Source organism: Brevundimonas fluminis (assembly GCF_003934285.1).
GTDB lineage: Bacteria > Pseudomonadota > Alphaproteobacteria > Caulobacterales > Caulobacteraceae > Brevundimonas > Brevundimonas fluminis.
This window is the reverse complement of the sequence record NZ_RQWJ01000001.1, coordinates 1-53,939: the sequence shown is the minus strand read 5'-3', so window position 1 is coordinate 53,939 and position 53,939 is coordinate 1. Positions and strand designations below refer to the sequence as shown.

Below are 53,939 nucleotides of genomic sequence, written 5' to 3'. Positions count from 1 at the left end.
CGTGCTGTATGTGCCGAAGGATTCCGCCGACGCCCTGATCGAGGGCCTGAAGGGCGCGCTGGCGGCCCAGGTCGTGGCCGACCCGACCGACCCGGCCACCGACATCGGCCCGGTGATCGACGCCGAAAGCCGCGAGGCGCTGGAGGCGCACGTCGAGCGGCTGCAGAAGGAAGCCAGGATCGTCGCCCGCGCCGAACTCCCGGCGGGCGCAGACAAGGGCGACCTGTTCGCGCCGACGATCGCGGAGATCCCGACGCCCGACTTCCTGGAGCGCGAGGTCTTCGGGCCGATCCTGCACGTCCACCGCTACGACCCGGCCGATCTGAAGACGGTCGCGGGCAAGCTGGCGGCGCGCGGCTATGGCCTGACGCTGGGCGTGCACAGCCGCATCGAGGCCTTCGCCGAGGAAGTCATCCGTCTGGTCCCGGCGGGCAACGTCTACATCAACCGCGGCGTCACCGGCGCGGTGGTCGGCGTCCAGCCGTTCGGCGGCGAGGGCCTGTCCGGCACCGGCCCCAAGGCCGGCGGGCCCAACAGCCTGATCCGCTACGCGTCGGAAAAGGCCATCAGCAACAACATCTCCGCCCAGGGCGGCGACCCGGCGCTGCTGAACCTCTGACGCCTCAGTGGAATATGCCCACCGCGGCCTCGATCCACACCAGCGCGACGGCCGCGACGACCAGCAGGGCGAAGCCGATGCGGATGGCGGGGTTCTTCACGCGCCACGCCACCAGTTCGATGATCGCGCCGCCGCCGATCAGCAGGACGCCGGCGAAGATGAAGTCGGCCGCGGTCCAGTTCACGCCGGGCGCGCCCAGCGCCATGGCCACGGCGGGCGCCGCCATCACCAGCGCCACCGCGCCCCAGCCCAGCAGCCGCAGCGTGCCCCACAGGCGGTTCAGATCGTCCGTCGTCACCATCGTCGTCTCCTCGTTCCAAGCGACGGGGACAGGATGGCGGCCGTGACGCCGCGTGGCATGAGGGAGATGTGAGCGGGCGCTGAAAACCGCCCGTCCGTCAGTGACGCTGGGGCAGGGGCGCGATGAAGACCCGGTCGGGCACGCCGTCGGCCGTGTCCAGGGGGATCACCTCGACGCCGTCCGCCGCGGCCCGGACCTGTTCCACCACGGCGCGGAACTCCGCCTCGTGGCCTTGGCGGCCGAACAGGAGCCAGCCGTCCTTGGCGTCGATCACGCCATACGCCGGACCGCCTTCGAGAATGTCGTGCAGGGGCTGGGTCATCGTGAGGGAAGCCCTGCGCGCCCGTTTGGTTTCACCCGTGGAGGGGGATCCGGATTTCAGCGCCGGGGCCAGCCGCCGGCGCGGCTGAGCGCGCTGGGGGCCGGTCGGCCGATCTTCTCGCCGATCCAGCGGGCGGTCTCGATCAGGCGGTCGAGATCGTAGCCGGTGTCGAGTCCGGCGCGCTCCAGCATGTAGACCAGATCCTCGGTCGCCACGTTTCCGGTGGCTCCGGGCGCGAAGGGGCAGCCGCCGATGCCCCCGATGGAGGCGTCCAGCACGTCGACGCCGGCCTCGATTCCGGCGAAGGCGTTGGCGACGCCGGTGTTGCGGGTGTCGTGGAAATGCAGGCGCAAGGTCGCGTCCGGCGCCGCCCTCCGCGCCGCCTCGATCTTCGTCCGCACGCTCCACGGGTCGCCGACCCCGATGGTGTCGGCCAGGGCGATCTCTCCGACCCCCAGCGCGCCCAGCCGGCCGACCAGATCGGCGACCTGGTCCACGCCCACCTCGCCGTCGAAGGGGCAGCCCCAGACGCAGGAGATGGTCACCGACAGCGACGGCGCCTCGCCGCCCGGCGCGGCGTTGCTGCGCCGGTTCACGATCTCCTCGACCATCGCCATCTGGCCGGCGCGATCGAGACCCTGGTTCTTCAGGCCGAAGCCGTCGGTGGCGGCGATCGAGACGTTGACCTCGTCCACCGCGGTGGTCAGGGCGCGGTCGTAGCCCCGGGCGTTCAGCACCAGACCGATGCGGCTTCGGCCGGGCTCGCGCGGCAGGGCGGACATGACCTCCTCGGCGCCCGCCATCTGCGGCACGTACTTCGGATGGACGAAGCTGACCGCCTCGATGCGGCGCGCGCCCGCCGTCTCCAGCCGCCGCGTCAGCTCGGCCCGGGTCGCGGGATCGAGGATCGCCGCCTCGTTCTGCAGGCCGTCGCGCGGCCCGACCTCGACGATCGTGATCGGGCGCCTCACGGGCGGGCGACCGGGGCGTAGACGGTCAACTCCACGTCGTCGCCGGTGGAGTAGTTGTGGCCCTCGATCACCGCCACGGCACGGCCGGGCATGCCCGCAGCGGCCGCCGCGAACGCGTCGGCGTCACGCGATTCCACGATGGCGGCCCGTCCCTCGGCCAGCGCGCGCGCGGCGCCGGCGGCGTCGGTCAGTTCCGTCTCCCTGCCCGTCAGGAAGACGAAACTGGGCTCATGGAAGGTCGTGATGGCCACCGGCCCCGGTGCGCCCTGACGCGGGTGCAGGGCCGCGGCCTCCAGCGCGCGGGTCAGCTGCGGCGCGATGGCGAGGGGGCGCAACTGGCGGATCTCGCCCACCAGCGCCGCATGGGAGAGCACGCCGAAGGCCCCGGCGACGAGCACGGCCGTCATCGAGGCGCGGTTCAGCAGCAGGAAACCGCCGACGGCGCCCGCCGCGAGCGCCGTCACCACGGTCACCGCCGCCCAGGTCTGGGCCGTGGAGGTGCCGAACTGGTTCAGGCCATAGATGGCGATGGCGGCGATCAGCAGGGCCGAAAGCGCTCCGAGCCCCGCGCCTGCCTGCCGCGACAGGGTCCCGATCGGCCGGGTCATCGCCGCCGCCGCCAGCAGGACCAGGGCGCCGTAGGTCGGCAGGGTGTAGTGGACCAGCTTGGTCGGCGTCAGCTCGAAGATGATCCACGCCGGGACCAGCCAGCAGACGAGGAAACGGATCGCCGGCTCGGTCCGCCGGCTCCATGCCGTCGACAGGGCGGCGGGCAGCACCAGCGCGGCGGGGAAGATCAGCAGCGGCAGCAGGAGCAGGTGCACGCCCGGAGGTGCGCCGTGGCTCTCATGGCCCCCGGCCACCTTGGGCGCCAGGTCGCCGACGATCGCCTCGCGCCAGAAGGCGCCGTCGGTGGCGATGGTCACGGCCAGCGCCCACGGGCCGACGATCAGGGCCACCATGGGCAGGCCCCAGCCCCAGCCCAGACGGCGCACCCAGCGCGCGTCGCGGTCCCACAGACACAGGGCCAGCACTGCGGGCGCCACGACCAGCAGACCGATCGGCCCCTTGATCAGGATCGACAGGCCGAGCGCCAGCCAGAAGACGAACTTGTGCCGCCTGTCGGGCGTCTCGCCCGCCCGCGAGGCCATGTAGATCCGCGCCAGCGCCGCCATCGCCACGGTGACGGAGGCGCAGAGGGCGGCGTCGGTCTTGGCGATGCCCGCCTCGGTCGAGAGCAGGAAGCTGGCCCCCAGCATGACCCCGGCCAGCACGCCCGCACGCTGTCCGAAGAGACGGGCGCCCACCCAGGCGCAGGCGAAGGCGGCGATCATGGCGGCCAACAGCGACGGCAGGCGATAGGGCTGGATCAGCTTCGCCTCCGGCCCGGTGGTCAGGCCGACGGCCGCGGCCTGGGCCCAGTAGATGCCGACCGGCTTCTTCCAGCGCGGCTCGTCCTGGAAGCGGATGTCGACGTAGTCGCCGCTCTCCAGCATCTGCGAAGTGGCCTGGGCGTAGCGGCTCTCGTCGCGGTCCAGCGGCGGCAGCATGAGCAGACCCGGCAGGCCGGCGATCAGCGCCAGCAGCGCGGCCAGAAGGGGTCCGCGCCAGCCGGCGATCAGTCGGTCGAGGTCCAGCCGTCCCATGACGGCCTGATTACACGCTTCGATCGCCGGCGTCAGCGGGCCGCTTTCGTCCGCGACCGGGCGCCGCTATGGACGGAAGATGACCCAGCCGCGCGCGCCCGAAGTCTCCGTGGTCGTCCCCGTGCACGACGAGGCCGGGGCCGTCGGCTCCCTGGCGGCCGAGATCGCGGCGGCCTTCGCCGGTCGCGAATACGAGATGATCTTCGTCGACGACCGCAGCCGTGACGCGACCCTGCTCGAGCTGAAGGCGCTGAAGGCGCTTCACCCCCAGCTGCGGGTTCTGACCCATCCGTCCAACGCGGGTCAGAGCCGGGCGGTAAGGTCGGGCGTGCTGGCGGCGCGGGCGCCGATCGTGGTGACGCTGGACGGCGACGGCCAGAACCCGCCGGCCGACGCGCCGCGTCTGGTGCAGGCTCTGATCGAGGCGCCTGCCGAGGTCGCCCTGGTCGGGGGCGTGCGGGCCAGCCGGCAGGACACCGAGGCCAAGCGCCGGGCCTCGGTCTGGGCGAACCGCATCCGGAGACGCCTGCTCGGCGACGACGCCGACGACACCGGCTGCGGCCTCAAGGCCTTCCGCCGCGAGGCCTTCCTGCGGCTTCCCTATTTCGATCACATGCACCGCTATCTGCCGGCGCTGATGATCCGCGAGGGTTTCCGCAACCGCTACCTGGACGTCGGCCACCGCCACCGGGAAAGCGGTCGGTCGAAGTACACCAACCTCGGCCGGCTGATGGCGTCGCTGTCGGATCTGCTGGGCGTGATGTGGCTGAAGACGCGGTCTCGCCAGCCGGGCGCCGTCGAGGAAGTCTGACGCTTCGGGACGCCCGCTCTCCCAGGCGGCGATTAGCTTTGCCGCAGGGCACGAACGCGGGTATCCAGCGTTAACCATCGCTGGATCGTCAGAAGGACCGGCCCATGTTGATCGCCCTGCCGCTGCTGGTGATCCCCGTCATCCTTTACAACATCGTCGCCTTCACGGGCGGCGCGGCCCTCGCCGACGAGCGGCTGCGGGAGCCGATGTTCTCCATCGGCATGGCTTCCGGCGCGCAGTGGAACGTGGGCGCGGGCGACCTGATCCTGTTCCTGGCGCTGATCCTGCTGTTCTTCGAACTGCTGAAGTCCACGTCGAGCCAGAAGGTCGCGATCGTGAATCACGCCCTGTCGATGATCCTGTTCGTCATCTGCCTGGTCGAATTCCTGCTGCTGCGCGGCTTCGCCACCTCGACCTTCTTCCTGATCGTCGCGATGGTCATGCTGGACGTGCTCGCAGGGTTCATCGTCACCATCATCGCGGCGCGCAAGGACCTCGACTTCGGGTCCGTATAGGGTGCTGCCGCGCGCGACGCGGCCGCCCGCTGCCTGAACGGGTTTCAGACGCCGCCGGCGGTCAGCCGAAGGCGACGAAGATCAGGGCGATCACGGTCACGTCGACGGCGCGGGCGAGCAAGGCGAGCATGGGGCGGTCCCGGGATGGAGGCGTTCGCCTCCCTCACAGCAAGGTCCGTGCCGCCTCTCAGACGTCCGATTTCGTGACCGCGCCCGGCTTCGGCCGCCGCTCGGCGGGCCCGGAATGCTGGGCTTTCAGATAACCGCTGCGGGCCGCGTCCAACACGGGCGGGCCGCCCTTCAGACCGCGACGCTGGCCGTCCTGACCCAGCAACTGGGCGGAAAACGCCGGGTCGCCGGGCAGCGGGGGGGCAGGATCGGGGGCCGGCTGCGGCTCCGTCGGCACGAGGGCGCGGCCGGAGGCGCGTCGGTCGCGCGCACGGCGGTCCGCATCGCGCCGGTCCTCGCTCATTTGCGCTTCGGGTCGCCCGCCAGCCGGTCCAGCTGGGCGCGCATCTCGTCCATCTGGCGTCGCATCTCGGCCAGGCCGTCGTCAGCGGCGGACGCGGGCTTGTCTTCCGCGGCCGGCGCGGCGGCCGGCATTCCGGCGGCGAAGCCGGGCCACATGCGCATGGCCTGCTCGAACATCTGCATGTTGCGGCGCACCGCCTCGTCCAGAAGACCCGCGCCCGGAGCCCCGCCGAACGCCTGCTTGAACTGGCCGCGCAGCTGCTCCTGCTGTTTGGCGAAGGCGTCCAGCGACATCTCCAGGTAGCTGGGCAGCACCGGCTGCATCTGCCCGCCGTAGAAGCCGATCAGGCGACGCAGGAACTGGACCGGTAGAAGAGCCTCGCCGCGATTCTCCTCCTCGAAGATGATCTGGGTCAGGATCTGCCGGGTCAGGTCCTCGCCCGACTTGGCGTCGTGAACGGTGAAGTCCTGTCCCGCGCGGACCATCTTCGCCAGATCCTCAAGCGTGACGTACGCGGACGTGGCGGTGTTGTAGAGCCGCCGGTTCGCATATTTCTTGATGACGATGGTCCGGGCTTCCCCGGTCTTTGCCTCGGCCACGCGGCGTTCCCCTCATGTCTTGGGCCGCACTATTCCGCAGTGCGGCGCCGGACGCCAGCCTGAACCCTTCCGTGGCGTCAGGCCATCGCCGGGGCCAGCACCACGCCGACCAGCACCGCGGCCCAGTGCACGGTGGCGCCGGTGACCACGAAGCCGTGCCAGATGGCGCGGCGGAACTTCACCTTGGGACTGATGAAGACGAAGACCCCGGCGGTGTAGATCAGGCCGCCGATCACGAGCAGGATCAGCGCGGCGGGATGCACCGTGTCGAGCATGGGCTTCAGCGCGAACACCGCCAGCCAGCCGAAGGCGACGTAGACCGCGCTCCAGATCGCGTCCGACAGGCGCGGCGCCCACAGCTTGGCCAGCGCGCCGCCGATGCCCAGCGCCCAGACCAGAAGCGTGAAGCCGACGGCCCAGCCGCCCTCGAACCTCTGGGTCGTGAACGGGGTGTAGCTGCCCGCGATCATCAGGAAGATCGCCGCCTCGTCGAGCCGCCGCAGCACCGGCCGCGCGGCGCAGGGGCGGGTCTGGTTGTACACGGTCGAGGCGACCAGCATGGCGATCAGGCACAGGGCGTAGACTGCGGTCGAGACCACCGCGCCGACGCCGGAGTAGATGGCGGCCAGCACGGCCAGCACCACGCCGCCGACGGCCGCCAGCGTCAGGCCGACCACGTGCACCACCAGATCCGCGGTCTTCTCCGCGTCGGTCCGGTAGTGTTCCTCCATGTCCAGGGCGTCGGGGACGCAGACCCGGCCGAACAGGGATTTCAGTCGCATGAGCATGGCCCTTTCCAAGCCGCGAGCTCCGCCGAAGGTTCCGACATATTGGGGGCAAGGGGGTGACGGACGGCTGAACGGGGCGGTGATTCCGGTCGAAAGCGGGCCGTCTGCGGCCGTCGCGCCACACTTTCCACTTCCCTAACGTAAGTTTTTCAAGGCCTTGTCGAAGAGTCGCACGCGTGGCCATGCCGACGGAACGGGCCTAGACTGACGTCATGGACCTGTTCGACATCCTCACCCTTCTCGCCATCGGGGCGGTGGCGGTCACGCTCGGCTTCGGCATCCGGTCGCTCTACCAGACCGACGAGGGCGCGCGGTCGCGATCCAACAAGCTGATGCGGCTGCGCGTGGCGCTGCAGGCCGTGGCCATCCTCCTGCTCGTGGCCGGCATGTGGTGGAAATCAACCCAGGGCGGCTGAACGTGGTCACGCTGAACCGCATCTACACCCGCACCGGCGACGACGGCACGACGCGGCTGGCGACCGGAGACCCGATCTCCAAGACCAGTCCGCGGGTGGCCGCCTACGGCACTGTGGACGAGCTGAACTCGGTGATCGGCGTGGCCCGCCTGCACTCCGGTCAGAACGACCGCATCGACGCGGCGCTGGGCCGGATCCAGAACGAGCTGTTCGACCTGGGGGCGGACCTGGCGACCCCGTCCGAGCCCGCGCCGAAGTGGGAGGCCCTGCGCATCGTCGACGCCCAGGTCGAGCGGCTGGAGTCCGAGATCGACGTCATGAACGAGAGCCTGAAGCCTCTCGACAGCTTCATCCTGCCCGGCGGCTCGGCCCTGGCGGCGCATCTGCATCTGGCGCGCACCGTGGCGCGGCGGGCCGAGCGGGAAGCCGTGGGCATGATCGAGGCCGGGCACGCCGCGACGCCGGCGGCCCTCCGCTATCTCAACCGCCTGTCCGACTGGCTGTTCGTCGCCGCACGCCGCGCCAACGCCAACGGCGCGGACGACGTGAAGTGGGTTCCCGGCGCGACGCGCTAGATCAGCGGCCTTCCTGGGCTTCCAGCGCGGCGCGCTGACGGTCGGCGTCGGCGGCGACGGCCTTCTCGTTGGCCGCCAGCTGACGCTCGATGGAGACGAGCTCGCGGTTCTTCTGCCGCGAGGCCTCCTCGCGGCTGACGCCGAGGGGCCGGCCGGTGATCTCTGCGATGGAGATGGGCTGGGCGCAGACGCGGCCCTCACGGTCCCACCACTTGCCCTGTTCCTCGCAGCGCTCGCCCGGCGCCCTCACGAAATGCTCGTAGGCGAGGATCAGGGCGAAGCAGGCGGCGAAGGCCGACAGGAAGATGACGCTCAGGCGCTTGAAGGTCAGCAGGCGGTGCATGGGCTCTCCGGCACGTTACCTCGGGTCACGTTGACAGGCCGGGGCGCGCGGTCCAATCCCTCGCGCCTGATTTCGGCATTTCCATGGATGACCCCATGAAGGTTCTCGTCCCCGTCAAGCGGGTGATCGACTCCAACGTCAAGGCCCGCGTGAAGGCGGACCAGACGGGCGTCGATCTGGCCAACGTCAAGATGAGCATGAACCCCTTCTGCGAGATCGCGGTCGAGGAGGCGGTGCGCATGCAGGAGGGCAAGGGCGGCCACGCTGCCGGCACGGCGACCGAGATCGTCGTGGTCTCCATCGGCCCGGCCCAGGCGCAGGAGACGATCCGCACGGCGCTGGCCATCGGCGCGGACCGCGGCATCCTGATCCAGTCCGACGCCGATCTGGAGCCGCTGGCCGTCGCCAAGGTGCTGAAGGCGGTGGTCGAAGAGGAGAAGCCGGACCTGGTCCTGATGGGCAAGCAGTCGATCGACGGCGACAACAACGCCGTGGGCCAGATGCTGGCCGCCCTGCTGGACTGGCCCCAGGCGACGTTCGCCGCCAAGCTCGAGATCGGCGACGGCAAGGCGACCGTGACCCGTGAGGTCGACGGCGGCGTCCAGACCGTGGCCAGCCGGCTGCCGGCGGTGGTCACCGTCGACCTGCGCCTGAACACGCCGCGCTATGCCTCCCTGCCCAACATCATGAAGGCCAAGAAGAAGGAGATCGTCACGAAGACGGTCGCCGACTACGGCGTCGACGCCGCGCCGCGCCTGAAGGTGCTGAAGGTCACCGAGCCGCCGAAGCGGTCGGCGGGCGAGAAGGTCGCCGACGCCGCCGAACTGGTGGCCAAGCTGAAGTCGAAGGGGGTGCTGTAATGGCCGTTCTCGTCATCGCCGATCACGACGGAACCGCCGTCCGCGACACCACCGCCAAGACCGTGACCGCCGCCTCGAAGCTCGGCGGCGAGGTCGACGTGCTGGTGGTCGGGCAGGGCGCGAAGGCGGCCGCCGACTCGGCCGCGAAGATCTCCGGCGTGCGCAAGGTGCTGCTGGCCGAGAGCGCCGAACTGGGCAAGACCCTGGCCGAGGCCGTCGAGGCGACCGTGCTGCCCCTGGCCGGCGGCTACGACGCCATCCTGACGCCCGCCAACATGGACGGGAAGAATTTCGCCCCGCGTCTGGCCGCCAAGCTGGACGTGGCGCCGATCTCCGACATCGTCGAGGTCGTCTCGCCCGACACCTTCGTGCGCCCGATCTATGCGGGCAACGCGCTGGAAACGATCCAGAGCTCTGACGCGAAGAAGGTCATCACCGTGCGCCCGACCGCGTTCGACGCCGCCGCCTCCGGCGGCTCGGCCGCGGTCGAGACCGTGGCGGGAGGCGAGGCGCCCGGGACCGACTTCGTCTCCGAGGAGATGATCAAGTCGGACCGCCCCGAACTGGGCGCCGCGAAGATCGTCGTCTCGGGAGGCCGCGCCCTGGGCTCGGCCGAGGAGTTCCACGCCGTCATGGATCCGCTGGCCGACAAGCTGGGCGCCGCCGTGGGCGCCAGCCGCGCCGCCGTGGACGCCGGCTATGCGCCGAACGACTATCAGGTCGGTCAGACCGGCAAGGTGGTGGCGCCGCAGCTTTACATCGCCATCGGCATCTCCGGCGCCATCCAGCATCTGGCCGGCATGAAGGACTCCAAGGTCATCGTCGCCATCAACAAGGACGCCGACGCTCCGATCTTCCAGGTCGCGGACTATGGCCTGGTGGCCGACTACAAGACCGCCGTGCCGGAGCTGATGAAGGCTCTTGGCTGACGACGTCGGCATCCTCGCGGTGATGCTGAAACCCGGCGCCGCGAGGGACGACGTCGACGGATGGCAACAGGACGGCGCGGGACGGGCGGTCTTGCGTGTCCGCGTGCGCGCCCGGCCCGTCGACGGCGAGGCCAACGACGCGCTCGTCCGGCTGATCTCGGACAGGCTGGGGGTTCCGGCTTCGGCCGTGACCCTGGCCGCCGGAGGGCGCGGCCGATCGAAGCGGCTCGAGGTCCGGGGGCTCGGCGCGGAGGCGATCCGGCGGCGCCTTACCGACTTGTAATGAAATCGGGCCTCGACGCGCGGGGCCGGACGCCCTTGTAATCCCCGCCTCGGCCGAGGGGGTCGACCGTTCGGGGGTTCCGCATGAAGTCCGTTTCCCTGCTGGGCGTCAGCCTGGCCGCGCTGGCGCTGTGCGCCTGCGCCACCACGGGGTCGTCCGATTCCGGCGAGGCGACCGAGGCGCCGCGCGAGCGCAAGGCCATGGCCGAGGGGCTGGACCCCGCCACCGTCGCCGATCCCTACCCCTCGACCTATCGCGGCCTGCCGCGCGAGAACATGGCCATCGTCGGCGGCACCGTGTTCGACGGCGCGGGCCGCAGGATCGAGAACGGCGTCGTCATCTTGACGGACGGCAAGATCGCCGCCGTCGGCGACGCCTCGACCCCGGTTCCGGGCGGGCATCGCGTGGTCGACGCCCGCGGCCGCTTCGTCACGCCGGGCATCATCGACGTGCACAGCCACCTCGGCGTCTATCCCTCGCCGGGCGTGACCGGCATGAGCGACGGCAACGAGGCGACCCAGCCCAACACGGCCGAAGTCTGGGCCGAGCACTCCGTCTGGCCGCAGGACCCCGGTTTCAACACGGCGCGCGCGGGGGGCGTGACGACGCTTCACATCCTGCCCGGCTCCGCCAACCTGTTCGGCGGCCGCGGAGTCACCCTGCGCAACGTCCCCTCGGTGACCATGCAGGGCATGAAGTTCCCGGGCGCGCCCTACACCGTGAAGATGGCCTGCGGGGAAAATCCCAGCCGCGTCTACGGCAACCGCAACTCCTCGCCCGCGACGGGCATGGGCAACATGGCCGGCTACCGCGCCGCCTTCATTTCCGCCCGCGATTACAAGGAGAAGTGGGACAAGTGGCGCGAGACGGGGGAGGGGACGCCGCCGACGCGGAACCTCGAGCTCGACACCCTGGTGGGGGTGCTGGACGGATCGATCCTGATCCAGAACCACTGCTATCGCGGCGACGAGATGGCGCTGATGATCGATATGTCGCGGGAGTTCGGCTACAGGATCACGACCTTCCACCACGCCACCGAAGCCTACAAGGTCGCGCCGTTGCTGGCGCGGGAGAACATCTGCGCGGCCATGTGGACGGGCTGGTGGGGCTTCAAGATGGAGAGCCTCGACGGCATCGAGGAGAACGTCGCCCTGGTCGACGCGCCGGAAGGCGGCTGCGCCGTGGTCCACTCCGACGACGCCGAGCTGACGCAGCGCCTGAACCAGGAGGCGGCCGCCGCGGTCGCCGCCGGACGCCGCGCCGGGATGACCATCACCGAGGAGCACGCCATCAGCTGGATCACGTCGAATGCGGCGCGCGCCATCGGCATCGACGACCAGACGGGCTCGCTGGAGGCCGGCAAGCGCGCCGACGTGGTGATCTGGAGCGCCAATCCGTTCAGCGTCTATGCCCGCGCCGACCAGGTCTACGTCGACGGCGGCCTGGCCTTCGACCGCGCCGACCCGAACTTCCAGCCGCTGTCCGACTTCGAACTGGGCCAGCCCGGCCACGGCCAGACGGCCGCCGGCGTCCGCCAGGGAGCCCGCTGATGATCCGCCGCACCCTTCTGATGGCCGCCGCCGTGATGGCCGTGGCCGGGCCCGCCCTCGCGCAGGAGGTCACCGCCATCGTCGGCGGCCGCGTCCACACCGGCACGTCCGTGATCGAGAACGGCACCGTCGTCATGCGCGACGGCCGCATCGTCTCGGTCGGGACGGGGGGCGCGCCGTCGGGCGCCCGCGTGGTGAACGCCGCCGGCAAGGTGGTGACGCCCGGCATCGTCGCGGTCGATTCCGGCCTGGGGGGCTCTGAAGTGTCTTCGGTCGGCGACGACCTGAGGAACGCCTCGAACACCCTCAGCGCGGCCTTCGACGTCTCCTACGGCCTCGACCCCTGGTCGATCACCCTGCCGACGGCGCGCCTCGGCGGCGTGACCCGCGCGGTCGTGGTGCCGAACCACCCCGGCTCGTCGGGCGGCCACTACCACGAGGAAGACACCGCAGGCGCCGGTCAGGGCGGGTTCCATACGCCGGGCCTGTTCGCCGGACAGGCGGCCGTCATCCACCTGGGACAGGGGACCGAGATTCTGGTGCGCCCGCGCGTGGCCATGGTCGCGCCCTTCGGGGACGCCGGGGCCGGCGTGGCGGGCGGCGCCCGCGGCGCCGAGTTCACCCTGTTCAAGGAGACGATGGCCGAGGTCCGGCTCTATGCCCGCAACCGCGCGGCCTATGAGCGGGGGAACCTGCGCGACCTGTCGCTGTCCCGCGCCGACCTGGAGGCGCTGATCCCGGTGGCCGAAGGGCGCATGCCGCTGATCGTCACGGTCAGCCGCGCCTCCGACATCCTGCAGGTCCTGCGTCTGGCCGACGAGGAGAACATCCGCGTCATTCTGGACGGGGCCGAGGAAGGCTGGATGGTCGCGGACCAGATCGCGGCGGCGAGGGTCCCGGTGCTGGTCAATCCGATCACCAATCTGCCCGGAAATCTGGAGCGGCGCGGCGCGCGGATGCAGAACGCGGCGGCCCTGCACGCCGCCGGCGTGGTCATCGCCATCAAGGGCAACGAGGGCTCGATCCACCGCGCCCGCGAGACGCGCTACAACGCCGGCAACGCCGTGTCGCACGGCCTGCCGCACGACGCGGCGATCGCGGCCATCACCAGCAATCCGGCGCGCATCTTCGGCTTCGACGGCCAGTTCGGCACGCTGGCGGCGGGGGCCGAGGCCGACGTCGTGATCTGGTCCGGCGACCCTCTCGAGCCGCTGACGCAGGCCGAGGCGGTGTTCGTTCGCGGCGTGGAACAGCCGATGACGGCGCGCAACCTGCTGCTGCGCGACCGCTACCGCCAGGGCGGCGAAGGGGCCTATCCGCCGGCCTACGGCCGCTAGGACACCTTTGGACGATCCGGCCGCGAAAGGCTGGACATCGACTGCACACCGTCCAGTCCAGACGAAGAAGGCCCCCTCCGGCGACGGAGGGGGCCTTTATCCTGTCCGTCGGCGAGGCGGCTCAGTGGCCGCCGTCGCGGGCGGCCGCCTTTCGCGCCTGGGCCCTGCGGCTCCACATGTTGAGGCCCTCGACCAGGGCCGAGAAGGCCATGGCCGCGTAGATGTAGCCCTTGGGCACGTGGGCGCCGAAGCCCTCGGCGATCAGGACCATGCCGATCATCAGGAGGAAGCCCAGCGCCAGCATGACGACGGTCGGGTTCTTGTCGATGAAGTCGCCGAGCGGGTCGGCGGCCAACAGCATGACGGCGATGGCGACCAGAACCGCCACGACCATGATCGGCAGGTGTTCGGTCATGCCGACGGCGGTCAGGATCGAGTCGATCGAGAAGACCAGGTCGATCAGGATGATCTGGAAGATGGCCGACCCGGCGTTGGTGATCACGACGTCCGTCGCCTTGTCCTTCTCGAGCAGGTCGTCGCTGTGCGCCGGATCGACGGAGTGGTGAATCTCCTTGGTCGCCTTCCACACCAGGAACAGGCCGCCCGCGATCAGGATCATGTCCTTCCAGGAGAAGGCGTTGCCCATCACCTCGAAGACGGGCGCGGTCAGCGTCACGATCCAGGCGATGGTCGACAGCAGGACCAGACGCATGACCAGCGCCAGCGAGATGCCGATCCGGCGGACGCCGGAGCGCTTCTCGGGCGGCAGCTTGTTCGAGAGAATCGAGATGAAGATGAGGTTGTCGATGCCGAGCACCACCTCCATGACCACGAGCGTGATCAGGGCGGCCCAGGCGGCGGGGTCGGTGAGGAGGACGGCGATGTCTTGCATCCCGGCTGACTAGCACGCGTGCGACGCCCGGCAAGGCGACCGAACGGCACAGGTCGTCGCACCCCCTTGACCGCCCCACTGGACCCGGCGGCGCGGGTCGCCTAGCCAAGGCGGACCGCCGCTCCAGCCCGCAGGTGACGCTTGCCCTCAGGACTCGCCGCCCTTCTCGACGACGTCGCGACCATCGCCAAGATGGCCGCCGCCTCGGTCGACGACGTCTCCGCCGCCGCCGGCCGGGCCAGCATGAAGGCGGCGGGCGTGGTGGTGGACGACGCCGCCGTGACGCCCGGCTACGCCATGGGGTTCTCGCCCGACCGGGAACTGCCGATCGTGCGAAAGATCGCGATCGGCTCGCTGAAGAACAAGTTCGTGTTCCTCTTGCCCGGCGCCCTGCTGATCAGCGCCTTCGCGCCCTGGGCGCTGACCCCGCTCTTGATGCTCGGCGGCGCCTATCTGTGCTTCGAGGCCGCCGAGAAGGTCTGGGGGCATCTGGCCGGCCATCACCACGGCGACGTCCCGGTCGACGAGCTGGCCCAGTCCTCCGAGGAGCGGGAGAGGGAGATGGTCGGATCGGCCATCCGCACCGACCTGATCCTCTCGGCCGAGATCACGGCCATCGCCCTGGCCGACCTCGCCGGACGCCCGCTGGCGACCCAGGCCGCCGCGCTGGCGGTGGTGGCCCTGCTGGTCACCGTCGGCGTCTACGGCGTGGTCGCGCTGATCGTGAAGATGGACGACGTCGGCCTCCACCTGACGGAGCGGTCGTCCGCCTCGGCCCAGGCCCTGGGACGCGGGCTGGTCAAGGCCATGCCGGCGGTGCTGGGCGCGCTCGCCACGATCGGCACGGCGGCGATGCTGTGGGTCGGCGGCGGCATCATCGTGCACGGGCTGCATGAGTACCATCTCGACCTGATCCCGAACGTGGTGGAGGCGATCGGGCATTGGGCCGGCGGTGTGCCGGGACTGGGAGCGGTGACGGGCTGGATCGCGCGGGCCGCGGCCTCGGCCGTGGTCGGACTGGCCGTCGGCGCGGTGGTCGTGGCCGTCCTGCATATGGTCCCGAAGAAGAAGTCCGCCGCGGACGCCGCGCACTGACGCTGCGACCCGCCGCCTCGGTTGCGGTTTGGGGGTTAAGGTGCTATCCGGCGCCCGGCTGAACCGGGAACGACCGTCATCGACGCGTTTCCGGCGTGCTTTCTTCAAGCATTCCAAGCCCTTGGTCGGAGCGAGCCCTCGCCGCCGGTCACGCCCCGAACGCATAATCCGGACGGATCCAATTGGCTGACGAATTCAGGACCACCGAGGTCGGCGACCGCTACGCCCAGGCGCTGTTCGATCTGGCGGAAGAGACGGGCGCCCTGGACGCCGTGCGCGCGGACCTGAAGTCGCTGCGCGCCGCCCACGGCGAGAGCGCCGACCTGCGCCGTCTACTGACCTCTCCGGTGCTGAAGGCGGAGGACGTGTCGCGCGGTCTGCTGGCGATCGCGGACAAGGCCCGGTTCAACGGCACGACCCGCAACTTCCTGGGCCTGCTGGCCCAGAACGGCCGCGCCCGCGACCTGATGGGCGTGATCGTCGGCTTCGAGCGTCTGTATGCGAAGAAGACCGGCGTGGTCGCGGCCGAGGTCGTGTCGGCCCAGCCGCTGTCGACCACGCAGCTGACCCACGTCCGCTCGGCCCTGCTGAAGGCGCTGGGCAAGGCTCCCGAACTGACCGCCCGGGTCGATCCGTCGATCCTGGGCGGCCTGAAGGTCAAGGTCGGCTCGAAGCTGTTCGACGCCTCGCTGAAGACCAAGCTCGACCAGATGAAATTCGCCCTGAAGCGGGCGTAAGCCCGCGCCGAACCAAGAATGCAGCGCGCCTGACGGCACGCCCCAGAAGACGAAGACGAAAGAGACCGCAATGGACATCCGCGCCGCTGAAATCTCGGCCATCCTGAAGTCGCAGATCGCCAACTTCGGCGTCGAGGCGGACGTCTCCGACGTCGGCCAGGTGCTGTCGGTCGGCGACGGCATCGCCCGCATCCACGGTCTGGACAACGTCCAGGCCGGCGAGATGGTGGAGTTCCCTAAGGCCGGCGTGAAGGGCATGGCCCTGAACCTCGAGCGCGACAACGTCGGCGCGGTGATCTTCGGCGCCGACGCCGCCATCGCCGAGGGCGACGAAGTCCGCCGCCTGGGCGAGATCGTGGACGTGCCGGTCGGCAAGGGCCTGCTGGGCCGCGTCGTCAACCCGCTGGGCGAGCCTATCGACGGCAAGGGCCCGATCCAGTTCACCGAGCGCCGCCGCGTCGACGTGAAGGCTCCGGGCATCATCCCCCGCAAGTCGGTGCACGAGCCGATGCAGACCGGCCTGAAGGCGATCGACACCCTGATCCCGATCGGCCGCGGCCAGCGCGAACTGATCATCGGCGACCGTCAGGTCGGCAAGACCGCCGTCGCGATCGACACGATCCTGAACCAGAAGTCGGTCAACGCCACGGACGACGAGTCGGCCAAGCTGTACTGCATCTACGTGGCCATCGGTCAGAAGCGCTCGACCGTCGCCCAGATCGTGAAGACGCTCGAGGAGTCGGGCGCGCTGGAATACACGATCGTGGTCGCCGCCACCGCGTCGGAGCCGGCCCCGCTGCAGTTCCTGGCGCCGTTCGCCGGCACCGCCATGGGCGAGTTCTTCCGCGACAACGGCATGCACGGCCTGATCGTCTATGACGACCTGTCGAAGCAGGCCGTGGCCTATCGCCAGATGTCGCTGCTGCTGCGCCGCCCGCCGGGCCGCGAAGCCTATCCGGGCGACGTCTTCTATCTGCACTCGCGCCTGCTGGAGCGTTCGGCCAAGCTGAACGCCGACTACGGCTCGGGCTCGCTGACCGCCCTGCCGCTGATCGAGACCCAGGCCAACGACGTGTCGGCCTACATCCCGACCAACGTGATCTCGATCACCGACGGCCAGATCTTCCTGGAATCCGACCTGTTCTACCAGGGCATCCGCCCGGCCGTGAACGTCGGCATCTCGGTGTCGCGCGTGGGCTCCTCGGCCCAGACCAAGGCGATGAAGAAGGTCGCCGGCACCATCAAGGGCGAGCTGGCCCAGTACCGGGAAATGGCCGCCTTCGCGAAGTTCGGCTCGGACCTGGACGCCTCGACCCAGAAGCTGCTGGCCCGCGGCGCCCGCCTGACCGAGCTGCTGAAGCAGCCGCAGTACAGCCCGCTGACCATGGAAGAGCAGGTCGTGTCGATCTACGCCGGCACCCGCGGCTATCTGGACGGGATCGCGGTGGCCGACATCGGCCGCTTCGAGCGCGAGCTGCTGGCGCGCATCAAGTCCTCCAACCCCGGCCTGCTGGAAGGCATCCGGACCAAGAAGGACCTGACCGCCGAGCTGGAAACCGAGCTGAAGGACGTCCTGGCGGCCTTCACCAAGACCTTCGCCTGATCTGACCCCCGGAAGCTGAAAGAGTAGCGCCCGATGGCCAGCCTCAAGGAAATGCGCAATCGGATCGGAAGCGTGAAGTCCACGCAGAAGATCACGAAGGCCCTGAACATGGTCGCCGCGGCCAAGCTGAAGCGCGCCCAGGACCAGGCCGAGAGCGCGCGTCCCTACGCCCGCAAGATGGCCGCCGTCATCGCCAATCTGGCGGCCGGCGTGTCGGGCGACGGCGCGCCCAAGCTGCTGGCCGGCACCGGCCGCGACCACAAGCACCTGATCGTCGTCGCCACCGGCGACAAGGGTCTGGCGGGCGGCTTCAACACCAACGTCATCCGGGCCGCGCGCGAGCGGATCAACGCGCTCATCGCCGAGGGCAAGGACGTCCGCATCGTGGCCGTCGGCCGCAAGGTTCGCGACGGCCTGAGCCGCCTGTACGGCGACAGGCTGATCCGCACCTTCGAGATGAGCGAGCACAAGACCGTCGGCCTGCCCGCCGCCGAGCCGGTGGCGCAGCTGATCGCCGAGGAGTTCGAGGCCGGGAACGCCGACGTCGTGACCCTGTTCTACAGCCGCTTCCAGTCGGTCATCGCCCAGGTGCCGACCGCGAAGCAGCTGATCCCGGCGGTCGTCGACGGCGACGCGCCGCCGATCGATCTGAACGGCGCGGTCTATGAATACGAGCCGTCCGAGGAGGAAATCCTCGACACCCTGCTGCCGCGCAACGTGACGACCCAGATCCTGGCGGCGATGTACGAGAACCAGGCCAGCTTCTTCGGGGCCCAGATGGGCGCCATGGACAACGCCACGCGCAACGCGGGCGATCTGATCCAGAGCCTGACCCTGCAGTACAACCGCAAGCGCCAGGCCCAGATCACCACTGAACTGATCGAGATCATCGCCGGCGCCGAAGCGCTCTGATCCGACACCCCACACGACACGACTTTCCGAACGGAACGCACCGATGACCGACACCGCCGCCCCCAAGAAGACCACGACCCGCAAGCCCGCCGCGCCCAAGGCGCCCAAGGCCGCCGCGACGACCGCCGCCGCCAAACCGACCGCCGCGGTCGCCAACGGCCGCATCGCCCAGGTGATCGGCGCCGTCGTGGACGTGGAGTTCGACGGTCACCTGCCGGCCATTCTGTCGGCGCTGGAAACCCAGAACGTCGACCAGAAGACGGGCGAGCCCTTCACCCTCGTGCTCGAGGTCGCCCAGCACCTGGGTGAGAACATGGTCCGCACCATCGCCATGGACACCACCGAGGGCCTGACCCGCGGCCAGCCGGTCACCGACACGGGCAGCTCGATCCTGGCGCCGGTCGGACCCGGCACGCTGGGCCGCATCATGAACGTCGTCGGCGCGCCGATCGACGAGCAGGGCCCGATCAAGACGACGATGTACCGCCCGATCCACCGCGAGGCCCCGAGCTTCGAGGAGCAGTCGACCTCGTCGGAAATCCTGGTCACCGGCATCAAGGTCATCGACCTGATGTGCCCCTACACCAAGGGCGGCAAGATCGGCCTGTTCGGCGGCGCCGGCGTGGGCAAGACCGTGACCATGCAGGAGCTGATCAACAACATCGCCAAGGCGTACGGCGGCTACTCGGTTCTGGCCGGCGTCGGCGAGCGGACCCGCGAAGGCAACGACCTGTATCACGAGATGATCGAGTCCAACGTGAACGTGGACCCGACCAAGAACGGCGGCTCGACCGAAGGCTCCAAGTGCGCCCTGGTCTACGGCCAGATGAACGAGCCCCCCGGCGCCCGCGCCCGCGTCGCCCTGACCGGCCTGGCCCAGGCCGAGTACTTCCGCGACGAGGAAGGCAAGGACGTGCTGCTGTTCGTCGACAACATCTTCCGCTTCACCCAGGCGGGTTCGGAAGTGTCGGCCCTGCTGGGCCGCATCCCCTCGGCCGTGGGCTATCAGCCGACCCTGGCCACCGAGATGGGCAACCTGCAGGAGCGCATCACCTCGACCAAGAAGGGCTCGATCACCTCGGTCCAGGCCATCTACGTGCCCGCCGACGACCTGACCGACCCGGCGCCGGCCGCCTCGTTCGCCCACCTGGACGCGACGACCGTGCTGAGCCGCGACATCGCCGCCCAGGCCATCTTCCCGGCCGTTGACCCGCTGGACTCGACCTCGCGGATCATGGACCCGCTGGTCATCGGCGAGGAGCACTACAACGTCGCCCGCTCGGTCCAGGAAGTGCTGCAGCAGTACAAGGCGCTGAAGGACATCATCGCCATCCTGGGCATGGACGAGCTGTCGGAAGAGGACAAGCTGATCGTGGCCCGCGCCCGCAAGATCCAGCGCTTCCTGTCGCAGCCCTTCTTCGTGGCCGAGCAGTTCACCAACTCGCCGGGCAAGTTCGTCTCGCTGGAAGACACGATCCGCTCGTTCAAGGGCATCGTGGCCGGCGAGTACGACCACCTGCCGGAAGCCGCCTTCTACATGGTCGGCCCGATCGAGGAAGCCGTCGAGAAGGCCCAGAAGCTGGCCGAGAGCGCCTGATCCATGGCCGGCAAGCTGAACTTCTCCCTCGTCTCGCCCGAGCGCGAGGTCTTCTCGGGCCTCGTGGACCAGGTCGACGCCCCGGGCGTCGAGGGCGACTTCGGCGTCCTGGCGGACCACGCGCCCTTCATGACGGCGTTGAAGGAAGGCACGGTCACCGTGATCGACGGCGGCACGCGCCGCCGCTTCGAGGTGCACGGCGGCTTCGCCGACGTGACGCCGGCCGGCCTGACCATTCTCGCCGAGCGCGCCGAGGAACTGGCCGAATCCTGATCCCGACTTGACCGCTCAGCCGCGGCGGGCGCTGATGGCCGCTTCCTGACGAGGGAGGCGGCCTTTGCGCATGTGGGGACTTCTGCTGCCGGCCCTGCCGATGGCCGGCTGCGCCGCGCTGGGCGAGCCGGTGCTGGACGCCGACGGATGCCGCCCGGCCATGGCCATCTATCAGCCGCCGGTTCGGGAAGGGGCGATGGGCACGATCCTGCACATCCCGCGCAGCTGTCCGGCGCAGCCGGCCGCTCAGCCGTCAGATACGGTAGCTTCCGGGCGGTGAACCGTCGCGGCAACATGGCCGCCGAAGCTGGAGGATCGTCCATGAGACCGCTCGTCTTCGCCGCCGTCGTCGCCCTGTCGGCCTGCGCCGCCGTGCCGCGCCCCGCCTGCGGCTGTCTGCCGCCGGCGCAGCCCGAGATGCCCCTTCCGGCCATGTCGCCCGCCGACGAGGCGGCCATCGTCGTCGACGCGCTCAGGTTCGCCTGTCTGAAGGAGGCGGAGCCGACCGTCTTCGTGCGCGGCGCGGTGCAGGCGGGCTGGCTGAAGCAGGGGGCGCCTTCCCAGGGCGTGCAGGGCTGCGCCATCGAGGTGACCGGCCCGGCGGAGCGGATCGCGGCGGTCGACGCGGCCTTGATCGACTGGGCGGAAGGGCGCGGGCTGACGTGGAACGTCCGCGACGCCAACGGCTTCTGGAGTGAGGGCCGCCGCACCATCCGGCGGGTGCGGGGCGAGCACGGTCAGGGCGAGGGCGAACTGAGCTGGCAGGTGGTCGAGTTCGAGGACGTCACGCGCGAGCGCGGACTGCGGCTGGAGTGGGCCGCGCCGCGCGACTGACCTCAGGCGGCGAATCGGGCGAAGGCGCTCAGGACCTGCTCGTAGACGCCGCGCTTGAAGGGCACGATCAGGCCGGGCGTCTCGTCCAGCCGGGCCCAGCGCCAGGCGTCGAACTCCTGTTCCCCATGCGCCTGAAGGTCGACCTCGGCGTCCTCGCCGGTGAAGCGGTAGGCGAACCAGACCTGCTTCTGACCCTTATGACCCCACTTCGCGCGCGGACCGCCGAGGTCCGGCGGGAAGTCATAGGCGATCCAGTCGGGGGTGCGATCCAGATACTCGACCGAGCGGACGCCGGTCTCCTCGAACAGTTCGCGCCGGGCGGCGGTCTCCAGATCCTCGCCCTCGTCGACGCCGCCTTGCGGGAATTGCCAGCGCCACGGGCCGGGCGTGTTCACGCGGTGTCCCAGCCAGACGCGGCCGTCGCGGTTGAACAGGACGACGCCGACGTTGGGACGATAGAGGCTGAGGTCGCGGGTCATGGCCGGTGGGCGTTGGAGCCCGGATGCGGAAAGGTCGGGACGCTACGGCACTGAAGTAGGCGCCCCGGGGGCGGATTCCTAGCGAATCGCTCAGCCGGCTCGGGTCATGGCGCTGGCGGGCGCCAGCTGCAGGCCGCGCGCGTCCAGTCCGGCGGCCCAGCGGGCCACGGCCTCGACCGTCACCGGATAGCCGAAGCCGGTCCCCAGCGCGCCGCCGCGCTGCTTGGCGAGGGCCTCGACGGCGTTCAGGCGCCCCATGATGGCGGCGGGGGTCTGGACTTCGTCGACGACGTGATCGGCCGAAGCGCGGGCCCAGGCCCCGGGGCGGCGACGGGCGAGGCCGTCGTCGACGAAGGCCACGCCGCGCCGACGCAGCTCGCCCATGAAGGCCGAGAAGCCCGCGTCGGAGGCCATGAAGCGATCGCCCAGATAGTTCATGACGGCGAAGTAGCCGGTGGCCCGCCCCAGCAGCCAGGGCAGCTTGGCCTCGACGTCGGCGGCCCCGCCGGAGGCCAGCAGGGTGTAGGGGCCCGGGTCGTTGTCGGGATAGCCGGTCGGCTCCATCGGGATTTCGATCATCACCTCGTGGCCGTGGGCGCGGGCCAGGTCGATCCAGCCCTGCAGCCCCTCGGCGTAGGGGACGAAGCTGAGGGTGATCTCGGCCGGCAGGCGCTCGATGGCGGCGCGGGTGGTGACGGCGTTCAGGCCCAGACCGCCGACGATCATGGCCACGCGGGGCTTGCCGTTGGGCCGGAAGGGCCGGGCGTAGGCCTGGGCCGGGACGCGACCGTCGTCGGCGATGATCGGCTGGGGCCCGTTGGGATCGGGGGCGAACAGGCCGGCGATGGGCGCCTGGGTCAGGGGCGAGGCCGCCGTGAGGCGCGGCGCGGTGAAGACCGGCCCGGACCCGGCGACCGTGGCGCCGTCGGGCAGGGTCAGGGTGGCCTCGCCGCCGGCGGCGGCCGGTTCCGCGGCCAGGTCCTGATAGGCGCCGGCGAGACCGGCGGTGAAGGCTTCAAGGCCCGTCGGGGGCGCGGCGGCGGCGCGCGCCTCGCGGTCCAGGCCGGCGCGGGCGGAGGGATTGGCCGCGGACGGGTCGCCCAGAACGGCGACGAACAGGGCGACGGCCGAGAACAGCAGCACGGCGGAGCCGGCGACGGCCACCGGCGGCTTCTTCAGCGCGCGCAGCAGCGGGGCGAGGCCCGCCGCCGGGCTGCGGCGCTCGGGCGGGCGCCCGGCCGAGGCGGCGAGCGCGGACTGACGTTTGGCGAACATGGTCACGGCGGATCACACCCTTGCGGGCGGGATCATCGCGCGGCGCCGGTTAAGAAAGCCTAACGGCGCGTTAGGCATGAAGCCTGGAGCGCAGGGCTCAGGTCCTCGGAAGGACGCCCCGCCGCGATCCGGCGCGAGCCCCCAGCCGCAAGCCCCAAGCCCCAAGCCCTACTCCGCGGCCAGCGCCGCGTTCTGCTGGTTGGGAGGCGTGACCACGATGCCCGCCGGGGCTGGGGCGAGGGCCGCGAGGTCGCCTCCGGCGCGGAGAACGTCGAAGGCGCGTTCCAGCTGGTAGTCCTTGTCCTCGGGCCAGTCCTCGCCCGGCGCCTCCTGGGGCGTGTGCGCGCCGCGCCGCGAGGCGCCGATGGAGGCGTCAAGCGAGTTGGCGTAGGCGGCTTCGGAATAGACGAAGGACGAGCGCGAGACGATCCGGGCCTCGGCGGCCGAGCGCGACACCTCGAGATCCGGCTCGATGCCGATCTTCTGGATCGACCGTCCGGACGGGGTGTAGTAGCGCGCCGTGGTGATCGACAGGGCCCCGTCCTGACCACCGCGCAGCGGGATCACCGTCTGCACCGAACCCTTGCCGAAGCTGGTCAGGCCCACGATCGTCGCCCGCTCGTGATCCTTCAGGGCGCCGGCCACGATCTCCGACGCCGAAGCCGAGCCGTAGTTGACCAGAACCACGATCGGCTTGCCGTCGGTCAGGTCGCCGGGCTTTGCCGACCAGCGGTCGATCTGCTCCGGACGGCGGCCTCGCTGGCTGACGATCTCGCCGCGCTCCAGGAAGGCGTCCGAAACGCCGACGGCGGCCGACAGCAGTCCTCCGCCGTTGTTGCGCAGGTCTACGACGTAGCCCTTGATGCCCGGATTGGCCGTCTTCAGCTCGCCGATGACGCGGTTCAGGTCGCGCACGGTGTTGTCGTCGAAGGTCGAGATGCGGATGACGCCGAACTCGCCTTCCATCCGGCCGGTGACGGATTCGATCTTGATGACCTCGCGCGTCAGGGTGACTTCCAACGGGTCGGAGCCGTCGCGCAGGAAGGTGACCGCCACACTGGTGCCGGGCGCGCCGCGCAGCTTCTCGGACACGTCCGAGACGCTCAGGCCCGCGGCGCTGGCGCCGTCGATGACCGAGATCACGTCGCCGGCCTGAACGCCGGCGCGGGCGGCCGGGCCGCCGTCCATCGGCGAGATGACCTTCACCAGCCCGGCCTCGGAGCTGATGGTCAGGCCGACCCCGGAATACTGACCCTCGGTGCGTTCGCGCAGCTCGTCGAAGCCCTTGGGCGCCAGATAGGCCGAGTGCGGATCCAGCGCGGTCATCATGCCGCCCAAAGCCGCCTCGATCAGCTTCTTGTTGTCGACCGGCACGACGTAGGCCTGCTCGACCACGGCCAGCACGTCGCCGAACAGCTCCAGCATGCGGAAGGTCTCGTTGCGCGGGGTCTGGGCCACGGCGGTGACGGCGACGGCGCCGATGGCCACGGCGGCGCATCCGGCGATGAGGGCTTTGCGCATTCGGTCTCGCATCTTCGTCTGGTCGCGCGGGCGCGCGGGAGGAAACTGAAATCATCGGGGCCGTCGCGGCGGAAACAAGGCGCGGCGGGTCCGATCCGATAAAATCAGCGTCAGGACGGCTGCGCCAGCCTCTTCGCCGGCGGCACGATCATCGATGTTCCAGGAAGCGCGCCGGATCGACGGGGGTCTCTTCCCGACGCAACTCCATCTGAAGCGGGGCGCCGGCCCGGCTGGCCCCGAGCGTCTGGCCGGCCTCGACGCGTTGGTCCGCCCGAACGGAGGCGGCGTCCAGACCCAGCAGGACGGCGTGCCATCCCTGTCCGAGGTCCAGCAGGACGATCGTGCCCCAGGCCTCGTGCGGCCCGACGTGAACGACGCGGCCGGGCGCCGGGGCGCGGACGGGGGCGCCGGTCCCCGTCCAGCGCCAGCCGGCGGCCTCGCGGCCGAAACGGACCTGCGGCGGGCCGTCGAGAGGGGCGATCAGGCGATCGCGCCCCGCGGGCAGGGTGGAGACCCGTGCGGTGGCGCCGGCCGGCACCTCCGGCACCGTCGCCCCCATGCGGCGCAGACGATCGGCGAGCGCGGCGACCTCGGCCCGCGCGGCGCGGGCCTCGGCGGCCAGGACCACGGCGCGGGACCGGCGGGCGGCGCCCCGATCCGCGGCCACCGCGGCGCGCTCCCCGGCGGCGCTGTCGGCGGCCAGCGCGTCGGCCTGGGACAGCAGGACGGCCCGGCGATCGCGCGCGATGCCGGCGCGCCGCGCCTCGAGACCGGCGGCGCGGGCGTCCAGAGACAGGGCCGCCTCACGCATCAGCAGTCCCGCGCGGCGCGCCTCGACCGCCCGGCGCATCGGCACCACCAGCGGCGGGGGCGGCCGCCGCGTCAGGCGCTGGAGGCCGCCCAGCAGGCGGCCCTGACGCGCCCGCAGCCGGGTGAGTTCGGCGAGGACGGGCGCCTCGCGCGCGGCGAGGGCGTCGAGACGCGTGCGGTCGGCGGAAGGCGTCGCCTCGACGGCGGCGGGCGCGGCCGCGGAGACCCGCGCGGCGGCGGCCTCTTCCTCCAGCCGTCTCAGCCGGACGACGGCGTCGCGATAGCGGGCCTGAAGCTGGGCCGCCTCCCCGTCATCGCGCGGCTGGACGCCCGCGGCGGGCGCGGCGCCGAGGGCCAGGGCGGCGAGGCTGAGAAGGAGCAGGCGACGCATCAGTCGCGATGATACGGCGATCCGGCCAGGATGGTCACGGCGCGATAGATCTGCTCGGCCAGCATGGCGCGGGCGAGGGCGTGCGGCCAGGTCTGGGGGCCGAAGGCGAGCGTGGAGGCGGCGGCGTCGCGAACGCTTTCGTCCAGCCCGTCCGCCCCGCCGACGGCGAAGACCACGCGACGCTCCCCGCGGTCGCGCAGGAGAGCCAGGTGTTCGGCGAAGGCGCGGCTGGAGTAGGTCTTGCCCCGCTCGTCGCAGGCGATCAGGTGCGCGCCCTCGGCGGCCTTGAGGAGCAGCTCCGCCTCCGGCGCCTTGCCCGGCCTGCGGGGGTCGAGGTCGACCAGTTCCAGCGGGCCGAGCCCGAGAGCGCGGCCGGCCAGCGTCGCCCGTTCGGCGTAGTCGGCGGCCATCGTCGCCTCGGGACCGCGGCCCGACTTGCCGATGGCGACGACCGCCAGCTTCACGGGATCAGGCGCGGGAGTCGGCGCGGTGGCCGCTGTCGACGGCCCAGATCTTCTCGATGTTGTAGAAGGCGCGCACTTCCGGCCGGAACAGGTGGACGATCACGTCTCCGGCGTCGATCAGCACCCAGTCGCAGTGCGGCAGCCCCTCGACGCGGGCCTTGCCCAGGCCGTGGTCCTTGAGCACGCGCAGCAGGTGGTCGGCCAAGGCGCCGACGTGGCGGTGCGACCGGCCGGACGCCACGATCATGGCGTCGGACATGGAGGATTTGCCCTTCAGGTCGATGAGGACCAGGTCCTGGGCCTTGTCCTCGTCCAGCTTGGTGATCAGGGCCTGTTCCAGAGGCGTCGACCCCACCGGCGGCGGCGCGTCGGTCCCATCCTCGGGAAGCAGCGGCGGAATGGGGTCGGACTCATGCGCCGTGTTGGAGACGGCGGGCGCGCGGGGCGCGGAAGACGAGGACAGCTGAGGGCTCCGAAGAGGTGGACTTGAACATGGACCCTAGCACGGACGGTCCGTGGGGTCACGACCCGGGGGCGAAGTCCGGCGGCAGGCCGTCGGCGGACAGCCGGCCACCGGTGTAGCGGAGGTCCTCGGTGACCTCGCGGCCGAAGAAGGGCGGCGGGGTCCAGACCGCCATGGAGTCGGCGTCCGGGAACTCCGCCTCGGCCATCACGAGGCCGGTCAGCGAGCCACGGAAGACGTCGACGAACACCTCTGCGCCCTCGATCCGCCCGAGCGAATGCCGGGTCTTCTCCAGAATGCGACCGGGCAGGACCGACAGCAGGCGGAACTCCTCCGGCGACAGGTAGATCGACGTGAGCAGGCGGATCGAGGGCTCGACGTCGGCCTTGCGGCCGAGCCGAAGCATGGGCGGTCCGCCGTCGTGCGGAATCGCCTCGCGCAGGCGGAGCCGGGCGCCCTCGACGTAGAGGTCGCGGATGTCCTCGGCGCCGCGCGACACATCCTTCGGGAGCTCCCGGCACAGCCAGCGGCGCTCGTGTTCGACCCAGGCGTATTTGGCCTTGGGCCAGCCCAGCGAGGCGGCGACCGCCGGGTCGATTCCGGTCATGCCGTCGTCCCGGCCTGCGTGGCCGCCCTGAGCGCCGTCGAGGAACGGGGATTCAGGGGCGCGGACAGATAGGTCCAGGCCGGCGCCTCCATCAGCGGCAGAAGCTGGGCGCGTTCCGCGGGGACGCGGGCGAAGGCGAACCGGCGGGCGGCCGGCGCGGCGCGGCTTTCCAGCAGGCTGCCGGGGCGGGCGATCACGGCCATGGGCATCAGGCGCATGATGTCGGTCCAGCCGCGCCACAGGTCGAAGGACTCCAGGTTGTCCGACCCCATCAACCAGACGAAGTTGACCTCCGGGTGGCGCGCCCTCAGCGCCCGCAGGGTGTCGACGGTCCAGCTGGTACCGGCCCGTGTCTCGAAGTCCGAGACGATCATCGACGGTCCGCGCGCCCAGCGCCGGGCGGAGGCCATGCGGTCGGCGAGCGAGGCGGACTGCTTGGGATCCTTCAGGGGGTTCTGCGGAGAGACCAGCCAGATCACGCGGTCGAGGCCCAGCCGGGTCAGCGCCGTCTCCGCCACGTGGGCGTGGCCGTCGTGAGCCGGGTTGAAGCTCCCGCCGAACAGGCCGACGCGCATGCCCGGCTCCAGATGCAGGCCGTCCCGCAGCGCCCCGGGACGGGGTCCGAAGGCGCGCGGCGCGGGTCCGGCATGGAAGAAGCTCAAGGGAGGGCGCGTCCGGGCGGCTTATGCTCACGGTCGCCCTAACACGCGTCGCGCCGCGTGTAACCTCAGTCCGGCTGACGCTTCAAGGCGTCGCCGACCTCCGTGGCGTCCGGGCCGTTGGATCCGGCCGAGCGGGATGGCCCCGTCGTCTTCACGGCCTTCCGTCTGAACGGGACTCGACATGGCGGTCTCCTTTGCGGGGGACCCGCCGGCGCCGGCCAGGATTCCCTAGGGCCGCCAGCCGCCCGGCGTCTCCTCGACGGGGCCGCGGTCGTCCTCGTCGTCCGGAAGCGCGATCTCGCCGCGGGAGCGGCGCACGACCGTCCAGGCGGCCCGCAGCAGCTCGTCCACGCCCTCGCCGGAAACGCCCGACACCAGCATCGGCGCGACGCCGGCCGCCTCTTTCAGCTCCGCCGCCTTCTCCGCCCGCGCTTCCTCGGTCAGGGCGTCGATCTTGTTCAGGGCGAGTATCTCGGTCTTTTCGCCGAGGCCCTGACCATAGGCCTCCAGCTCATGCCGGATGGTGCGCCAGGCGCCGGCGACGTCGTCCTGCGTGGCGTCCACGAGATGGATCAGGCAGCCCGAACGCTCGACGTGGCCGAGAAATCGGGTCCCCAGCCCCGCGCCTTCCGACGCGCCCTCGATCAGACCGGGAATGTCGGCGATGACGAACCGCTCGTTGGGGCTCAGATCCACGGTGCCGAGGTTCGGCGCCAGGGTGGTGAAGGGATAGTCGGCGATCTTGGGCCGCGCGGCCGAGACGGCGGCGAGGAAGGTCGACTTGCCGGCGTTGGGCAGGCCGGCCAGACCGACGTCGGCGATCAGCTTCAGCCGCAGCCAGATGGCCCGCTCCTGCCCCTCCTGGCCCGGATTGGCGTGGGTCGGCGCCTGGTTGACCGGCCCCTTGAAGCGGGCGTTGCCCCAGCCGCCGTTCCCGCCGCGCAGCAACATCTCGGTCTTGCCGGGATGGTCCATGTCGAGGAGGACGGTCTCCTTGTCCTCGTCCAGCACCTGGGTGCCGACGGGCACGCGCAGGACGACGTCCTCGCCCTTGGCCCCGTGCATGTTGCGGCCCTGGCCGTGATGGCCGGTCTGGGCTTTGAAATGCTGTTGGTAGCGGAAGTCGATCAGGGTGTTCAGCCCGTCGACGGCGGTGATCCAGACGTCGCCGCCCTTGCCCCCGTCGCCGCCGTCCGGGCCGCCGTGCGGGATGAATTTCTCGCGCCGGAACGACACGGAGCCGCCGCCGCCGGCGCCCGAGCGGATGTAGATCTTGGCCTGGTCGAGGAACTTCATCGAACTTCTTGTGCGCTACCGCTCGCGACGCGGTCGCTCGCTGCCTGAGCGCGGCTTATGCCGCAGAAGTCCCGCGAGCGCGAGGAGCCTCCCTCCCCATGAGGAGAGGGAGGCGCGTCGGTCACCCCCAAACGCCGTAGGGGTCGCTCCACTTCAGGCCCAGGGCCTCGCCGACGGCGGGGTAGGTCAGCTCGCCGTTCAGGACGTTCAGGCCGCGGGCCAGGTGAGGGTTCATCTTCAGCGCTTCCAGCCCGTGGTCGGCCAGGGCGAGGCCGAAGGGCAGGGTGGCGTTGTTCAGGGCTTCGGAGGAGGTGCGCGGGGCGGCGCCCGGCATGTTGGCCACGCAGTAATGCACCACGCCGTCGACGACGTAGGTCGGGTCCTCGTGCGTGGTGGGCTTCGACGTCTCGAAGCAGCCGCCCTGGTCGATGGCGACGTCGACCAGCACCGAGCCCGGCTTCATCTGCTTCAGATGTTCGCGCTTGATCAGCTTGGGCGCCTCGGCGCCCGGAACCAGCACCGCGCCGATGATGACGTCGGCCTTGACCAGCTCCTCCTCGACGGCGCCGATCGAGGAGTAGCGGGTGATGACGCGCCCCTGGGTGACCTCGTCGATGTAGGCCATGCGCGGGATGGAGCGTTCCAGCACCACCACCTCGGCGCCGAGGCCCAGCGCCATGCGCGCCGCGTTCAGGCCGACGACGCCGCCGCCCAGAACCAGCACGCGCGCCGGGGCCACGCCCGGCACGCCGCAGAACAGCAGGCCCATGCCGCCGTTGTGCTTCAGCAGGGTCTCGGCGGCCGAGAAGACGGCGATGCGGCCGGCGACCTCGGACATGGGCGCCAGCAGCGGCAGGCCGCCTTTGGCGTCGGTCACGGTCTCATAGGCCACGGCGGCGCAGCCCGAGGCCATCAGGCCCCTCGTCTGCTCCGGATCGGGCGCGAGGTGCAGGTAGGTGAAGAGGATCTGGTCCTTCCTCAGCATCTCCCACTCGACCTTCTGCGGCTCCTTGACCTTCACGATCATGTCCGAGTTCGCGAAGATCTCGGCGGCGCTGCTCGCCAGCTTCGCGCCCGCCCGCTTGTAATCGGCGTCGGTGAAGCCCGCGCCCAGACCGGCGCCCGCCTCGACCGTCACGTCGTGTCCGTGGGCCACGTATTCGCGCACGGCGGTCGGCGTCAGGCCGATGCGGTGCTCGTTCTTCTTGATCTCCTTGGGGACGCCGACGCGCATCTGGGATTTCCTCGTCTGGATGGGGCGGCCGGCCTTCCGCGGGCGGCTCGCGTCGGCGCGCAATCTAGCGGCGGTCCCGCGACAGGTTCCTGTTCTTTTCTCTGACTGAACGGCGTAAAGTCGCAGGGTCTGCGAATGAGGGCGCTGATGAAGACCGTTTCTGCGGTGACTCTGGATGAGACCGACCGGCGCATGATCCGTGCGCTGCAGTCCGACGGGCGCATGACCAACGCCGATCTGGCGCGCGCCGTGAACCTGTCGGAAAGCGCCTGCCTGCGCCGGCTGCGGGCGCTGGAGAGCGAGGGCGTCATCAGCCGCTACGCCGCCATCATCAACGAACGCGCCGTCGGCCTGCCGATCTCGGTGTTCGTGACGGTGACCCTGTCCAGCCAGGCCGAGAGCGCCCTGACCGCCTTCGAAACCGCCATCGCCGACGTGCCCGAGGTGGTGGAGTGCCACCTGATGACCGGCAGCTCCGACTACCTGCTGCGCATGGTCTGCCGCGACGTGGACGATCTTGAGCGGATCCACGCGCGCGAACTCACGCGCATCCCGGGCGTGACGCGCGTCAGTTCCAGCGTCGCCATGCGCACCGTGGTGAAGCGCGGGGCGCTGCCGGTCTAGCGCAGCGCCAGCGTCACCGCCTTGACGTCCACATACTCGTCGATGCCGTGGACGGAGCCCTCGCGGCCGTAGCCGGACTGTTTGACGCCGCCGAAGGGGGCGACGGGGGTGGAGATCAGGCCGGTGTTGACGCCGCACATGCCGGCCTCGATGCGGCGTCCGATGCGCAGGGCGCGGTCAAGGTCGCGGGTGAACAGATAGGAGGCCAGTCCGAACGGGCTGTCGTTGGCCTTGCCGACGACCTCGTCCTCGCTCCCGAACGGGAAGACGGGGACCAGGGGGCCGAACGTCTCCTCCTCGCGGAACAGGGCGTCGTCGCCGCCCAGCGTCACGGTCGGCTGGAAGAAGCGGCCGCCGCGTGCGTGCCGCCCGCCGCCGGTCAGCACCTCGGCGCCGTCCTCCTTCAGGGCGGCCAGATGGGCCTCGACCTTGTCCAGCGCCCTGTCCTCGATCAGCGGCCCGACCTTGACCCCGTCCTCGAAGGCGTCGCCGACCGCCAGGGCCGCGACCTTGTCGGCGAGGATGCGGGCGTAGTCCCGGGCCACCGACGCCTCCACGTAGACCCGGTTGGGGCAGACGCAGGTCTGGCCGGCATTGCGGAACTTGCCCTTCACCGTCTCTTCGGCGGCCTGCTCGAGGTCCGCGTCGGCGAAGACGATCAGCGGCGCGGCGCCGCCCAGCTCCATCGACACCCGTTTCAGGGTCGGCGCGCACTGCTCGGCCAGCTTGCGGCCGACCGGGGTGGAGCCGGTGAAGCTGAGCTTGCGGATCAGCGGCGAGGACGTCAGCACGCCGCCGATCGTCGCCGCGTCGCCGGTGACCACGTTCAGCACGCCCCGGGGCAGTCCGGCGCGGTCGGCCAGTTCGGCCAGGGCGATCGCGGTGAAGGGCGTCTGGCTGGCCGGCTTGACCACGGCGGTGCAGCCCGCGGCGAAGGCGGGGCCCAGCTTGCGCGTGAGCATGGCGGCCGGGAAATTCCACGGCGTGATCAGGGCGCAGGGACCGACGGCCTGACGGAAGGTCAGGATCAGGTGCCCCAGCGGAGTGTCCTGCGTCTCGCCGAGCAGGCGCTCGGCCTCTCCCGCGAACCACTTCAGGAAGCCGTTGGCGTAGGCGACCTCGCCCTTCGCCTCGGCGAACGGCTTGCCGTTTTCCAGGGCCATGAGGGCGGCGAGACCGTCGGCGTTCTCGTCCACCAGCGCGGCCCAGTCGCGCAGGATCTTCGCGCGGTCGTGCGGGTCGGAGCGCGACCAGTCGGGAAAGGCGTCGGCGGCGGCCGTGATCGCCCGCTGCGTCTCCGCCGCGCCGAGGTCGGGCACGTGTCCGATGACGTCCCCCGTCGCCGGATCGTCGACCGCGATGCGGCCTGACCCCGTCACCGGCCTTCCGGCGATCAGGGCATGCTCGCGAAGCAGCTTCAGGCCGGCGTCACGGGGCGAGGTCATGGGCGTCTCCTGCACTGGAGACGCCATAACGCCTCACCGGCCGATGGTGTCCAGATCGCGCCCCCTGGTCTCGGGCAGCCAGATCAGGGCGACCAGCACGGCCAGCGCCGTGAAGGCCACCGAGTACCACAGACCGAAGTAGATGTTCCCCGACCAGGCCACGAGGGCGAAGCTGGCGGCGGGCAGCAGGCCGCCCACCCAGCCGGTGCCGACGTGATAGGGCAGGCTCATCGCCGTGTAGCGGACCCGGGTCGGGAACAGTTCGACCAGCGCCGCAGCCTGCGGCCCGTACAGCGCGGTCGCCGCGACGATGAAGATCATCAGGATGCCGAAAACGGCCGGCAGGTTGATCCGCGCCGGATCGGCCCGTTCCGGATAGCCGGCGGCCAGCAGCGCGCCCTTGATCCGGCCCTCGACGTCGGTCCGTGCGGCCTTCAGGGAGGCTGGGTCCAGGGCGCCGCCCTCGACCGAGGGCACCACGGCGTCGCCCACGCGGACGACCGCCAGGGCTCCGGGCGCGGCGGCCTCGTTGGCGTAGCTGACGCCGGCGTTGGAAAGGACGCTCTTGGCGATGTCGCAGGACGAGGCGAATGCGGTCTTGCCCACCGGATCGAACTGGACCGCGCACGTGGCGGGGTCGGCGACGACGGTCACCGGCGCGGTCGCCTGGGCCTCGGCCAGCGCCGGATTGGCCGCGCGGGTCAGGGCGTGGAAGCCGGGGAAATAGGCCACAAGCGCCAGGATCATCCCGAACAGCATGACGGGCTTGCGTCCGACGCGATCCGACAGCCAGGCGAAGAGGACGTAGAGGAGGGCCGACAGGGCGGTGACCGCCAGCATCAGCTGGTCCACCGTGTTCACCTCGACCTTCAGCACCCGCTCCATGAAGAAGCGGGCGTAGAAATATCCGCAGTACCAGACCGCCCCCTGGGCGATCATGATGCCGAACAGGGCGATCAGGACGAAGCGGCCGTTCCTCCAGCGCAGAAAGCTCTCGACGTAGGGCGCGCGTTTCTCGCCCGCCTCGGCCTCCATGCGCTCATAGGCCGGGCTTTCGTTGAGCTGCAGGCGGATCCAGAGCGACACCGCCAGCAGCAGTGCGGAGAGCAGGAAGGGGATGCGCCACCCCCATTCGTCGAAGGCCTCGGTCCCCACGACGGCGCGGGTGATCAGGATGACAGAGAGGGCGCCGATCAGGCCGAGCGCGGCCGTGGTCTGGATCCAGCCGGTGAGCAGGCCGCGCTTCTTCGCCGGCGAATGCTCGGCCACGTAGATGGCGGCCCCGCCGTATTCTCCGCCCAGCGCGAAGCCCTGCAGGATGCGCATGAGGATCAGGAGGACCGGGGCCGCGATGCCGATGGCGTCGTAGTCCGGCAGAAGGCCGATGGCGACCGTCGCCGCGCCCATCAGGGTGATGGTGACCAGAAAGGTCTTCTTGCGGCCGGTCCGGTCGCCGAACCATCCGAACACCAGGGCCCCGAGCGGCCGCACCACGAAGCCGACGCCGAAGGTCAGGAGGGCCAGGATGTAGGACGCCGCCTCGCCGACGTCGGCGTAGAAGTGGCGGGCGATGACGGCCGTCAGCGAGCCGAAGATGAAGAAGTCGTACCACTCGAACGCCGTGCCTGCGGCGGAGGCCGCCACGACGGTGCGCAGCTTCTTCGGATCGTCCACGGCGGACGGTTCGGCGGTGATGGTCATGGCCCCTCGACTTCCCTCCGGCGAGCCTCTTGGCGGGCCCGGCCGGGGCCGACGTTAGAAGGGCGCGGGAGAGGGGGGAAGCCGGAATTGCTGAGGCCCCGCCGTTTGGGGGCCGGCGGGGCCTCGCCTTCGCGTCTCAGCCGTGTGGGGGACCGGCTCACGCGGCCGAAGGACGATCCGTCGGGGGGAGTGGATCGTCCCCGGGTTTTCAGTCCTTGGCGTCTTCGGCGGCTCCGGTGACGGCGTCGCCGGCGGCCGAGGCGTCGCGGCCGACGCCGGCGACGGTGTTGCACGCGGCCGTGGTCAGGGCGGCGGCGGCGCTCAGAATGACGAACAGCTTGCGCATTTTCGGGCTCCGGGGAGGATGTGTCCCCGAAGAACGCCGTCAGTGACCGGCGGTTCCTTCGGGCGCGCCCGGGGTGACGAAGGTCATGCGGATCAGGGCGCCGCCCATGGGCCCGGTCAGGATTTCCGTCTCACCCCTCAGCTGTTTGGCGAAGGCGGCCATCAGGGTCCGGCCGACGCCGGTCGCGGTGGTCGGGGTCAGGCCGGGACCGTCGTCCTCGACCTCGAGCACGCTGGTCCCTCCGTCGACGCGGAAGCGGACGGCCAGCGCCGTGCCGCCGGTGGTGAAGGCATGCTTCTGGGCATTCGACACCGCCTCGACCAGCCAGAGCGCCATCGGCGCCAGCTTGTCCGGGTCGACGATGAGCGAGTCGGACTGGACCGAACTGTCGATCACCTGGCCCCGCCCGGCCTGGTCGGCGACCATCTGGCCGACGAGGGCGTCGAGGAAGTCCTTCATGTCGGCGCGGCCCAGGTCCTCGGCCTGGTAGAGCGTGCGGTAGATCAGGGCCAGGGCCGAGATCCGTTGCCGCGTGTCGCCCAAGGCCGCCTTGGCCGAGGCGTCGGTGACGCTGCGCTGTTGCATGCTGAGCAGGGACGAGATGATCTGCAGGTTGTTCTTCACGCGGTGATGGATCTCGCGCATCAGCGCGTCCTTCTCCTCCAGCGCCTTCATCAGGGACTGGTCGCGCGTGGTGACGCCTTCGGCCAGGTCGTCGAGCGTCCGGGCGAGGGCGCGGATCTCCGTCGGGGCCGCGTCGGCCTGCACGGGCCGGACCGACAGCCGGCCGCGGGCGTGGATGGCGGCGACGCGCTGGAGATAGTCCAGCCAGCGGATCACGAACCTTTCGGACAGGGCCATGACCGCCACGAAGGCCGCCAGCCAGACGCCCAGCGGCAGGAGCAGGGATCCGAGCGGGTTCAGTCTCGCCCAGGAGAGCAGGCCCGGCGCCGCGGCCGAATAGACCACGTGCAGCTCCCGGTCGATCAGGGACGCGCGGACGTAGACCCGGCCGTTCCTCTCCACGATCGCCGCCTCGCCCGTGTCGGCGGGAGGAGGCTCGAGCTCGGGCATGTCGCGGAACGCGCCGGACTTCGTGGTCGCCAGGATCCGCCCGTCCGACGAGACCAGGGCGGCCTCGGACCCGGCCGGCAGGCTGCGCAGGTCGCGGCGCGGCAGCAGCTCCCGCAGAGGCATGACCACGGCCGTGGCGCCGTCGAAGCCTCCCAGGGGGCGTTCCAGCCGGAGGGCGATCAGGACGCCTGCCGGCGACCCTCCGGACGGCGCGGCGACGACCCGCCGCCCGGCGCGCAGATCCTCGATCCACGGCCCCGTCGGCGCCGCCCCTCGGGATCCGCACAGCAGCGCGCCCTCGGCGTCATAGCGGGCCAGACCGTCGTAGATGCGCAGGCGGTCGTCGACGGCGTCGAGCCGTGTGGAGCAGCCCGGTCCGGTGCCCTCCAGGGCGAGGACCTCGAGCAGGGCGGCAGTCGAGCGGACGCGGCCCTGCTGGTCGGCGACGCTGCGCTCGGCGGCCAGCCGCAGCATCTCCCGTCGGGCGAACGCCTGGTCGCGGAAGTCGGCTTGCAGCTGGAAGGCGCTGAACACCAGAAACGGCAGCAGGGCCAGGGCCATGGCGACGCCCAGCCGGAAGCGGATGCCGCGGAGGCGGGGCCGAAGACCCCGTCGGAACAGCCTGCTTCGCGCGGTCACGCGCTCAGGTCCGCAGGGGGCCGCTCAGGCGGTCGGCGTCGGCGAGGATGGAGCGCATGGCGTCGCCGGCCGCGCGGCCGTCCCGGGCGTAACCGCCGCTCTCCAGAATGCCCAGAAGGGATTTGCGGGCCCGCGAGACGCGGCTCTTCACGGTGCCGACGGCGCACTGGCAGATCTCGGCCGCCTCCTCGTACGCGAAGCCGCCCGCGCCGACGAGGATCAGCGCCTCGCGCTGTTCCGCCGGCAGGGCGTCGAGCGCCTGACGAAGTTCGTCGAGAGCCACGGGGGCCTCAGGGTCGTCGACGGCCACGAGGGTGCGCTCCGCCGCTTCCTGATCCAGTTGCGACTGGCGCCACGACCGGCGCTTCTCCGAGTAGAACTGGTTGCGCAGGATCATGAAGGTCCAGGCCTTCATGTTGGTGCCCATCTGATAGCTGGCCCGGGCGTCCCAAGCCTTCATCAGGGCGTCCTGAGCCAGGTCGTCGGCCGCCGTGGCGTCGCCCGTCAGGGTGCGCGCGAAGGCGCGCAGGTGAGGGATCAGCGTGACCAGCTGTTTCTTGAAGCCCTCGTCGTCGCTGGACGGCGGCTTCGGCGCAGTCGAACCCCTCACGAGCGCCCGCCCTCGGGACCGCCCTTGTCGTCCGCGCGCCGCAGGATCTCCAGGAAATCGTCGGGAACCGGCTCGTTCACCACTTCCTCGAACATGTGCCGCAGGCGCACGCCGATCGCCTGCTGGCGCAGTCGGGCCTCTTCCAACCTGGGTTCCTTCCGCGCAGTTTCGCCGCGTTTTCGCGATGCGCCTTTGTCTTCGCTCATGTCTTTCGGCATCACGCCGCCCCGTTCCGAACCCGCTCAACGTGGGGCGGCCCCGCGGGTTCCGCCACGCCGACGGAAATGTCGAGTTCAGGCGAACGGCTGGCGGAACCGTGGCCTTGATCCCACGTTCAATGTGGTCGCAACCCGCTTCGTTCCGGCGAAGCATCCACGTCGGGGATCTTCCATAATGAGCCTTCTGGCCAGACTCGCGCCGCACCTGCCCTACGTCCGCCGCTACGCCCGCGCCCTGACCGGCGACCAGGCGACCGGCGACAACTACGTCCGCGTGGCGCTGGAGGCGCTGGCCGCGGGCGAACGCCAGCTGTCTCCGGAGATGACGCCGCGCGTCGCCCTGTACCACGTCTTCCACGCCATCTGGTCGACGACCGGCGCGCAGCTGGAGCCGGTCCAGGCCGACGAGACCGACGCCGGTCAGCGGCTGATGCGCATCTCGCCCCGCTCGCGGCAGGCCTTCCTGCTGACGGCCCTGGAGGGCTTCACGCCGTCGGAGGCGGCCCAGATTCTCGGCGCCGACCCGCACGCGGTCGAAGGCCTGATCGCCGAGGCCCAGGCCGACATCGACGCCGAACTGGCGACCGACGTCCTGATCATCGAGGACGAGGCCATCATCTCGGCCGACATCGAGAGTCTGGTGAAGGAGCTGGGCCACCGAGTGACGGCGACGGCCACCACCCATGATGAGGCCGTCGACGCCGTCGCCCGCCACCGCCCGGGCCTGGTCCTGGCCGACATCCAGCTGGCCGACGGCTCGTCGGGCATCGACGCGGTCAAGGACATCCTGAAGCGCTTCGACGTGCCCGTGATCTTCATCACCGCCTTCCCCGAGCGCCTGCTCACCGGCGAGCGGCCCGAGCCGACCTTCCTGATCACCAAGCCGTTCCAGCCCGAGACGGTGAAGGCGGCCATCAGCCAGGCCCTGTTCTTCCATCCGGCGCGCCAGAAAGAGGCGGCCTGAAAAAAAGTCGCCCGGCGCGGGAACCGCGAATCGCATCGGGCATTTTCGATTTGCGGAGGCGGCGACGCCCCCCCGACACGAGACCGGAGAGATCCGGTCTGTCGCCTCCGCACCTCATTCTCGATGATGCGACCTCAGGGCGGATCGGCAACGATCCGCCCTTTTTCTTTGCCTCGCGCCCGGCCCCGGCTAAGGTCCGTGGCGAAAAGCAACTCAGGAGATCGCCATGTCGACCGCCAGCCGCCAGTGGGTTCTTCGCCGCCGGCCCCAGGGCCTGATCCAGGAGGGCGATCTGGAACTCGTGCGGACGACGCTGCCGGACCTCGGCGAGGGTCAGGTGCGGGTCCGGACCATCTACCTGTCGCTGGATCCCACCAACCGGACCTGGATGAACGACACCCCCGGCTATCTTCCGCCGGTCGGCTTGGGCGACGTGATGCGGGGTCTGACCCTCGGCGTGGTCGAGGAGAGCCGGTCGGACCGCTTCGCCGTGGGCGATCTGGTCACGACGGCTGCCGGAGGCTGGGCCGATCAGGCCGTGGTCGACGCGACCGCCGCCTCGCGCGTGCATCGCGTGCCCGGCCTGCCGCTGACGGCGAACATGTCGGTCATGGGCATGACCGGCATGACGGCGTGGTTCGGCGTCACCGACGTGCTGCAGCCGAAGGCCGGCGAGACGATCGTGATCTCCGCCGCCGCCGGGGCCGTGGGCTCGATCGCGGGTCAGGTGGCGAAGGCCCACGGGGCGAGGGTCATCGGCATCGCCGGGGGCCCGGACAAGTGCCGCTGGCTGACCGACGAGCTCGGATTCGACGCGGCGATCGACTACAAGAACGAGGACGTCGGGGCGGCGCTGGACCGGCTGGCGCCCGACGGCGTCGAAATGAATTTCGAGAACGTCGGCGGCGACATCATGATCGCCGTCTTCAACCGGTTGAAGGTCCATGGCCGCATGGCGGTGTGCGGGCTGATCTCGGCCTACAACGCCACCAAACGCCCGCCGACGCCCGACTTCGGACGGATGATCACCCACCGGCTGAGGGTCCAGGGCTTCCTGGTCATGGACTATTCGCCCCGCGCGAAGGAGATGGTCGCCGGACTCGGGCCGATGCTGGCCGATGGGCGGGTGAAGTGGAAGGTGCACGTCGACGACGGGCTGGAAGGCGCGGTCGACAGCCTGAACCGCTTGTTCACCGGGTCTCACGACGGCAAGCTGCTGGTCCGGGTGTCCGAAGAACCCTGAACGAGGGCGAATGACCGAGCCGCTGCACGTCCACTATGAGGATCTGTCCACCGGCGAGGTGATCCCGCTGGGCGCCTGCGCCGCCGACGCGGAGATGGTCGCGGGCTTCGCGGAGCGCTTCGTGCCGGGCTGGGACTTCGAGGCGGGCGCGCCCGACGCCCTCGTCTACGTCCTGTGGAGCCGGCTGTTCGGCGACAAGGCGCGCGGTTGGGCCCAGTCGAAGATCCTGGCGGTCGACGGGCTGAGGTTCATGCGCAATCCGCCGACCGGAGAGCTGCTGCGCGGCCGCATGACCGTGATGGGCAAGGACCCCGTCGGCGACGACAAGGGCATCGTCATCGCCCAGCACGATCTGCTGGACGAGGGCGGGCGGCTGGTCTTTTCCTGCCTGACGCGGACGGTGTTCGCCCGACGCTAGGGGCCGAAACGCGAAACGGCGGCCTCGCGGCCGCCGTCTGCGTCACCCGAAGAGGCGAACCCGGATCAGGCGTTGGCCACGGCCGGCGTCGCGGCGGCCTTGGCGAAGGTCAGGGCGATCAGGCGGTCCCAGCCCTGCAGCGACGTCAGGTGGGCGTAGATCTGGCCCAGGGCGCCGTTGTCGCGCAGCTCGACCAGCTTCTCGGCCGACAGACCGCGCAGCTTGTCCTCGGAGACGGCGTAATACTCGGCGATCTTCTGCACCTCGCCGGCGGGCTGGCCGCTGGCGTCGCGCGGGGTGAAGGTCGCTTCGCGCGTCTCCAGCAGGTCCAGCTCCTTCAGCAGGGCGACGAAGGACTCGGTCCGCAGGCGTTCCTGTTCGAAGCTGTTGCAGAAGTCCATCGCCTGCTTGGTGAAGGCGCTGGGCTGGCCGTCCTCGAACAGGGGCTGGGCGCCGCCTTCCTTGACGAACGGGGCGTCGCGATCGACGCACAGGATCAGGCGCTGCTGGGTCTCGTCGTTGGCGAAGACGAAGGGATAGCGGCGGACGTAGGCGGGGATGTAGGCGTCCGGCTTGAACAGGCCGTTCTCGACGAACAGGTTCTGGTCGGGACGCAGCCCCATGACGGCGACGGGCTGGCGCTGCTCGCCGACGAAGATGACCGGATAGGCCAGGGCGGCCGGGGCGAACTCGGTGACGGTCAGCGGCACGATGTGCGACTTCGCGACGAACTCGTAGGGACGATCGGTGGGCGACACGCCCAGGGCGCCGTGGTTCTCGACCGACAGGGGTTCGGGCTTGCCGTAGAACAGGACGGTGCCGGCGAGTTGGCCGGTCATCTGGCCGGTCTGCATGGTGGTGTCGGTCATGGAGGCGGAAACGCTCTGGAAGGTGGCGGAAGGCGGGCCTTCTATCCCATGCCCGCGCGGGCGGCAAACGGGGCCGCCCGGCGGGGGAGTCCCTCAGAAGCGGTAGGCCGCGCCGACGCGCAGATTGCGGCCGGGCGAGGGAGCCAGATCCTTGAGGAAGCTGGTGTGTTCGCGCACCTCCTCGTCGGTCAGGTTCCGGGCCTCGGCGAACAGGATCAGCCCGTCCTCCCGCGGCGACCAGCCCACATACAGGTCGGCCGTGGTGTAGGCGTCGGTCGGCAGTTCGAAGGCCGCGACGCGGGTCTGCTCGCCCACGTGCCGGACCTGTCCGCGGACGGTCCACGGACCCCATTCCAGCTCGGCGCGGCCGCTGAGCGACCACGGCGGAATGCGGGCGGGCGGCCCCAGATCGGTCTCGCCCCGCACCGTGTCGTAGCCCAGCTCCAGGGTCAGGGAGTCCGTGCCGCGTTCCCACGCACGATAGGCCAGTTCGACCTCCAGACCGCGGAAGGTGGCGTCGGTCTGGACGTACTGGAAGATCTCCAGCTCGCTGTCGACGTCCTCGACCCCGGTCGGAACCAGGTCGATGAAGCCGTCGTAGTCGGCGTTGAAGACGTGCAGGTCGACGGTGAAGGGACCGCGGTCCCAGTGCAGGGCGCCTTCCAGCGAGGTGACCTCCTCCTCGCCCAGGTCGGCGTCGCCGACCTCATAGGCCCGGGTGGCCACGTGCGGGCCGTCGGCGAACAGCTCGGCCTCGGTCGGCGCCCGGCCGTTGCGCGAGACCGAGAGCCCGAGGAACAGGGCGTCCGTGGGCTTGAAATAGGCGCCGATCGAGCCGGACACCGTCGAGAAGTCCCGCGTCCCGGCGACGCTGTCCAGCTCGCGCGAGTCGAAGCGCAGCCCGCCCTCCAGACCCCAGCCGCCGTAGTCCAGCCGTTGCAGGGTGTAGACGCCGAGTTCCGAGATGTCGGTGGCGGGCACGTAGGCCTCGTCGCCCTGGGCGTCGAAGTCGCGCTTCAGGCCCTGCACGCCGATCGCGCCGTCCCAGCCGCGGCGGCGCACCTGGACAAGTTCCAGTCGGCCCTCGACCCCCTCGGAGGTGAAGACCGTGCCGACCTCGTCCCCCTCGAACTCCGTGTGGGTGTAGTCCGCGTAGGCCGCGCCGCCGCGAAGACGCGCGAACGGACCGGAGGGCAGACGCAGCTCGCCGCGGACGTCGTACCGGGTCTGCTCCAGACCGATGGTGACGGGCTCCTCGTCATGCGGCGGGGCCAGCGGTTCGTGCTCATGCTCATGGCCGGGCACGCCGTAGTCCGTCTCGGTGCGCTTCACCGAACCGCCGAGGAAGCCCCAGTCGCCGATCCACGACACGCCCGCGCCGAAGGCCGACAGGTCGACGAAGCTGTTCTCCAGCGTCGTGCCGCCGGTGTCCTCATAGGTCTCGCCCTCGGCCTCCAGCTGGCGCCGGGACTCGGCCGGCACGGGGATGTCGTAATCGCCGGCCTCGCGGCGCAGACCGTCGACGGTGAAGACCAGGGGACCGGCCGAGAAGGCGCCGCGGGCGCCGAAGGTCAGGCCGTCGTCGACCGTCGAGGTCTGGGCCCAGACGCGGCCGTCGGCGCCGCCTTCCGGCCGCTCGTCCGCGATGCGGCCGTCGATGACGTTGACCACGCCGCCGATGGCGGAACCGCCGAAAGCCAGGGTCTGGGGGCCGCGCAGAACCTCGATGCGGGTGGCCTCGCCGGGATCGGCGGCGACCTGGTGGTCGGGCGACAGGCTGCTGGCGTCGATCAGGCCGAGGCCGTTGGTCAGGACCTGCACGCGCGGCCCCGCAAGGCCGCGGATCACCGGCCGGCCGGCGCCGGCGGCGAAGGCCGTGGTGCGCACGCCCGGCAGGCCGTTCAGGACGTCGCCGAGAGACCCGGACGGCGCGGTCGTCAGCGCCTCCTCGTCCAGCACGTCGACGGCGATGTTGGTCGCCTGCCGCGCCACGCCGTAAGGGGCGGCCGTGACGACGATGTCGTCCACCCGCGTGGCGGGGGCGTCGGGGTCCTGGGCCATGGCGACGCCGGGGAGGAGGGCGACGGCGGAGACGGTGAGGGCGAGCGAGAGGCGCGAATGGGTCATGAGGGAGTGTTATGAGATAACATCACGACCCGTCAAGCGGTTGCCCGCAGGCGGAACACGCCTTAGCTGAGGGGCATGGACGGATGCGGCCACGATCACGCGCAGATGGGGATGAAGCCTGCGGCCGTGCGCGCGGCGCTGGACGCGGCCGAAGCCGCCTGCGGACTCGACGGCGAGCGCATGACCGCGCCGCGTCGGCGGGTGCTGGAATTGCTGCTGGCGGCGGGCGAGCCGGTGAAGGCCTATGACCTGATCGCCGCCTACGGCCGCGACGGCGAGGCCGCCAAGCCGCCGACCGTCTACCGCGCGCTGGAGTTCCTCGAGCGTCGGGGCCTGGCGCACCGCATCGCCTCGCTCAGCGCCTACGTCGCCTGTTCGCACGATCGGGCCGAGCATGCTGCGGCGTTCCTGATCTGCGACTGCTGCGGGGCCACGGCCGAGGTGCCGGCGGGGGCGGGCGCCCAGCTGGCGGGGTCGGCGGGCGATCTCGGCTTCGTCATCCAGCGGGCGACGGTCGAGGCGCACGGCCTGTGCGCCCGGTGCCGACCGGACGCCTGAGCCTCAGGCGACCTCGACGGTGGCGGGCGGCGCCGGCTCGGGGATCGGCGACAGATCCTCGACCGGCGAGACGTAGGCGGCCAGGGCGTCGAACTCGTTCAGGAAGACGGCGCGCAGATCGTCCGTCTCCATGATGACCTCGTGTTTTGAGCCCGGAACCTCGACGTAGCGGCCCCGGCCCATGCGCTTGGTCGCCCATTTGTTGGTCAGCTTCCAGACGCGGTCGTCGTCGCCCGGCTGGACGACGCAGACCGGAATTTTCACCGACTTCAAGGCCTTGGGCTTCAAGGTGCGCTCGCCTAGGTCGATTGCGAAGGCCAGCCAGCCCCAGGTCGGGCCGCCCACGGCCAGATGCGGGCAGGCGTAGAGCTGCTGCCGCCACAGCTCGTAGCGCGCCTCGTCGGAGGTCAGGGCGTCCTTCTCGAACGTGTGCTCGAACGGATCGTCCGGATCGTCCAGCACATAGTCCGCCGCCTTGCCGTGCCGCAGGTTCCATCTGACGGCGAGTTTGACCGACCACATCGACCGCTTGCCGGTCCGGATCTTCAGCATGGGCGCGCTGAGCAGGGCGCCGGAGAAGCGCGTCTCGCCCTGTTCCAGCGTGGCCAGGTTCAGCGCCGCGCCCATGGAATGGCCGACCATGACCCAGGGCCTGGGCGCGACGGACTCCCAAGCGTCCAGCAGGCGGGCGAAATCGTCCAGATATTCCTCGACGGCGCGGGCGTGTCCCTTCAGCCGGTCCGGCAGCAGGCGGGCGGACAGGCCCTGGCCGCGCCAGTCATGCGCCAGCACGCACCAGCCGCGCGCCGTCAGATTGCCGATCAGTTCGAAATATTTCTCGATCGGCTCGGTGCGGCCGGGGCTCAGAACCACGGTGCCGCGCGGCTTCGACCCCATCAGCGCGGTCGGGCGCCAGAAGGCCGCGCGCAGGCGCAGGCCGCCGGCCCCGCGGTACCACGAGCCCTCGCCGCCGGGCGGAGAGGCGGCCCCGGGCACGCCCATCAGCGGGGCATTGGCGGCATAGGCGGCGGCTCGGCTCACTCGGGCTTCCTGAACTTCAAGGTCATGCGGTCGCTCTCGCCGATCGCGGCGAAGGGCGCGGAATCGAAATCGGGGTCCGGCGGCTCCCCGACGGGCGCGGTGAGCAGGCGAGGGGGCAGGGTTTCGACGCCGAAAGGATGGTCCTTGTCGTCCTCGGGATTGGCGTTGACCTCGGAGGCCGCCACGAAGACGAAGCCGGCCTCGGCCGCCAGCTGACGCACGAAGGCCTCCTGGACGTAGCCGCTGGCGGCGACCGGGTCCTGGTCCTCCTCGGGGCCCAGGCGATGCTGCTCGACGCCGAGGATCCCGCCGGGGCGCAGGGCGGCGAAGGCGTCGGCGAAGGCCTTCTCGGCGATCCCGGCGGCCATCCAGGAATGCAGGGTCCGCATGAACAGGACCATGTCCACCGATCCGGCCTCGGCCACTGGCCCGCTGGTCGGCCCGAACTCGGAGAAGACGATCTCCCCGTAGAGGCGCCGGTCAGCGCCGAAACGCTGCTGATAGGCGCCGTTGACCGCCACCTGCGCGGGGTCGGCCCCTGCGCCGGACTGAAAGCCGACCGCCACGTACTTGCCGCCGCCTTCCTTGAGATAGGGCGCGACGATCTCCGTGTACCAGCCCGTTCCGGGCCAGAAGTCCGCCACCGTCATTCGCGGCTGCAGGCCGAAGAAGCGCAGCGTCTCCATCGGGTGGCGATGCTCGTCGCGGATGCGGTCCTGCGCGCGCCAGGCGCCGGCGACGGCCCATTCCAGCGTGCCGCGCGGGGGGCCGTCCGGAGCGTCGGGTTCGGCGGCCTTCTCCTCGCGGCGGCCGCAGCCGGCCAGACCCGCCAGAGCCAGGGCCGCGGCGCCGGTCAGCAGGGCGCGGCGCGCCGGACCGGAGCGTGCTCCGCCCGGGACCGTGCGTCCCACTCTCGCCCCGTCACCCATGGCCGGTTCCCTGCTGGCCGCGGCGGAGGCCCGGGCCGCCCGCCGAAGCGACCGGCTTAGAGGGCTTCGCGGCGTGGGTCAAAGCGGGACGACGCGGGTCAGGCGGGCTTGCGGAAGCGCAGCGTCATCCGGTCGCTCTCGCCGATCGCGTCGTATTCCGCGCGTTGCTCCGGCGTGATCTGGCAGCCCTGTTCAGGCCCACGACGCGTCGGCGGCAGGGTCCACACGCCGCAGGCATGGTCGCGGTCGTCCTTCGGATTGGCGTTCAGCTCGCTGCGGTCCTCCAGCACGAAGCCCGCCTTTTCGGCCGCGGCGATGACGTAGGCCTCCGAGACGTAGCCGTTCGGGGCGGTGGCGTCGGGGTCGGACCCCTCGGGCGCGCGGTGCTGTTCGACCGCCAGCACGCCGCCGGGCTTCAGGACGGCGAAGAACTGGCCCATCAGGGCGTCGGTGCGGCCGCCGCGATGCCAGTTGTGGAAGGCGCGGGCGACCAGCACCATGTCCGCCGAGCCGTCGGCCACGCCCAGCCCGTCGTTCACCCGGTCGACGGGAACGTAGGTCCCGCCCGTCGCGGCGGCGTAGGGCTCCAGAATGTTGCGCCACCAGCCGGCCGCGCCGGGCTGGATCTCGACCACGGTCAGGCCCGGCTTCAGGCCCCAGAACGTCAGGCTGTCGTACGGATGACGGGCGCCGTCGCGGGCACGGTCCGCGGCGGGACGGGTTTCCGACGCGACGGCGGCGCGCAGGGCGGCGTCGTCGGGGGCCTGGGCGCAGGCGGCGACCGGCAGGGTCAGGGCGACGGCGAGGGCGGCGAGGGCGGTCAGGCGCATGGGTCGTCTCCGGTCCGTGGAATGGCTCCTCTCTAGAGCCGGATCGCGAGCCGCGACAGGCGCCTCTTGACGCACCCGATGCGCTTCCCAAATCCGTCCCCGAGGGCGCCGATCGTCGGGCCTTCCGGACCGAACGACGCCCGACACGGGGTCGATCGGGCCGCATCCCCGCCGTCCGGGCAAAATCGCCGGGCGGCTCACCCTTGCTGACCCATCAGGAGGCTGATCATGCGTACCTTCGACTTCACCCCCCTCTATCGTTCCGCCGTCGGCTTCGACCGGCTGGCCGCCATGCTGGAAAGCGCCGCGCGCACCAGCGAGCAGGGCTGGCCGCCCTACAACATCCAGTCGACCGGCGAGAACCAGTACCGCATCGAGGTCGCCGTGGCCGGCTTCAGCCCGGAAGAGCTGAACGTCGAGGTCAAGGAGAACCTGCTGACCGTCACCGGCCGCAAGACGGCCAACGACGACGGCGTCGAGCGGACCTTCCTGCACCGCGGTCTGGCCGAGCGCGACTTCGAGCGCCGCTTCCAACTGGCCGACTACGTCGTCGTCAAGAACGCCGACCTGGCCCACGGTCTGCTGACCATCGACCTGGCCCGCGAACTGCCGGAGGCGTTGAAGCCCCGCACCATCGCCATCGGCACGGGCGGCTCGGCCCTGATCGAGGGCAAGGCGGAGAAATCCGGCAAGAAGGTCGCGTAAGCGGTTCTTCCGGCCGGACGGCCCGAGGGGGCGGCGGAAACGCCGTCCCTTTTTTTTCAGGCTCAGGCCACGGCTTCGAGGTCCGGCCGGTCGGCGCCGCTGAAGTCCGCGCCATCGGTCTGGGCGCCGGTCAGCACGGCGCCCTCCAGACGGGCGTAGCGCAGGCTGGCCTTGCGAAGGTCGGCCGGCAGGCAGCGTCCGGCGCCGAGCGGCAGCGGCGACAGGTCCGCGCCGCGAAGGTCGGCCTGATTGAGCAGGGCGCCGCCCAGCCGGGCGCCCCGCAGATCCGCGCCGCGCAGGTCGGCGCCGCGTAGGTCGGCTCCTTCCAGATTGGCGCCCTGCAGCGCCACCCCCGCCAGATCGACGCCGACCATGCAGGCGCCCCGCGCGCTCATGGCGGGCAATTTCAGCCCCTTCAGCCGGCTGGCCAGGGGGCGCAGATCCTCGCCGTCGAACACGGCCGGAGCGCCCAGCACGCCGCCGCTTTCGGCCCAGGCGTTGCCGTCCAGCGCGCGCTCGTGCAGGTCCTTGACCCTGGCCATGGCCTCGGAGGTCGGTTCGCGCAGCGAGCCGGTCAGGTCGGTCTTCTCCATGCGAGCCCGGTCGATGGCCACGCCCGTCAGGACGGCGCCGATCAGCTTGGCGCCGGCCAGATTGGCCCCGCCCACGTCCGCGCCGTTCATGATGGCCCCGGACAGGTCCGCCTCCTTCAGATTGGCCCCCGTCAGCACCGTCCCGTTCATGGCGCAGTCGGTGAAGTCGGTCTTGAAGGCCGAGAATCCCTCCAGATCGGCGCCGTCCAGTCGCGCGCCGGAGAAGCTGGCCCCGTCGGCCACGCCCTTGCGGGCCTCGTGCTTGACCTGGGCCAGCCCCTTGGTGGCGTGGGGAATGGCGATGACGCCCTCGCGGAAGTCCGCCTTCGACAGGTCCGCCCGATGAAGGGTCGCGCCGCGCAGACAGGCGCCCCTCAGATCGGCCCGGGTCAGGTTGGCGTCCGAGAAGTCGGCGCCCTTGAGGTCGCAGCAGAAGAAGACGGCCCGGCTCAGATCGGCCCCGGCGAATTTCGCGCCCTCCAGGGTGCAGCCGCTGAAATCGGCGTCGGACAGGTTGCGCCCCCGCAGGTCGCGACCGCGCAGGTCCATGAATTTCAGGGCCAGCCGACGGCCTCCGGCCCGCCCCTGAACCAGCCGCTCGTGCGCGGCCATCAGCATGTCCAGGTCGCCCTGTCCCAGTTCGCGACGGGCGAAGGTCATGCGGCGGCTCCGGTCTGCGGCGGGGTCAGGCCCTGGGTCCCGTCCAGCCGGGCGCGCTTCAGGTCCGCGCCGTCCAGAACGGCGCGGCGCAGGTCGGCGCGCGACAGGTCGGCGCCGCGCAGGCACGCACGGCTCAGGTCCGCGGGCAGAAGGCGGTCGGCGGCGATCATCAAGGGTCCCAGCTGGGCCTCGCGCAGGTCGGCGCCGTTCAGGCGCGCTCCGGCCAGACGGGCGCCGCGCAGGTCGGCGCCGCGCAGGTTGGTGGCCCGGAGGTCGGCGTTCTCGAGATGGGCGCCCTGCAGCTGCACCCCTTCCATGTCCAGGCCGTAGAAGACGGCGCCGCGGGCCGACAGGGCCGTCAGGTTCAGGCCCCCGATGGAGCGCAGGGCCCGCAGGTCGACGCCGTCGAAGACCGACGGCCGACCTTCGGCTCCTCCGGTCTCGCACCAGGCGGCGTGCTCGCGCAGCATTTCGGCGGCGGGCATGCGGCTGACCGGCGCCGCGCCGGACCGGTCGTCGGTCAGGGCGCCGTCCATGTTGGCCCCGTCCGTGCGCCAAAGGGCGGCGGTGACGCCCACCAGCACCGCGTCGCGCAGGTCGGCCCCTGAAAGATCCGCGCCCGACAGATCGGCGCCCGCCAGATCGGCGCCGCGGAAGCTGGCCTGCTTCAGATTGGCCCGCACCAGTTTGCAGTCCTTCATCACCGCGTCGGTGAAGTCGGCACGGATGGCGATGACTCCCGCCATCTTCGACCGCTGCAGGTTGGCGCCGACCAGACAGGCGCCGTGGGCCTGGGTGACGTCGTCAAGATCGCGGCTGCGCGCCTCCACGATGCGATAGCCCTTGTCCGCGTCGGCCGAGGCGATGGCGCCTTCGCGCAGGTCGGCCTCGAACAGGTCCGCGCCCGACAGGTCCGCGCCGCGCAGGCAGGCGCCGCGCAGATCGGCCCGGCGCAGGCTGGCGTCGACCAGCGTCGCGTCCTGCAGATCCGTGCCGAAGAAGGTGGCGTTGTCCAGCCGCGCGCCGGTCAGGTCGCAGCCGATCATGGCGGCGGCCGAGAAGTCGGCGTCGGCCAGATTGCGGCCTTTCAGGCTCAGGCCGGACAGATCCGTCCAGGCGAAGACCGCGCGGGCGCCGCCGGGCCGCGCCTGCCACAGCCGGTCGTGCCGGGCGCAGACGGCGTCCAGCTCCTCCTGCGTCAGGCGACGTCTCTCGATGGTGCGGGCGGCTTCCCCCATCCCGCCAGAGTGACGAAACAGACTTAAAAAAGCGTTGGAACTCCGGCCCTTCAGACCGTCAGGAGGCCCTGCTCGGAAAGCGCGTCGGCCAGTTCGCCGGGCCCTACCCAGACGCGGGTGTAGCCGGCCTCGCCCAGGCGTTTGAGCTCGGTGGTCAGGTCGGCCTTCGGCGAGGCCGCGAAGCGGGCGTCGAAGCCCTCACCGTCCTCCGACAGACGGACCAGCGGCCGTCCCGTCTCGACGCGATGCAGATAGCCTTCGTAGAGGACCGCCGCCCGGTCGGCCAGGACGCCCGTCTCCACCTCCAGCCCCGCCGCGCGCAGCTTTTCGATGCCGCGGCCCGCCGCGAAGGGCGAGGGGTCCACGGCCGCCACGACGACGCGGGTCACGCCGGACTCCAGCAGGAATTTCGAACAGGAGGTGCGGCCGGACGACCGGGCGCCGCACGGCTCCATGGTGACGTAGGCGGTCGCGCCGCGCGCGGCCTCGCCCGCGGCCGGCACGGCCTGCTCCTCGGCGTGGGGGCGGCCGCCGTCGGCGGTGGCGGCCTCGGCGATCACCCGGTCGTCCCTGACGATGACGCAGCCGACCGCCGGGTTCGGCCAGGTCCGGCCCATGCGGGCGGTCGCCAGCTCCACGGCCCGGGCCATCCAGACCTCGTCCTTCGCGGCGGTCACGCGGCGATCTCCGGCAGGGGCGTCGCCCGCTCCGCGTCCAGATAGCGCGCGGCGACCGGCTTCAGGTCGGCGTCCAGATCGATCTCCAGCGGATTGCCCGTCGGAATCTCCACCTCCACGATCCGGTCGTTCGGGACGTCGAAGAGGTGTTTGACGATGGCTCGAAGCGAGTTGCCGTGGGCGGCGATCAGAACGTCCTCGCCGGCCTTCAGGCGCGGCGCGATCTCGGCGTCCCAATAGGGCACGACCCGCTCCAGCGTGGTCTTCAGGCTTTCCGTGGCCGGAATGTCCTGACCGGCATAACGGGCGTCTGCGGCGAAATCGAACTCGCCGCCCGGCTCCAGCGGCGGGGGCGGGACGTCGTAGCTGCGGCGCCAGACCTTGACCTGGTCCTCGCCGTGCGTCTCCGCCGTCTCGGCCTTGTTCAGTCCCGTCAGCCCGCCGTAGTGACGCTCGTTGAGTCGCCAGTCGGCGACGACGGGCACGTCCTTCAGTCCTGCGGTCTGGAGTGCCAGAGCGCCCGTCCGCTTGGCCCGGGTCAGCACCGACGTGAACATGACGGCGGGACGGAACCCGCCCTGGGCCAGCAGTTCGCCCGCGCGCCGGCCCTCGGCCTCGCCCTTGTCGGTCAGGTCGACGTCAACCCAGCCGGTGAAGCGGTTTTCGAGGTTCCACTGGCTCTGGCCGTGGCGCAGCAGGACGAGGCGGGGCATGGGCGTCTCCGTTCAGTCGGCTCGGGGTAGGACCCGGGTCCGGCCGGGTCAAGCCGCGCTTGCCCGGACGCCGCCGCCTGCTAAGCGGGACGCATGCTGCACCCGACCGGTTTCCGAGAGTACGACGCCCGCTGGCTGTGGGGCGATCAGGTCGACGCCGACGGGATGCGGACGGTGGGCCGGGCGTTCGCGTCCCTGGCCCGCGCCCGCGGCATCTCCCGGACCGTCGTCGGCCATGACTGGCGGTCCTGTTCGGAGGCGGTGAAGTCCGCCCTGGTCGAGGGGCTGGTCGCGGGCGGGATGACGGCGCTCGACGTCGGTCTGTGCCTGACGCCCATGGCCTATTTCGCCCAGATCTGGCTGGACGTGCCGGGCGTGGCCATGGTCACCGCCAGCCACAATCCCAACGGCTGGACGGGAGTGAAGGTGGGGCTCGAGCCGCCCCTCACCTTCGGCCCCGACGACATGGCGGCGCTCAAGGCCCTCGCGCTGGCCGGCGGCGGCGAAGGCTCACCCGGCGGATCCGTCGAACGGGTCGAAGGCCTGGCGGAAGCCTGGATCGCCGATCTGGCGTCGCGGGTGCGGCTGGACCGCCGGCTGAAGGTCGTCTGCGCCTGCGGCAACGGCACGGCGGGCGCCTTCGCCCCCGCCGCCCTGCGTGCGATGGGGGCGGAGGTCATCGAGATGGACTGCGATCTCGACTGGACCTTCCCCCGCTACGATCCGAATCCGGAAGATCGCGAGATGCTGGCGGAGATCAGCCGCCGGGTCGTGGAGACGGGCGCCGACCTCGGCCTGGGCTTCGACGGCGACGGCGACCGCTGCGGCGTGGTCGACGACCGGGGCGAGCCGATCTTCGCCGACAAGATGGGTCTGCTTCTGGCGCGCGGTCTCGCGGCCGATCATCCGGGCGCGCGCTTCGTCGTGGACGTGAAGTCCACCGGCCTGTTCGACACGGATCCGGTGCTGGCCGCCCACGGCTGCACGGTCGACTGGTGGATGACGGGGCACAGCCACATGAAACGGCGAGTGGCCGCGACGGGGGCCCTGATGGGGTTCGAGAAGTCGGGTCACTTCTTCCCGGCCCCGCCGTTGGGCCGGGGCTATGACGACGGCGTGGCGACGGCCGGGCTGGTGATGGATCTTGTGGCCCGGGCGGGACGGCCGCTGTCCGACCTGCGCGAGGACCTGGCCCCGGCGTGGACCAGCCTCACCATGAGCCCGCACTGCCCCGACGAGGCCAGGTACGAGGTGGTCGCCCGACTTACGGCGGAGTTCCAGGCCGACCGGGCGGCGGGTCGCGAGATCCTCGGCCGGCGCATCGTGGACGTGGCGACCATCAACGGCGCCCGGGTGAAGCTGGAGGACGGATCCTGGCTGCTGGTCCGGGCCTCCTCGAACAAGCCGGAACTGGTGGTGGTGGTCGAGAGCCTGCGGTCGCAGGACGACATGCGCGCCCTGTTCCATGAGGCCGTGAAGCCCCGGCTGGCGGGCCATCCCGAGATCGGCGCCTTCAATCAGGAAGTTTGAGCCCTTTGACCGCGGCCCGACGGCCGTCCATGGAGTCCCGGTGACGCGCGCGCCCATCCTGATCGTCGGCGGAGGCTTCTCCGGCGCCATGCTGGCGGCGCGGCTGGCCGAGTCAGGACAGGGGTCCGTCCTGATCGACGCGACCGGGCGATTCGGGCGGGGCGTCGCCTATTCCACCGACTTCGACGGCCATGTGCTGAACGTGCGCTCGGCGCGGATGAGCGCGGTCGAGGATCGGCCGGAGGCCTTCGTGCGCTGGCTGCGGTCCCATGCGCCGGAGCACGCCGACCCCGGGGGGTTCGCGCCGCGCGGCCTGTATGGCCGCTACGTCGCGGATCGGCTGGCTTCGGTCGAAGCGGCGCATCCGGGTATGATCGACATGGTCCATGGGCGCGTCGCCGCGATCGACGGCGCGGACGTGGTGCTGGACGACGGTCGGCGCCGCGCGGGCCGGGCGGTGGTTCTGGCCACCGGCAATCCGGCGCCGAACACGGCCCGAGACGGGCTGGAGCGGGTCACCCGCGATCCCTGGGCGCCCGGCGCGCTGGACGCCGTCGAATCGAACGAGACGATCGCCGTCATCGGCACGGGGCTGACCATGGTCGACGTCGCGCTGGCGCTGGAGGCGCGGGGCTGGACGGGGACTATGCGCGCCTTCTCGCCGCGGGGACTGTTGCCGCGCGCCCACGGCGAAGTTCACGACGCGGCCGTGCCGCCCGCGCCGGAGATGCTGGACGGCCCCGCCTCGCGGCGTCTCGCGGCCGCCCGGCTGCGGGCGCGAGACCACGGCTGGCGCGGCGTCATGGAGGGGCTGCGTCCCATCACCGCCGATCTGTGGCGCGCGGCGGACGTCAGGACTCGCTCCCGCTTGTTTCGTCACCTGCGCCCCTGGTGGGACGTGCATCGTCACCGGATCGCCCCCGGGGTGGCGGCGAGGATCGACCGCCTGATCGCCGACGGTCGGCTGACCGTGTCCGCGGCGCGGGTGACGGGCGCGACGCCCGTGGGGGCCGACCTGATCGACATGGATTCGAACCGTCCCGCCGATCGCGACAAGGTCATGGTCGAGTGGCTGCCGCCGCGCGCGACCGTGCCGCGCGGCCTCCTCGTGGATCGGGTGATCGACTGCTCCGGTCCCGGGCATGACCCGCGCCGCGATCCGCTGACGGCGCCGCTGCTGAAGTCCGGCCGGGCGCGGCTGGATCCGCTGGGACTGGGCCTCGATCTGGACGACGCCGGCCGCGTGGTCGGAGCGGACGGCGCGCCCGATCCGGCCCTGTTCGTGCTCGGCCCCCCGGCCCGCGGCGCCTTCTGGGAGACGATCGCCGTGCCGGACGTCCGCAGGCGGATCGAGGCGCTGGCGGCGGTTCTGACCTAGCCCGCCGCCTTCACCGCGGCGGCGACCTGATCGACCATCCGCTTCACCAGGGCCTCGTCGTCGCCCTCGGCCATGACGCGGATCAGCTTCTCGGTGCCCGAGGGCCGCACGAGCAGGCGGCCCCCGCCGGCGGTCAGCGTCGCCTCGGCCTCGGCCACGGCGGCCTTCACAGACCCGTCCTCCAGCGGTTTGCCGGCCGCGTAGCGGACGTTGACCAGCTTCTGGGGCACGGGGTCGAACTGTCGGGCGAGGTCGCTCATCCTGCGTCCCGAGGCGACCAGCACCGCCAGCACCTGCAGGGCGCTCATCAGGCCGTCGCCGGTGGTG

General features: G+C 71.1%; 60 protein-coding genes and 1 pseudogene (1 of these 61 running past the window's edge). 26 read left to right on the top strand and 35 right to left on the bottom strand.

From position 1 onward, the window contains the following. Positions 1–619, top strand: partial view of a bifunctional proline dehydrogenase/L-glutamate gamma-semialdehyde dehydrogenase PutA gene (gene putA / locus EFJ44_RS00305; RefSeq protein WP_125255195.1) — the end only. It extends 2,507 nt beyond the left edge of the window; only the last 619 of its 3,126 coding nucleotides appear in the window; its start codon lies beyond the left edge, outside the window; it ends in the stop codon at positions 617–619. Positions 620–623: 4 nt separating this feature from the next. On the opposite strand, the gene EFJ44_RS00300 is transcribed toward putA, so the two are convergent. The 4 genes from EFJ44_RS00300 to EFJ44_RS00285 form a co-directional block, all read right to left on the bottom strand. After that, positions 624–920 (bottom strand): hypothetical protein, encoded by a 297-nt coding sequence (locus EFJ44_RS00300; protein ID WP_125255194.1) that lies wholly within the window; start codon positions 918–920, stop codon positions 624–626. Positions 921–1,017: 97 nt separating this feature from the next. Continuing rightward, positions 1,018–1,242 (bottom strand): hypothetical protein, encoded by a 225-nt coding sequence (locus EFJ44_RS00295; protein ID WP_125255193.1) that lies wholly within the window; start codon positions 1,240–1,242, stop codon positions 1,018–1,020. A 56-nt stretch (positions 1,243–1,298) separates the two neighbouring features. Next, positions 1,299–2,213, bottom strand: coding sequence for a hydroxymethylglutaryl-CoA lyase (locus tag EFJ44_RS00290; protein ID WP_125255192.1), 915 nt, complete (start codon positions 2,211–2,213; stop codon positions 1,299–1,301). After that, complete coding sequence (locus EFJ44_RS00285) at positions 2,210–3,859, bottom strand: ArnT family glycosyltransferase (protein WP_125255191.1); 1,650 nt, start codon at positions 3,857–3,859, stop codon at positions 2,210–2,212. The genes EFJ44_RS00290 and EFJ44_RS00285 overlap by 4 nt, the downstream gene beginning before the upstream one ends. Before the next feature lie 79 nt (positions 3,860–3,938). Here EFJ44_RS00285 and EFJ44_RS00280 point away from each other — a divergent pair, with 79 nt between their 5' ends. Both EFJ44_RS00280 and EFJ44_RS00275 read left to right on the top strand, forming a co-directional pair. Continuing rightward, positions 3,939–4,670 (top strand): glycosyltransferase family 2 protein, encoded by a 732-nt coding sequence (locus tag EFJ44_RS00280; RefSeq protein WP_125255190.1) that lies wholly within the window; start codon positions 3,939–3,941, stop codon positions 4,668–4,670. Positions 4,671–4,774: 104 nt separating this feature from the next. Further along, a complete protein-coding gene (locus tag EFJ44_RS00275; RefSeq protein ID WP_125255189.1) occupies positions 4,775–5,185 on the top strand; it encodes a hypothetical protein in 411 nt (136 codons plus the stop codon). Between the two features lie 187 nt (positions 5,186–5,372). Here EFJ44_RS00275 and EFJ44_RS00270 read toward each other — a convergent pair whose 3' ends face one another. The 3 genes from EFJ44_RS00270 to trhA all read right to left on the bottom strand — a co-directional run bounded on the left by EFJ44_RS00270 (position 5,373) and on the right by trhA (position 7,044). Next, positions 5,373–5,657, bottom strand: a complete 285-nt coding sequence (locus tag EFJ44_RS00270; protein WP_125255188.1) for a hypothetical protein — start codon at positions 5,655–5,657, stop codon at positions 5,373–5,375. Then, positions 5,654–6,256, bottom strand: a complete 603-nt coding sequence (phaR, locus tag EFJ44_RS00265; RefSeq protein ID WP_125255187.1) for a polyhydroxyalkanoate synthesis repressor PhaR — start codon at positions 6,254–6,256, stop codon at positions 5,654–5,656. Before phaR ends, EFJ44_RS00270 begins: the two co-directional genes overlap by 4 nt. Positions 6,257–6,333: 77 nt before the next feature. Further along, on the bottom strand, positions 6,334–7,044 hold the full coding sequence (gene trhA, locus EFJ44_RS00260; RefSeq protein WP_125255186.1) for a PAQR family membrane homeostasis protein TrhA: 711 nt from the start codon (positions 7,042–7,044) through the stop codon (positions 6,334–6,336). A 212-nt stretch (positions 7,045–7,256) separates the two neighbouring features. On the opposite strand from trhA, the gene EFJ44_RS00255 reads away from it, so the two are divergent. Both EFJ44_RS00255 and EFJ44_RS00250 read left to right on the top strand, forming a co-directional pair. Then, positions 7,257–7,460 (top strand): twin transmembrane helix small protein, encoded by a 204-nt coding sequence (locus tag EFJ44_RS00255; protein ID WP_125255185.1) that lies wholly within the window; start codon positions 7,257–7,259, stop codon positions 7,458–7,460. Positions 7,461–7,462: 2 nt separating this feature from the next. After that, entirely contained in the window at positions 7,463–8,035 is a 573-nt protein-coding gene (locus EFJ44_RS00250) for a cob(I)yrinic acid a,c-diamide adenosyltransferase (RefSeq protein ID WP_125255184.1), read from the top strand. Between the two features lies 1 nt (position 8,036). Here the strand turns inward: EFJ44_RS00250 and EFJ44_RS00245 are convergent, their stop codons facing one another. After that, positions 8,037–8,378 (bottom strand): hypothetical protein, encoded by a 342-nt coding sequence (locus tag EFJ44_RS00245; protein ID WP_125255183.1) that lies wholly within the window; start codon positions 8,376–8,378, stop codon positions 8,037–8,039. A 95-nt stretch (positions 8,379–8,473) separates the two neighbouring features. Between EFJ44_RS00245 and EFJ44_RS00240 the strand changes: the two genes are divergently transcribed. The 5 genes from EFJ44_RS00240 (at position 8,474) to EFJ44_RS00220 (ending at position 13,337) form a co-directional block, all read left to right on the top strand. Further along, positions 8,474–9,238 carry an electron transfer flavoprotein subunit beta/FixA family protein gene (locus tag EFJ44_RS00240; protein WP_125255182.1) on the top strand — a complete coding sequence of 255 codons (765 nt, stop codon included), beginning with the start codon at positions 8,474–8,476 and terminating at the stop codon, positions 9,236–9,238. Beyond that, positions 9,238–10,167, top strand: coding sequence for an electron transfer flavoprotein subunit alpha/FixB family protein (locus tag EFJ44_RS00235; RefSeq protein WP_125255181.1), 930 nt, complete (start codon positions 9,238–9,240; stop codon positions 10,165–10,167). Before EFJ44_RS00240 ends, EFJ44_RS00235 begins: the two co-directional genes overlap by 1 nt. Continuing rightward, entirely contained in the window at positions 10,160–10,450 is a 291-nt protein-coding gene (locus EFJ44_RS00230) for a DUF167 domain-containing protein (RefSeq protein ID WP_241209619.1), read from the top strand. Before EFJ44_RS00235 ends, EFJ44_RS00230 begins: the two co-directional genes overlap by 8 nt. An 83-nt stretch (positions 10,451–10,533) precedes the next feature. Continuing rightward, positions 10,534–12,000 carry an amidohydrolase gene (locus EFJ44_RS00225; protein ID WP_125255180.1) on the top strand — a complete coding sequence of 489 codons (1,467 nt, stop codon included), beginning with the start codon at positions 10,534–10,536 and terminating at the stop codon, positions 11,998–12,000. Beyond that, positions 12,000–13,337, top strand: a complete 1,338-nt coding sequence (locus EFJ44_RS00220) for an amidohydrolase family protein (protein WP_125255179.1) — start codon at positions 12,000–12,002, stop codon at positions 13,335–13,337. Before EFJ44_RS00225 ends, EFJ44_RS00220 begins: the two co-directional genes overlap by 1 nt. Before the next feature lie 121 nt (positions 13,338–13,458). Here the strand turns inward: EFJ44_RS00220 and EFJ44_RS00215 are convergent, their stop codons facing one another. After that, positions 13,459–14,229: a TerC family protein gene (locus EFJ44_RS00215; RefSeq protein ID WP_125255178.1), complete on the bottom strand. Its 771-nt coding sequence runs from the start codon at positions 14,227–14,229 to the stop codon at positions 13,459–13,461. A 141-nt stretch (positions 14,230–14,370) separates the two neighbouring features. Here EFJ44_RS00215 and EFJ44_RS00210 point away from each other — a divergent pair, with 141 nt between their 5' ends. From EFJ44_RS00210 to EFJ44_RS00175, 8 genes are all read left to right on the top strand, one after another. Beyond that, a complete protein-coding gene (locus tag EFJ44_RS00210) occupies positions 14,371–15,324 on the top strand; it encodes a DUF808 domain-containing protein (RefSeq protein WP_125255177.1) in 954 nt (317 codons plus the stop codon). A 182-nt stretch (positions 15,325–15,506) separates the two neighbouring features. Further along, positions 15,507–16,061: a F0F1 ATP synthase subunit delta gene (locus EFJ44_RS00205; RefSeq protein ID WP_125255176.1), complete on the top strand. Its 555-nt coding sequence runs from the start codon at positions 15,507–15,509 to the stop codon at positions 16,059–16,061. A gap of 70 nt (positions 16,062–16,131) precedes the next feature. Further along, positions 16,132–17,664 (top strand): F0F1 ATP synthase subunit alpha, encoded by a 1,533-nt coding sequence (gene atpA, locus EFJ44_RS00200; protein ID WP_125255175.1) that lies wholly within the window; start codon positions 16,132–16,134, stop codon positions 17,662–17,664. 33 nt (positions 17,665–17,697) lie between these two features. Next, positions 17,698–18,576 (top strand): F0F1 ATP synthase subunit gamma, encoded by an 879-nt coding sequence (locus tag EFJ44_RS00195; protein ID WP_125255174.1) that lies wholly within the window; start codon positions 17,698–17,700, stop codon positions 18,574–18,576. A 43-nt stretch (positions 18,577–18,619) separates the two neighbouring features. Continuing rightward, entirely contained in the window at positions 18,620–20,173 is a 1,554-nt protein-coding gene (gene atpD / locus EFJ44_RS00190) for a F0F1 ATP synthase subunit beta (RefSeq protein WP_125255173.1), read from the top strand. Positions 20,174–20,176: 3 nt separating this feature from the next. After that, the gene (locus EFJ44_RS00185; protein WP_125255172.1) at positions 20,177–20,446 is read left to right on the top strand and encodes an ATP synthase F1 subunit epsilon; all 270 of its coding nucleotides are present in this window, start codon (positions 20,177–20,179) and stop codon (positions 20,444–20,446) included. A gap of 70 nt (positions 20,447–20,516) precedes the next feature. Then, entirely contained in the window at positions 20,517–20,726 is a 210-nt protein-coding gene (locus tag EFJ44_RS00180; protein ID WP_125255171.1) for a hypothetical protein, read from the top strand. Between the two features lie 41 nt (positions 20,727–20,767). After that, positions 20,768–21,280, top strand: a complete 513-nt coding sequence (locus EFJ44_RS00175) for a hypothetical protein (protein WP_125255170.1) — start codon at positions 20,768–20,770, stop codon at positions 21,278–21,280. A 2-nt stretch (positions 21,281–21,282) separates the two neighbouring features. Here EFJ44_RS00175 and EFJ44_RS00170 read toward each other — a convergent pair whose 3' ends face one another. The 10 genes from EFJ44_RS00170 to ald all read right to left on the bottom strand — a co-directional run bounded on the left by EFJ44_RS00170 (position 21,283) and on the right by ald (position 30,482). After that, on the bottom strand, positions 21,283–21,759 hold the full coding sequence (locus EFJ44_RS00170) for an RNA pyrophosphohydrolase (RefSeq protein WP_125255169.1): 477 nt from the start codon (positions 21,757–21,759) through the stop codon (positions 21,283–21,285). Positions 21,760–21,849: 90 nt separating this feature from the next. Next, entirely contained in the window at positions 21,850–23,034 is a 1,185-nt protein-coding gene (locus EFJ44_RS00165; protein ID WP_125255168.1) for a divergent polysaccharide deacetylase family protein, read from the bottom strand. A 168-nt stretch (positions 23,035–23,202) separates the two neighbouring features. After that, positions 23,203–24,555, bottom strand: coding sequence for a S41 family peptidase (locus EFJ44_RS00160; protein WP_125255167.1), 1,353 nt, complete (start codon positions 24,553–24,555; stop codon positions 23,203–23,205). A 148-nt stretch (positions 24,556–24,703) separates the two neighbouring features. Then, a complete protein-coding gene (locus EFJ44_RS00155; protein WP_125255166.1) occupies positions 24,704–25,756 on the bottom strand; it encodes a murein hydrolase activator EnvC family protein in 1,053 nt (350 codons plus the stop codon). Then, positions 25,756–26,220 carry a 23S rRNA (pseudouridine(1915)-N(3))-methyltransferase RlmH gene (rlmH, locus tag EFJ44_RS00150; RefSeq protein ID WP_125255165.1) on the bottom strand — a complete coding sequence of 155 codons (465 nt, stop codon included), beginning with the start codon at positions 26,218–26,220 and terminating at the stop codon, positions 25,756–25,758. The genes EFJ44_RS00155 and rlmH overlap by 1 nt, the downstream gene beginning before the upstream one ends. Before the next feature lie 4 nt (positions 26,221–26,224). Continuing rightward, positions 26,225–26,620 carry a ribosome silencing factor gene (gene rsfS, locus EFJ44_RS00145; protein WP_164511815.1) on the bottom strand — a complete coding sequence of 132 codons (396 nt, stop codon included), beginning with the start codon at positions 26,618–26,620 and terminating at the stop codon, positions 26,225–26,227. A gap of 121 nt (positions 26,621–26,741) precedes the next feature. Continuing rightward, complete coding sequence (locus EFJ44_RS00140; RefSeq protein WP_125255163.1) at positions 26,742–27,290, bottom strand: CYTH domain-containing protein; 549 nt, start codon at positions 27,288–27,290, stop codon at positions 26,742–26,744. Further along, positions 27,287–27,952 carry a nicotinate-nucleotide adenylyltransferase gene (locus EFJ44_RS00135; protein WP_125255162.1) on the bottom strand — a complete coding sequence of 222 codons (666 nt, stop codon included), beginning with the start codon at positions 27,950–27,952 and terminating at the stop codon, positions 27,287–27,289. The genes EFJ44_RS00140 and EFJ44_RS00135 overlap by 4 nt, the downstream gene beginning before the upstream one ends. 228 nt (positions 27,953–28,180) lie before the next feature. Beyond that, the gene (obgE, locus tag EFJ44_RS00130; RefSeq protein WP_125255161.1) at positions 28,181–29,248 is read right to left on the bottom strand and encodes a GTPase ObgE; all 1,068 of its coding nucleotides are present in this window, start codon (positions 29,246–29,248) and stop codon (positions 28,181–28,183) included. A gap of 121 nt (positions 29,249–29,369) precedes the next feature. Beyond that, entirely contained in the window at positions 29,370–30,482 is a 1,113-nt protein-coding gene (ald, locus tag EFJ44_RS00125; protein ID WP_125255160.1) for an alanine dehydrogenase, read from the bottom strand. A gap of 147 nt (positions 30,483–30,629) precedes the next feature. Here ald and EFJ44_RS00120 point away from each other — a divergent pair, with 147 nt between their 5' ends. Continuing rightward, complete coding sequence (locus tag EFJ44_RS00120) at positions 30,630–31,106, top strand: Lrp/AsnC family transcriptional regulator (protein ID WP_125255159.1); 477 nt, start codon at positions 30,630–30,632, stop codon at positions 31,104–31,106. Here EFJ44_RS00120 and EFJ44_RS00115 read toward each other — a convergent pair. The 6 genes from EFJ44_RS00115 to nepR all read right to left on the bottom strand — a co-directional run bounded on the left by EFJ44_RS00115 (position 31,103) and on the right by nepR (position 37,139). Then, entirely contained in the window at positions 31,103–32,551 is a 1,449-nt protein-coding gene (locus tag EFJ44_RS00115; protein WP_125255158.1) for an NAD-dependent succinate-semialdehyde dehydrogenase, read from the bottom strand. The two genes, EFJ44_RS00120 and EFJ44_RS00115, sit on opposite strands and share 4 nt — an antisense overlap. 33 nt (positions 32,552–32,584) lie before the next feature. Next, positions 32,585–34,252, bottom strand: a complete 1,668-nt coding sequence (locus tag EFJ44_RS00110) for an MFS transporter (protein WP_125255157.1) — start codon at positions 34,250–34,252, stop codon at positions 32,585–32,587. Between the two features lie 208 nt (positions 34,253–34,460). Next, on the bottom strand, positions 34,461–34,598 hold the full coding sequence (locus EFJ44_RS00105) for an entericidin A/B family lipoprotein (RefSeq protein WP_125255156.1): 138 nt from the start codon (positions 34,596–34,598) through the stop codon (positions 34,461–34,463). Between the two features lie 39 nt (positions 34,599–34,637). Continuing rightward, positions 34,638–36,311 carry a sensor histidine kinase PhyK gene (gene phyK / locus EFJ44_RS00100; protein WP_241209618.1) on the bottom strand — a complete coding sequence of 558 codons (1,674 nt, stop codon included), beginning with the start codon at positions 36,309–36,311 and terminating at the stop codon, positions 34,638–34,640. Between the two features lie 4 nt (positions 36,312–36,315). Continuing rightward, entirely contained in the window at positions 36,316–36,921 is a 606-nt protein-coding gene (locus EFJ44_RS00095) for a sigma-70 family RNA polymerase sigma factor (protein ID WP_125255155.1), read from the bottom strand. Continuing rightward, the gene (gene nepR / locus EFJ44_RS00090) at positions 36,918–37,139 is read right to left on the bottom strand and encodes an anti-sigma T factor NepR (protein WP_241209617.1); all 222 of its coding nucleotides are present in this window, start codon (positions 37,137–37,139) and stop codon (positions 36,918–36,920) included. Before nepR ends, EFJ44_RS00095 begins: the two co-directional genes overlap by 4 nt. A 175-nt stretch (positions 37,140–37,314) precedes the next feature. Here nepR and phyR point away from each other — a divergent pair, with 175 nt between their 5' ends. From phyR to EFJ44_RS00075, 3 genes are all read left to right on the top strand, one after another. Beyond that, positions 37,315–38,103, top strand: coding sequence for an anti-anti sigma factor/receiver protein PhyR (phyR, locus tag EFJ44_RS00085; protein WP_125255154.1), 789 nt, complete (start codon positions 37,315–37,317; stop codon positions 38,101–38,103). Positions 38,104–38,329: 226 nt separating this feature from the next. After that, positions 38,330–39,346, top strand: coding sequence for an NADP-dependent oxidoreductase (locus EFJ44_RS00080; RefSeq protein ID WP_125255153.1), 1,017 nt, complete (start codon positions 38,330–38,332; stop codon positions 39,344–39,346). A gap of 10 nt (positions 39,347–39,356) precedes the next feature. Next, entirely contained in the window at positions 39,357–39,764 is a 408-nt protein-coding gene (locus EFJ44_RS00075; RefSeq protein WP_125255152.1) for a hotdog family protein, read from the top strand. Between the two features lie 65 nt (positions 39,765–39,829). Here the strand turns inward: EFJ44_RS00075 and EFJ44_RS00070 are convergent, their stop codons facing one another. Both EFJ44_RS00070 and EFJ44_RS00065 read right to left on the bottom strand, forming a co-directional pair. After that, positions 39,830–40,633, bottom strand: coding sequence for a SapC family protein (locus tag EFJ44_RS00070; protein ID WP_241209616.1), 804 nt, complete (start codon positions 40,631–40,633; stop codon positions 39,830–39,832). A 93-nt stretch (positions 40,634–40,726) separates the two neighbouring features. Further along, entirely contained in the window at positions 40,727–42,760 is a 2,034-nt protein-coding gene (locus EFJ44_RS00065; RefSeq protein WP_125255151.1) for a TonB-dependent receptor domain-containing protein, read from the bottom strand. A 105-nt stretch (positions 42,761–42,865) separates the two neighbouring features. Between EFJ44_RS00065 and EFJ44_RS00060 the strand changes: the two genes are divergently transcribed. Next, complete coding sequence (locus tag EFJ44_RS00060; RefSeq protein WP_420897358.1) at positions 42,866–43,318, top strand: Fur family transcriptional regulator; 453 nt, start codon at positions 42,866–42,868, stop codon at positions 43,316–43,318. Between the two features lie 3 nt (positions 43,319–43,321). Here the strand turns inward: EFJ44_RS00060 and EFJ44_RS00055 are convergent, their stop codons facing one another. The 3 genes from EFJ44_RS00055 to EFJ44_RS00045 all read right to left on the bottom strand — a co-directional run bounded on the left by EFJ44_RS00055 (position 43,322) and on the right by EFJ44_RS00045 (position 46,118). Further along, complete coding sequence (locus EFJ44_RS00055; protein ID WP_125255149.1) at positions 43,322–44,359, bottom strand: alpha/beta fold hydrolase; 1,038 nt, start codon at positions 44,357–44,359, stop codon at positions 43,322–43,324. After that, positions 44,356–45,270, bottom strand: a complete 915-nt coding sequence (locus tag EFJ44_RS00050; RefSeq protein ID WP_241209615.1) for a class I SAM-dependent methyltransferase — start codon at positions 45,268–45,270, stop codon at positions 44,356–44,358. Before EFJ44_RS00050 ends, EFJ44_RS00055 begins: the two co-directional genes overlap by 4 nt. 116 nt (positions 45,271–45,386) lie before the next feature. Further along, positions 45,387–46,118 (bottom strand): class I SAM-dependent methyltransferase, encoded by a 732-nt coding sequence (locus EFJ44_RS00045; RefSeq protein WP_125255147.1) that lies wholly within the window; start codon positions 46,116–46,118, stop codon positions 45,387–45,389. Positions 46,119–46,346: 228 nt separating this feature from the next. On the opposite strand from EFJ44_RS00045, the gene EFJ44_RS00040 reads away from it, so the two are divergent. After that, positions 46,347–46,823, top strand: coding sequence for an Hsp20 family protein (locus EFJ44_RS00040; protein WP_125255146.1), 477 nt, complete (start codon positions 46,347–46,349; stop codon positions 46,821–46,823). A 62-nt stretch (positions 46,824–46,885) separates the two neighbouring features. Here EFJ44_RS00040 and EFJ44_RS00035 read toward each other — a convergent pair whose 3' ends face one another. The 4 genes from EFJ44_RS00035 to gpmA are packed head-to-tail and all read right to left on the bottom strand — an operon-like array spanning position 46,886 to position 50,704. Continuing rightward, complete coding sequence (locus EFJ44_RS00035; RefSeq protein WP_125255145.1) at positions 46,886–48,076, bottom strand: pentapeptide repeat-containing protein; 1,191 nt, start codon at positions 48,074–48,076, stop codon at positions 46,886–46,888. Continuing rightward, complete coding sequence (locus EFJ44_RS00030) at positions 48,073–49,314, bottom strand: pentapeptide repeat-containing protein (protein ID WP_125255144.1); 1,242 nt, start codon at positions 49,312–49,314, stop codon at positions 48,073–48,075. Before EFJ44_RS00030 ends, EFJ44_RS00035 begins: the two co-directional genes overlap by 4 nt. 50 nt (positions 49,315–49,364) lie before the next feature. Then, positions 49,365–49,991, bottom strand: coding sequence for a bifunctional diaminohydroxyphosphoribosylaminopyrimidine deaminase/5-amino-6-(5-phosphoribosylamino)uracil reductase RibD (locus tag EFJ44_RS00025; RefSeq protein WP_241209614.1), 627 nt, complete (start codon positions 49,989–49,991; stop codon positions 49,365–49,367). Then, positions 49,988–50,704, bottom strand: a complete 717-nt coding sequence (gene gpmA, locus EFJ44_RS00020; RefSeq protein ID WP_125255143.1) for a 2,3-diphosphoglycerate-dependent phosphoglycerate mutase — start codon at positions 50,702–50,704, stop codon at positions 49,988–49,990. Before gpmA ends, EFJ44_RS00025 begins: the two co-directional genes overlap by 4 nt. Positions 50,705–50,797: 93 nt before the next feature. Here gpmA and EFJ44_RS00015 point away from each other — a divergent pair, with 93 nt between their 5' ends. Both EFJ44_RS00015 and EFJ44_RS00010 read left to right on the top strand, forming a co-directional pair. After that, complete coding sequence (locus EFJ44_RS00015) at positions 50,798–52,234, top strand: phosphomannomutase/phosphoglucomutase (protein ID WP_125255142.1); 1,437 nt, start codon at positions 50,798–50,800, stop codon at positions 52,232–52,234. A 40-nt stretch (positions 52,235–52,274) separates the two neighbouring features. Then, positions 52,275–53,612 carry an FAD/NAD(P)-binding protein gene (locus tag EFJ44_RS00010; RefSeq protein WP_241209613.1) on the top strand — a complete coding sequence of 446 codons (1,338 nt, stop codon included), beginning with the start codon at positions 52,275–52,277 and terminating at the stop codon, positions 53,610–53,612. Here EFJ44_RS00010 and EFJ44_RS00005 read toward each other — a convergent pair. Next, positions 53,609–53,939 (bottom strand): annotated as a pseudogene (locus EFJ44_RS00005) (phosphoglucosamine mutase); the annotation flags it as partial. The gene EFJ44_RS00010 and the pseudogene EFJ44_RS00005 sit on opposite strands and share 4 nt — an antisense overlap.

Excerpts from the sequence above, each read along its gene's own strand:
- gpmA (WP_125255143.1), bottom strand. The coding sequence starts at position 50,704 with ATGCCCCGCCTCGTCCTGCTGCGCCACGGCCAGAGCCAGTGGAACCTC.
- EFJ44_RS00035 (WP_125255145.1), bottom strand. The coding sequence starts at position 48,076 with ATGACCTTCGCCCGTCGCGAACTGGGACAGGGCGACCTGGACATGCTG.
- EFJ44_RS00040 (WP_125255146.1), top strand. The coding sequence starts at position 46,347 with ATGCGTACCTTCGACTTCACCCCCCTCTATCGTTCCGCCGTCGGCTTC.
- EFJ44_RS00225 (WP_125255180.1), top strand. The coding sequence starts at position 10,534 with ATGAAGTCCGTTTCCCTGCTGGGCGTCAGCCTGGCCGCGCTGGCGCTG.
- EFJ44_RS00175 (WP_125255170.1), top strand. The coding sequence starts at position 20,768 with ATGAGACCGCTCGTCTTCGCCGCCGTCGTCGCCCTGTCGGCCTGCGCC.
- EFJ44_RS00140 (WP_125255163.1), bottom strand. The coding sequence starts at position 27,290 with ATGACCGGAATCGACCCGGCGGTCGCCGCCTCGCTGGGCTGGCCCAAG.
- EFJ44_RS00070 (WP_241209616.1), bottom strand. The coding sequence starts at position 40,633 with ATGACCGACACCACCATGCAGACCGGCCAGATGACCGGCCAACTCGCC.
- EFJ44_RS00120 (WP_125255159.1), top strand. The coding sequence starts at position 30,630 with ATGAAGACCGTTTCTGCGGTGACTCTGGATGAGACCGACCGGCGCATG.
- trhA (WP_125255186.1), bottom strand. The coding sequence starts at position 7,044 with ATGCTCATGCGACTGAAATCCCTGTTCGGCCGGGTCTGCGTCCCCGAC.
- EFJ44_RS00065 (WP_125255151.1), bottom strand. The coding sequence starts at position 42,760 with ATGACCCATTCGCGCCTCTCGCTCGCCCTCACCGTCTCCGCCGTCGCC.
- ald (WP_125255160.1), bottom strand. The coding sequence starts at position 30,482 with ATGCGCGTCGGCGTCCCCAAGGAGATCAAGAAGAACGAGCACCGCATC.
- EFJ44_RS00220 (WP_125255179.1), top strand. The coding sequence starts at position 12,000 with ATGATCCGCCGCACCCTTCTGATGGCCGCCGCCGTGATGGCCGTGGCC.
- EFJ44_RS00240 (WP_125255182.1), top strand. The coding sequence starts at position 8,474 with ATGAAGGTTCTCGTCCCCGTCAAGCGGGTGATCGACTCCAACGTCAAG.
- EFJ44_RS00105 (WP_125255156.1), bottom strand. The coding sequence starts at position 34,598 with ATGCGCAAGCTGTTCGTCATTCTGAGCGCCGCCGCCGCCCTGACCACG.
- EFJ44_RS00255 (WP_125255185.1), top strand. The coding sequence starts at position 7,257 with ATGGACCTGTTCGACATCCTCACCCTTCTCGCCATCGGGGCGGTGGCG.
- EFJ44_RS00110 (WP_125255157.1), bottom strand. The coding sequence starts at position 34,252 with ATGACCATCACCGCCGAACCGTCCGCCGTGGACGATCCGAAGAAGCTG.
- EFJ44_RS00075 (WP_125255152.1), top strand. The coding sequence starts at position 39,357 with ATGACCGAGCCGCTGCACGTCCACTATGAGGATCTGTCCACCGGCGAG.
- EFJ44_RS00215 (WP_125255178.1), bottom strand. The coding sequence starts at position 14,229 with ATGCAAGACATCGCCGTCCTCCTCACCGACCCCGCCGCCTGGGCCGCC.
- EFJ44_RS00015 (WP_125255142.1), top strand. The coding sequence starts at position 50,798 with ATGCTGCACCCGACCGGTTTCCGAGAGTACGACGCCCGCTGGCTGTGG.
- EFJ44_RS00060 (WP_420897358.1), top strand. The coding sequence starts at position 42,866 with ATGGGGATGAAGCCTGCGGCCGTGCGCGCGGCGCTGGACGCGGCCGAA.
- nepR (WP_241209617.1), bottom strand. The coding sequence starts at position 37,139 with ATGCCGAAAGACATGAGCGAAGACAAAGGCGCATCGCGAAAACGCGGC.
- EFJ44_RS00300 (WP_125255194.1), bottom strand. The coding sequence starts at position 920 with ATGGTGACGACGGACGATCTGAACCGCCTGTGGGGCACGCTGCGGCTG.
- EFJ44_RS00155 (WP_125255166.1), bottom strand. The coding sequence starts at position 25,756 with ATGCGTCGCCTGCTCCTTCTCAGCCTCGCCGCCCTGGCCCTCGGCGCC.
- EFJ44_RS00115 (WP_125255158.1), bottom strand. The coding sequence starts at position 32,551 with ATGACCTCGCCCCGTGACGCCGGCCTGAAGCTGCTTCGCGAGCATGCC.
- EFJ44_RS00245 (WP_125255183.1), bottom strand. The coding sequence starts at position 8,378 with ATGCACCGCCTGCTGACCTTCAAGCGCCTGAGCGTCATCTTCCTGTCG.
- EFJ44_RS00080 (WP_125255153.1), top strand. The coding sequence starts at position 38,330 with ATGTCGACCGCCAGCCGCCAGTGGGTTCTTCGCCGCCGGCCCCAGGGC.
- EFJ44_RS00170 (WP_125255169.1), bottom strand. The coding sequence starts at position 21,759 with ATGACCCGCGACCTCAGCCTCTATCGTCCCAACGTCGGCGTCGTCCTG.
- EFJ44_RS00165 (WP_125255168.1), bottom strand. The coding sequence starts at position 23,034 with ATGTTCGCCAAACGTCAGTCCGCGCTCGCCGCCTCGGCCGGGCGCCCG.
- EFJ44_RS00045 (WP_125255147.1), bottom strand. The coding sequence starts at position 46,118 with ATGCGCCTGACCGCCCTCGCCGCCCTCGCCGTCGCCCTGACCCTGCCG.
- phyR (WP_125255154.1), top strand. The coding sequence starts at position 37,315 with ATGAGCCTTCTGGCCAGACTCGCGCCGCACCTGCCCTACGTCCGCCGC.
- EFJ44_RS00195 (WP_125255174.1), top strand. The coding sequence starts at position 17,698 with ATGGCCAGCCTCAAGGAAATGCGCAATCGGATCGGAAGCGTGAAGTCC.
- atpA (WP_125255175.1), top strand. The coding sequence starts at position 16,132 with ATGGACATCCGCGCCGCTGAAATCTCGGCCATCCTGAAGTCGCAGATC.
- EFJ44_RS00285 (WP_125255191.1), bottom strand. The coding sequence starts at position 3,859 with ATGGGACGGCTGGACCTCGACCGACTGATCGCCGGCTGGCGCGGACCC.
- EFJ44_RS00160 (WP_125255167.1), bottom strand. The coding sequence starts at position 24,555 with ATGCGCAAAGCCCTCATCGCCGGATGCGCCGCCGTGGCCATCGGCGCC.
- EFJ44_RS00295 (WP_125255193.1), bottom strand. The coding sequence starts at position 1,242 with ATGACCCAGCCCCTGCACGACATTCTCGAAGGCGGTCCGGCGTATGGC.
- obgE (WP_125255161.1), bottom strand. The coding sequence starts at position 29,248 with ATGAAGTTCCTCGACCAGGCCAAGATCTACATCCGCTCGGGCGCCGGC.
- EFJ44_RS00275 (WP_125255189.1), top strand. The coding sequence starts at position 4,775 with ATGTTGATCGCCCTGCCGCTGCTGGTGATCCCCGTCATCCTTTACAAC.
- EFJ44_RS00180 (WP_125255171.1), top strand. The coding sequence starts at position 20,517 with ATGTGGGGACTTCTGCTGCCGGCCCTGCCGATGGCCGGCTGCGCCGCG.
- atpD (WP_125255173.1), top strand. The coding sequence starts at position 18,620 with ATGACCGACACCGCCGCCCCCAAGAAGACCACGACCCGCAAGCCCGCC.
- EFJ44_RS00270 (WP_125255188.1), bottom strand. The coding sequence starts at position 5,657 with ATGAGCGAGGACCGGCGCGATGCGGACCGCCGTGCGCGCGACCGACGC.
- EFJ44_RS00185 (WP_125255172.1), top strand. The coding sequence starts at position 20,177 with ATGGCCGGCAAGCTGAACTTCTCCCTCGTCTCGCCCGAGCGCGAGGTC.
- EFJ44_RS00030 (WP_125255144.1), bottom strand. The coding sequence starts at position 49,314 with ATGGGGGAAGCCGCCCGCACCATCGAGAGACGTCGCCTGACGCAGGAG.
- EFJ44_RS00280 (WP_125255190.1), top strand. The coding sequence starts at position 3,939 with ATGACCCAGCCGCGCGCGCCCGAAGTCTCCGTGGTCGTCCCCGTGCAC.
- EFJ44_RS00235 (WP_125255181.1), top strand. The coding sequence starts at position 9,238 with ATGGCCGTTCTCGTCATCGCCGATCACGACGGAACCGCCGTCCGCGAC.